The following is a 49,359-nucleotide window of genomic DNA, read 5'->3' as shown; positions in this document are numbered from 1 at the left end:
CGATAGCGAAGAGGTCACACCCGTTCCCATACCGAACACGGAAGTTAAGCTCTTTAGCGCCAATGGTAGTTGGGACTTTGTCCCTGTGAGAGTAGGACGTTGCCAGGCACCTGAAAAAGGACTAGCTATTTTAGCTAGTCCTTTTTTTATTATTCACAGAGTATAAGCTATCTACATAAAATGGGGTAAATGAACTGCATAAAGACGTTACATCTTGTCGATACTTAATTAGTGGAGGTGGAGAGTAATGGAAAAACAAATTAAAACATGTTCCGTTTGTCATGAACAGAATACAAAGGGTATTGAGGTGTTTTCCAGCTTTATATGCCAACACTGCGAGATAGAGATTGTAGAGGTGGATTCATCTCATTTTCGTTATCAATTGTTAGTAGATCAATTAAAGAGAATATCAGGAGCGTTTTCTTACTAAAAGCCCTTTTTTATAAGGGCTTCTTTATATGGCTCAAAAAAATCAACTAAGTTTGTTATAATGAAAGAAAAATCAATTTTGATAGGAAAAATACTTACATATTCTTTTATCAAGTTAACAATGTTATATTTACAAAAAGTAAGGAATGGATGTATGGACACATATTTACCTTTATATAACCGTTTAGTAAGGCACAGCGAAAAGAGGTCACTCTCTTATCACGTGCCCGGCCACAAAAATGGTCAAATTCTACCTTCACATATTCAGTCTTCTTACGCAGACTTTTTGCAATACGATCTAACAGAAATTAGCGGATTAGATGATTTACATGAAGCAGAATCTGTTATTAAAGAAGCACAAGAGTTAACGGCAAAGTTGTATGGAGTAGATGAAAGCTTTTTTTTAGTTAATGGTTCTACTGTAGGCAATCTCGCCGCGATTTTCTCTCTTTGTCAAGAAGGAGATAAAATTGCTGTTCAAAGAGATTCTCATAAATCTATTTTTAATGCTATTGCTTTATCAAAGGCATCACCTATTTTTTTAGCTCCTGAAATAGATTCAAAAACACATCTTAGTACAGGTGTATCCATTAAAACAATTAAAGCAGCTTTAGAGGGTTCTCAGGATATAAAAGCATTTGTATTAACAAATCCTACTTACTACGGGGTAGCGCGAGATTTAAAGGAGATCATTGATTTTATTCATGGCTACAATATTCCTATAATTATTGATGAAGCTCATGGAGCCCACTTTATTTTAGGTAATCCTTTTCCGTCGTCAGCTGTTACGTATGGAGCGGATCTTGTTGTTCAGTCAGCACATAAAACGCTGCCAGCTATGACTATGGGTTCTTATTTACATATGCAGGGGACGTTGATAAATAAGCAAAGCGTTCGGCATTACCTACAAGTACTGCAGTCAAGCAGTCCCTCATACCCTATTATGGCTTCTCTCGATTTAGCAAGGTATTATCTGCAGCAGTTTACTCAGCATGATATTGATAGAATGACTGACAATATTCATTCGTTTGTTGAAAAGATTAATGAGATTGATACACTTTCAACTATTGATGTGGAAACAGATCAAACTGTTACCGACCTTTTGAAAATGACGTTGACTTGTTCGGCTGCAACAGGATATCATTTGCAAAAGGAACTGGAAAAGCAAGATATTTATACAGAACTAGCTGACGTTAACTATGTATTGTTTGTTCTACCTTTAAGCAGCAGATGGGATTTTAATGATACAATTAAGCGGGTTAGACAAGCAGTAGAGAATATACAGCGTAAGTCATATGAAAAACCACTAATCAAACCATTTCGTTTTTCAAGAGCAACGGTTCTCCTGCCTATGGAAGAAAGAAAACTAAGATCAAAGCATATGTGTTCGTTTGAAGAAGCGATTGGGCGTGTAAGTGCACAATCTGTTATTCCATATCCTCCTGGAATTCCTATTTTAATGGAGGGAGAAACGATTACGAGCAATCATATTGACTATATTTTGCATATTCAAAGGTTAAATGGTCATATTCAGGGCGGCTCTTGTATGGAAGAAGGAAAGATAGAAGTATTTAAATAGAGAAAGGAATTTATACATGTCAGGAACGTTTATTACATTCGAAGGGCCAGAAGGTGCTGGTAAGACGACGATCATCCATATGGTTCAACAAAAATTAATACAAGAGGGCTATAATATTGTATTAACAAGAGAGCCTGGAGGCATACGAATTGCTGAACAAATTCGTGAAATCATCTTAAATCCATCTAATACGGAAATGGATGCCAGAACCGAAGCACTTCTTTATGCTGCGGCTAGAAGACAACATCTTGTAGAAAAAGTGATTCCTGAGCTAAATAAAGGGAATATAGTATTATGCGACCGTTTTATTGATAGCTCACTTGCTTATCAAGGAAATGCGCGGGGTATAGGCGTAGAAGATATTTTTGCTATCAATCAATTTGCTATTGAGCAAACGATGCCACAGGCCACTTTATATTTTGATATTGAGCCTGAGGTCGGGTTAGAAAGAATTAATAAAGGTCGAAAAGATGAGATTAATCGATTAGATTTAGAATCCTTAGACTTTCATTACAAAGTACGAGATGGATATTTATCTCTTTTGAGTGAATTTCCAGAGCGTATTCGACGAATTGATGCAAATCAATCCGTTGAAAAAGTCTGTGAAGAAGCTTATAAACAAATAAAATTGATTTTAAAATAAATACAGATGATCGTTATTCTTGCTATACTATTCTTAACAAAAAAGTAAAATGAGGTGTTATTCATGAAATTAGTAATGGCCGTTATTCAAGATTCAGATAGCTCAAAGCTTTTAAATGCACTTGTAGAAAGAGGGTTTCGTTCAACCAAATTATCAAGTACGGGCGGATTTTTAAAATCAGGGAATACAACAATTATGATTGGTACAGATGATCATAAAGTAGATGAAGTACTTGATATTATTAAGGGCCAATGTGAAAACCGCAGACAGATGATTTCTCCTGTGGCACCGATGGGCGGTAATGCAGATTCATACATTCCGTATCCTGTTGAAGTTGAAGTGGGCGGAGCTACAGTATTCGTACTACCAGTAGATCAATTTCATCAATTTTAAGAGAGAAGATTTTAAATAGAAAGTGATGATTGAATGGGAAATACATGGGAACAGCTTGAAGCTCTTCAGCCGAACGTATTAAAGATTTTACAAAACAGCTTACTTAAAGAGCGAGTTGCTCATGCTTATTTATTTGAAGGAAGCAAAGGAACAGGTAAAAAACAAATTAGTTTTTTGTTTGCTAAAGCGCTGTTTTGCCAAAATCCAGTTAATCATAGGCCATGCCATGAGTGCAGTAACTGCCGGCGAATTGATTCAGGTAATCATCCAGATATTCACTTGATTGAGCCAGCTGGTTTATCGATTAAAAAAGAGCAAATTCAATTTTTGCAATCAGAATTCACAAAAACCGGTGTTGAATCTAATAAAAAGTTATATATTGTGAATCATGTTGATAAAATGACAGTAAGCGCAGCAAATAGTTTACTGAAATTTTTAGAAGAGCCTGGCAACGGAACTTATGCAGTTTTATTGACAGAAAATATACAGCGCTTATTAGATACGATTATCTCACGTTGCCAAGTAATATCATTTCGATCTCTTACACCAGAACAGCTAGCTGAAAAACTAGTAGAAAATGGCCTTTCCGCAGTAGATGCGTCCATCTTGTCTAATTTAACAAACAGCATTGATGAAGCAATTGAATTAAGTAAAGATGAATGGTTTGGACTTGCAATAAAGTTAGTGATACAATTATATGAAGTGTTAACAACGAGACCTCAACAAGCTCTTCTTTTTATTCATGAAAAGTGGGTAACACATTTTAAAGAAAAAGAACAAGCACATATTGGTTTAACTTTATTGATGCTTCTTTATCGTGATTTGTTGACGCTGCAAGTTGGACAAGAGTCTAAAATCGTCTATCGTCATAAAATAGAAGAATTAAAACAGCAAGCTCTTCAGACAACGCAGGAAAAAGCGATTTATCGCTTAGAGGTTATCTTGAAGGCCAAAAATAAATTAAATTCAAATATGAATCTACAGTTATTAATGGAACAGCTGGTGTTGGATTTGCAGGAGGGATAAAAGCTTGTATGATGTAGTAGGCGTTCGCTTTAAAAAAGCGGGAAAAATATATTATTTTGACCCTGGAGAACTTACAATTCCAGATGGTGAGTTTGTTATTGTAGAAACAGTTCGTGGTGTTGAATTTGGCAGAGTGGTTATTAATAAAAAGCAAGTAAGTGAAAACGATGTCGTACTTCCTTTGAAAAAAGTAATCCGCATTGCCGAACAAAAAGACAGGCTGATTGTGGATGAAAATAAACAAGCTGCTAGAGAAGCGTATGACGTATGCGTGCAAAAAATTCAATCACACGATTTAGATATGAAGTTAGTAGATGTAGAATATACGTTTGATCGTAATAAAGTCATTTTTTATTTTACAGCAGACGGCCGTATTGATTTTAGAGAGTTAGTTAAAGATTTAGCTGCTATTTTCCGTACGCGAATTGAGCTTCGTCAAATCGGTGTACGAGACGAGGCAAAACTGTTGGGCGGGATAGGTCCTTGTGGCCGTATGCTATGTTGCTCAACGTTTTTAGGTGATTTTGAGCCGGTTTCTATTAAGATGGCCAAAGACCAAAACCTATCGCTTAATCCAACGAAAATTTCTGGTTTATGCGGACGTTTGATGTGTTGTTTAAAATATGAAAATGATGAGTATGAAACGGCAAAAGAACAGCTTCCTGATATAGGCTCAACAATTAAAACTTCAGATGGTTCAGGACGTGTAGTGGGTTTGAATATTTTGGAAAGAATTATTCAAGTGGAACTGTCAGATCACGAACAAATTTTAGAGTATACTCTGGATGAGATCAATAATGAAGGTGCTGTTTCGTTTCAAGCCACAGATTAACGAGGTGGGCAAAGGTGGATAAAAAAGAGATTTTTGATTCGGTGACAAACATGGAGGAACAAATTGGTCATTTATATAAGCAGTTAGGTGAGTTGAAAGAGCATCTTGCTGAGCTAATTGAAGAAAATCATCACCTGCAAATAGAAAATGATCATTTGCGCCGTCGCCTTGACCAGACAAACTTCGAAACGAAGCTGAAAAATAGACATTCAAAAGCAAGCGCTCAAACAAAAGAGCAAAAACAAATTGATATCGGAGAAGGATATGACAATTTGGCTCGCCTTTACCAAGAGGGTTTTCATATTTGTAACATTCATTATGGAAGTGTGCGTAAAGATGGAGACTGTTTGTTTTGCTTGTCATTTTTAAATAAAAAGTAACAACACCTCTCCCTTTTGGAGAGGTTCTTTTTATGAGTAAAAGATGTAAATAATAGATGTACAAGGAGAAGAACGACTATGGTTGAGTTATATGGAGATGAACGTTTAGATTATCTATTAGCCGATGAGGAGATGCGCATTATTCAAAGTCCGTCTGTCTTTTCCTTTTCATTGGATGCTGTGCTTTTATCTCACTTTGCTTATGTCCCAATTCGTAAAGGTAACTTGGTTGATTTATGTTCAGGAAACGGTGTAATCCCACTGTTTTTATCTAAACGAACAAAGGGAAAAATTATTGGTGTAGAAATTCAAGAGCGGCTACATAGTATGGCGCAAAGAAGTATTGCGTATAATCAGCTCGATGGGCAGATTAAAATGATACATGATGATTTAAAAAATGCGCCTCAAGAACTGGGTTATGGAAAATATGATGTTGTAACATGTAATCCTCCTTATTTCACCACATCCAATAAAGAAGAGAGAAATGAAAACGAACACTTTGCAATCGCTCGCCACGAAATTCATTGTTCGTTGGAAGATGTGATTAGAGCCAGCAGTCAACTAGTGAAGCAAGGCGGAAAAGTGGCATTAGTTCACCGTCCAGGAAGACTGTTAGATATCGTTACGTTAATGAGGCAGTACCGTTTAGAGCCAAAGAGACTTCAGTTTGTGTATCCTAAAGATGGGAAAGAAGCAAATACACTTTTAATTGAAGGTACGAAGGATGGAAGTCCAGACTTAAAGATTCTTCCTCCGCTGGTGGTCTACCAAGATAATGATGAATACACGGACGAATTAAAAAGGATTTTATATGGAACAAAATAATCATTATTTTTACGTAGTGGAATGCAAGGACTGTACGTATTATGCTGGTTACACGAATAATTTGCAAAAACGTATTTCTGTCCATAATGAAGGAAAAGGGGCAAAATATACGAGAGCAAGAAGGCCTGTTTCATTAATTTGGCATGAGGTATTTACTTCTAAAACAGAAGCTATGCAAAAAGAATATTGGTTCAAACAGTTAAGCAGAGTGCAAAAACAGGCTTACATTCGAAGGGAGCAAGAAAAGCAGAATGAAATCACAAAAAAGTTATGATGTATCGAATGAACGAGGCGTTTTATATTTAGTTCCCACTCCTATTGGAAACTTAGAGGATATGACGTTTCGTGCGATTCGAATTTTAAAAGAAGTTGATTATATTGCCGCAGAAGATACGAGACAAACGAAAAAACTATGTAACCACTTTGAGATTGATACGCCTATTACAAGTTATCATGAACATAATAAACATACAAAAAGTGAACAGCTGTTAAGCGACTTAGATGGTGAAAAAAATATTGCTTTAGTAAGCGACGCGGGCATGCCTTGTATTTCAGATCCTGGTTATGAGTTAGTGGTAGCTGCCGTTAAAGAAGGATATACGGTTGTTCCGCTGCCGGGGCCTAACGCAGCATTAACAGCTTTAATTGCTTCGGGACTACCTACGGGGCAGTTTTATTTTTATGGATTTTTAAACAGAAATAAAAAACAGCGTAAAGAACAGCTTCAAGAGCTTCAGTATATTAAGGAAAGCATGATATTTTATGAAGCCCCTCATCGATTAAAAGAAACGCTAAAGAGTATAGAAGAAATTTTAGGGAACCGATCTATTGTGTTATGTAGAGAGTTAACAAAACGCTATGAAGAATTTTTAAGAGGAAGCGTATTAGAAGCAATTGAATGGACAAATGCCACAGATATTAGAGGCGAATTCTGCTTAATTCTTGAAGGGACAAATGAAGAAGCACCAGATGAAAGTAATCTATGGTGGGAACAGCTCACCATTATCGAGCATGTTGATCACTATGTAGAAGAAGGGCTTTCAAACAAAGAAGCTATTAAGCAAGTGGCAAAAGACCGAGATGTGTCAAAGCGAGACATTTATAGTGAATATCACGTACATTAAAAAAAGCTGTCTATCATAGACAGCTTTTCGTTTTATTTAGAAGCTTGTAAAGAATCTTGAAGTTCTTTCATGATTTGTTCTGCACCTTCACGGCTTAGAATTAATTTGCCGCTAGCAAGTTGAATGTTATCATCAGATACTTCACCTGTTACTTGGCAAGTCATGTTTGGTTTGTATTTTTTTAAGATGATGCGCTCTTCATCTACATAGATTTCTAGAGCATCTTTCTCTGCAATTCCTAATGTACGACGTAATTCAATTGGAATTACTACGCGTCCTAATTCATCAACTTTACGAACAATACCTGTAGATTTCATGTTAATCGTTCTCCTCTCAGTAATCATTTTTCTATGTTATTACTTTCGTCATTATTCGACAATTTCAACGTACTTTCATAATACCAGCGTTTCCAAAACTAGTCAATCATTTTATATGTAAAAAAATGTAGCTGGTAAAAAATTTTTTCTCGACTTGTTTACAAGCTAATTGTGACCGTCAGTCAAGGAATGACAAGGGGTTTCATTGAAAAAAAGATTAATCGTCTAAATAGCTTGATATTAACTATTTTGAAGATAGGGTAAATATAATTCGACATAAAACGACAAAATTAGACCTATTTGTCGTTTTCATCAAAGTGACTTTTTGAATGAGGGTATATTTTATATAAAAATAGGGCGAAGCTGATACAATTAACAGGATTATTTTTTGGAAAAATAACGATTATTTAAAAATGAAGTGAATCCGTCATATTCCGGTGTATATAGGAAGAGAATGTTTTGAAATTATCATGTAAAATAGTATGATAGATAGTAGAATAAGAAGACAGGGTTTATATGATTACATACATATAAATCAAAATGTTGAAATGGAATGTTGGAGGTTATGAACATGGCAGATGGAAATAATACATTTTATATTACTACGCCGATTTATTATCCGAGTGGTAAATTACATATAGGGCATGCATACACGACGGTAGCGGGAGATGCAATGGCTCGTTATAAACGTTTGAGAGGGTTTGACGTACGTTATTTAACAGGTACGGATGAACATGGTCAAAAAATTCAGCGAAAAGCAGAAGAGAAAAACGTGACACCTCAGCAATACGTAGATGATATTGTATCTGGAATCAAAGAACTGTGGGATAAGATGGATATTTCGTATGATGATTTTATCCGTACAACAGAATCCAGACATAAAGAAATCGTGGAAAAGATTTTCGCGCGCCTTTTAGAACAAGGTGATATTTATCTTGATGAGTATGAAGGTTGGTATTCAGTTCCCGATGAGACGTACTATACAGAGCATCAACTAGTAGATCCAATCGTTGAAAATGGAAAAGTTGTAGGCGGAAAAAGCCCGGATAGCGGACACCCTGTAGAGCTCGTTCGAGAAGAGTCCTATTTCTTTAAAATGGGGAAATACGTAGATCGTTTACTAGCTTTTTATGAAGAAAACCCTTCATTTATTCAACCAGAGTCCCGTAAAAACGAAATGATCAATAATTTTATTAAGCCTGGCCTTGAAGACTTAGCTGTTTCTCGTACGACGTTTGATTGGGGGGTAAAAGTTCCAGGTAACCCAAAACACGTTATTTACGTATGGATTGATGCGCTTTCTAACTATATCACCTCTCTTGGGTATGATACAGAGAACGATGAAAACTATCGAAAATATTGGCCGGCCAACGTACATTTAGTAGGAAAAGAAATCGTACGTTTCCATACTATTTATTGGCCAATCATGTTGATGGCACTTGATTTGCCACTTCCTAAGAAAGTATTTGCTCACGGCTGGTTATTAATGAAAGATGGAAAGATGTCGAAGTCAAAAGGGAATGTAGTAGACCCAGTGACATTGATTGACCGCTATGGACTAGATGCCCTTCGTTACTACTTACTTCGTGAAGTTCCATTCGGTTCAGACGGTGTATTCACACCAGAAGCGTTTGTTGAACGTATTAACTTTGACTTAGCAAATGACCTTGGCAACCTAGTTAATCGTACAGTAGCGATGATTAATAAATATTTTGCTGGTGTTATTCCGACTTATGAAGGCAATGTAACAGAGTTTGATGCACTTATCGTCCAAGCTCAAAAAGATACAGTGAATAAATATGAAGAAGCGATGGAAGATATGGAGTTTTCAGTGGCTCTTGCTTCTATCTGGCAATATGTAAGCCGCACGAATAAATACATTGATGAAACGCAGCCTTGGGCGTTAGCAAAAGATGAGAATAAGCGTGCAGAACTTGCTTCTGTTATGACACATCTGGCTGAATCAATTCGTCACATTGCGGTATTACTGCAGCCATTCTTAACACGTACACCTGAGAAAATTTTTGCTCAGATTGGTGTAAAAGAAGATGTATTAAAAACGTGGGAAAGTACGACGCGTTTTAATATGCTTAAAGAAGGCACAAAAGTAGAAAAAGGTGAGCCAATGTTCCCTCGTCTAGATCGAGAAGAAGAGGTAGCGTTTATTAAAGAGCAGATGCAAGGAAGTGCTCCAAAAGAAGAAAAACCTGTTGTGAAGGAAGAGTCTTCTGAAGAGATTACAATTGATGATTTCATGAAAGTAGAGCTTCGTGTAGCGCAAGTTACGCAAGTAGAACCAGTTAAAAAGGCAGATAAACTATTAAAGCTTCAGCTTGATCTTGGCTATGAAAAACGCCAGGTTGTATCAGGTATTGCCAAGTTTTATAAGCCTGAAGAATTAGTAGGTCGAAAAGTAATTTGTGTAACCAACTTAAAACCTGTGAAACTGCGCGGTGAACTATCACAAGGAATGATTTTAGCGGGTGAAGATGAGAATGGTCTTTCACTAGCAAGCGTAGATCAAAACTTAGCAAATGGCACGAAGATAAAATAAGTATAGGCAAAAGGGGTGTTTCACGTGTAACATGCGAGGACCCCCTTTTATTCATGGAAAGGATCGATTAGATGTTATTTGATACACATGTTCATTTAAACGCAGAACAGTATGAAGATGATTTGCAAGAAGTAATTAATCGTGCGTTAGAAAAAGGTGTTCAAAACATGGTAGTTGTGGGATTCGATGAACCTACCATCAAAAAGGCTATTCAAATAGCTGAAACGTATGACTTTATCTATGCTAGTGTAGGATGGCATCCAGTAGATGCAATTGATATGACAGATGAGCACTTAGCTTGGATTGAAGAGTTAGCTCAGCATCCGAAAGTTGTGGCTTTAGGGGAAATGGGATTAGACTACCATTGGGATAAATCACCTAAAGAGGTTCAAAAGGACGTATTTCGCCGTCAAATTCGCTTAGCTCGCAAAGTAAATTTACCTATCATTATTCATAATCGTGATGCAACGGAAGACGTGGTAACCATTTTAAAAGAAGAGCACGTAGAAGAAGTAGGCGGGATTATGCATTGCTTCACGGGCAGTATTGAAGTAGCGAAGCAGTGTATGGATATGAATATGTATATTTCTTTTGGTGGACCTGTTACTTTTAAAAATGCGAAAAAACCAAAAGAAGTTGCTACAGAGCTTCCTTTAGACAAACTATTAATTGAAACAGACTGTCCTTATCTAACTCCTCATCCATTCCGCGGCAAGCGCAATGAACCTGGTTATGTTTCATACGTAGCAGAGCAAATTGCAGAGTTAAAAGGGATAACGTATGAAGAATTAGCTGATATTACAACAGCTAACGCCAAAAAGCTATTTGGCATTAATGATTAAAACTTTTTCTCATATAACAATCATTTTCGTGTTAAAGTAAAGATAGGCGCAGAGGAGAATGTTATCCTCTGCCTTTTTCAGTTAAAATAACAGGTAAATGCTTTTTAATTTAGTTGATAATAAGATAAAACGTTGATTTCATAGAAGAAAAATGATGTGCGTAACGAGCATTTCGTTTTTACTGAAAAGCAAATGAACAAAACTGAATGTTTTGGAGGAAGCAATGAAGATTAAAGAAATTATTGTAGTAGAAGGCCGAGATGACACTGTAGCGATTAAACGTGCAGTGGATGCGGATACCATCGAGACAAATGGATCAGCTGTAAATGAAGAAACCATTGAGAAAGTAAAATTAGCTCAAAAAACAAGAGGCGTGATTATTTTTACAGATCCAGATTATCCGGGACAGCGAATTCGAAATATTGTTTCAGAACGTGTTCCCGGATGTAAACATGCATTCTTAGATAAAGAAGAGGCTCGCCCTAAAAATGGCAAAGGCATTGGAGTTGAACATGCTTCTATTGCGTCTATTCAAAAAGCACTAAAAGATGTGAAGCAAGAGTGGATGGGGGCAGCTATGGAGATTTCTCAAGAGGATTTAATCGTAGCTCGTTTGATAGGAGATAGTAAAGCCAAATCTCGACGTGAAAGAATAGGAAAGTTATTAAAAATTGGCTATGCCAACGGAAAGCAGCTCCATAAACGCTTACAGATGTTCCAAATTTCAAAAGAGGACTTTATCAGAGCTGTTGAGCAGATAAATAAGGAGGAAAAGGGATCGTGTTAAAAGATATTGCAACGCCTAATCGAACCAAGGAAATTTTAAAGAAATACGGTTTTACATTTAAAAAGAGTTTGGGACAAAATTTTTTAATTGATACGAACATTTTACATCGTATTGTTGATCATGCGGAAATAACAGAAGAAACGGGAGCTATTGAAATTGGACCTGGTATCGGGGCCTTAACTGAACAGCTAGCAAAGCGCGCAAAAAAAGTACTAGCATTTGAAATCGATCAGCGTCTGCTTCCGATTTTAGCTGATACGCTTTCTCCTTACCCAAATGCAAAAGTTATTCATCAAGATGTGTTAAAAGCGGATTTAAAAGGGACGCTCGAACAAGAATTCGAAAACATAGAAGATTTAATGGTCGTTGCGAATTTACCCTATTATGTGACGACACCCATTTTGATGAAATTATTAGAAGAGCAAATTCCGGTACGTGGAATTGTCGTTATGCTTCAAAAAGAAGTTGCTGACCGTATAGCAGCTAAACCGGGAACAAAAGAGTACGGTTCACTTTCTATTGCGATTCAATACTATACAGAGGCTGAGACGGTTATGATTGTGCCTAAAACAGTGTTTAATCCGCAGCCTAATGTAGACTCAGCTGTTATTCGATTGTTAAGAAGACCGAAGCCAGCGGTAGAAGTACAAGATGAAGCATTCTTCTTTCAAGTTGTACGAGCAAGTTTCGGACAGCGTCGAAAAACAATTTTAAACAATCTAGTGAACAACTTGCCAAATGGGAAGCAGAAAAAAGCGGACATTGAGCAAGCACTTTCAACTGCTGAAATTGATCCGAAACGAAGAGGCGAAACGTTATCTATTCAAGAATTTGGAAAGTTAAGTGATCAACTTTTAAAATCATTTCGCTAAATTATCACATTTTTATCATGAAGTCATAGGCTATGAAGAGAATTTATTTTTGAAGTAGCAAAGACGGAGTGAAGCATATGAACATCAAAATTGGTGATATAGTTACACGACCTTCTTATCAAAGAGATTTGCTTTTTCGTGTTATAGCTATTAATGACAGCGAAGCGGGGAAATATGCGACTTTAATAGGAGAAGACGTTCGGTTGATTGCCGACGCTCCTTGTACAGATCTAGAGGTTGTGGATGCTAAAGAACAGGATCAAAGAAAAAAACAAGAAGAAGAACTTTTAGAAAGATCCTTGGAGCTTATTCAACAGGATTATCGGCTCGTTCGAGAGAAAACTGAATATAGCATGACAAATGGATACAGCCATTCACATCGCTTATTTCAAATTCCAGGAAAGGTCCTGCACGTAGACGGAGACCCTAATTATTTACGTAAATGTTTGTTGGTTTACGAAAAAATTGGTGTTCCTGTTTATGGTGTTCATTGCGTTGAGTCAGAAATGCCGGAGAAGGTTGGAAAGCTAATTGAGGATGTAAGACCTGATATTCTAGTGCTGACAGGTCATGATGCCTATTCCAAAGGAAAAGGAAATAAAGATGATCTCCTTGCTTATAGACATTCCAAGCACTATATTCAAACAGTCCAAGAAGCAAGAAAAAGAGTTGGTAATTTAGATCAGCTGGTGATCTTTGCAGGTGCCTGTCAATCGCATTTTGAATTATTGATTCAAGCTGGAGCAAACTTTGCTAGTTCACCTTCACGTGTAAATATTCATGCTCTTGACCCTGTGTATGTAGTAGCAAAACTAAGTTTTACTCCTTTCACGGATCGTATTAATGTATGGGACGTCTTACGTAATACATTAACGGGTGCTAAAGGTTTAGGAGGAGTAGAAACAAAAGGGTTGCTTCGCACGGGCATGCCTTATGAAAGCGATGAGTAGAAATAAAAACAACTGGTTACAGCATGTACACGCATGATGTGCAACCAGTTGTTTTTTCGTATGAAGCCAAAGTATACGCTTAATTACACAAAATCATTTTCAATATTTGCTAAAGATATACATATTTCGTTGAAAAACGAGCATACTAACAGCGAAATGTAGATTCATGTTGAAAATTATTTATTGACACAATTAGAGATAGATTGTTATAATTTTATGTTTTTGACTATTTTTCTAACATGTGTTACACTATACATAGTGAGGTGGACCAATATGGCGAAAACTTTGTCTGATATTAAGCAAGCGCTGGATTTGCACCTAGGCCAACGATTAACTTTAAAAGCAAACGGTGGTCGTAGAAAAACAGTAGAACGTTCAGGTGTATTAACAGAAACGTACCCATCTGTTTTTATCGTTGAATTAGATCAAGAGGAAAACTCTTTGGAGCGCGTTTCGTATAGTTACGCAGATGTGTTAACGGAAACAGTGCAACTAAAATTTTTCTAAGAATGACATAGGCAATATAGCAAGTGGTGATGAGCAGTGGACATTGGTTTACTGCTTTTTTATTGGTCTTTTTTTCAAATTATATATGCAATATTTTTTATACATACTATACATATCGTCCTCGCGTTTCTTATGTAAAAGAGCGAGGAGATTCAGGTTGAAATTTCATTTTATACGTAAAGGAGCCATGTGCAATGTCAAGGCGTAGAGGGATTATGTCATCGAAGCTGAAAGAAGAACTGGCTAAAGAACTTGGTTTTTACGATACTGTACAAGCAGAAGGCTGGGGCGCTATTCGGGCAAAAGACGCAGGCAATATGGTGAAGCGAGCTGTAGAGCTTGCACAGCAGCAGCTAAAGCAATAGCATAGTGAAAATCAATGCTTATACGATTATTTAAAGTGAAATGAGGAAAACCGAAGTGTATAACCGCTTCGGTTTTTTTGTCCCAAAATGAAAGATAAAAAAGAGGATTAAACAAAGATGTTTAAATGAACAGCTATATCTTGTTCATTTTATGATAAAATAGCGTTAAACTCGATAAGATGAAGTAGGTGAAGTAAGTTGAAATTAATGGTGAAAGCACCGGCTAAAATAAATTTGTCACTTGATGTGTTACATAAACGTCCAGATGGTTACCATGAAGTTAAGATGATTATGACAACAATTGATTTAGCGGACAGAATTGAACTTTCTGACCGTGAAGATGGACGAATTGTTATTTATTCTCATAATCGCTTTGTTCCAGATGACCAGCGAAATCTCGCTTATCAGGCAGCGCAGATTTTGAAGCGACGTTATAACATTTCAAAAGGTGTAAATATATTAATTGATAAACATATTCCAGTAGCTGCCGGATTAGCTGGAGGCAGCAGTGACGCGGCTGCTACATTACGCGGTTTAAATACGTTATGGGAATTAGGGTTATCATTAGACACACTTGCAGAAATAGGGGCTGAGATTGGCTCTGACGTATCTTTTTGCGTGTACGGAGGGACAGCTCTTGCTACAGGGCGCGGAGAGATTGTAGAGCATATTGAGGCACCTCCAAGCTGCTGGGTGATTTTGGCTAAGCCTGAAATAGGTGTTTCTACAGCAGATGTATATCGAAACTTAAAAATTGAAGAGATGGATCATCCGAAAGTAGATGAGATGGTTCACGCCATACAATCAGGAAATTATGATGAAATGTGTAGCCTTGTCGGAAATGTATTGGAAGCAGTAACGCTGAAAATGCATCCGGAAGTAGCTCTCATTAAAGAACAAATAAAGCGTTTTGGCGCCGATGCTGTGCTCATGAGCGGCAGTGGGCCAACTGTATTCGGACTTGTACAGCATGATTCACGTATGCACCGCATTTATAATGGATTACGTGGCTTTTGTGATAAAGTTTATGCAGTTAGGCTACTAGGTGAACGAATAACGCTTGAATAAATCCGTATGTTAATGTTATATTTACATTACAATATTCGGATTTTCAGGAGGATGTTATGAAGTTTCGACGTAGTGGACGATTAATTGATATGACCAACTATTTCATTCAAAACCCTCAGCGCCTTATCCCTCTTACGTATTTTGCAGATAAATATGATTCAGCAAAATCATCTATTAGTGAAGATATGGCGATTATTAAACAAACTTTTGAACAGCAGGGTATCGGAACTTTGGTTACGCTACCAGGGGCTGCCGGCGGAGTTAAATTCATTCCAAAGATGACGAATGAAGAAGCCGGTCAGCTTGTTCAAGAATTATGTGGGTTGATTGAAAAACCTGAGCGTTTATTGCCAGGTGGATATTTATATTTAACTGATATTTTAGGGAACCCCCGCGTTGTGAATAAAATCGGTCGCTTGTATGCGTCGCTTTTTGCTAACCGCAAAATCGATGTGGTGATGACTGTAGCAACAAAAGGTATTCCTATTGCGTATGCGGTTGCTCAGTATTTAGATGTGCCCGTTGTTATTGTGCGCAGAGACAGTAAAGTAACTGAAGGATCGACCGTTAGTATTAACTACGTATCGGGTTCATCTAAGCGCATTCAAACGATGCTGTTAGCTAAAAGAAGTTTAGCGGTGGGGTCAAATGTACTCATCATTGATGATTTCATGAAAGCTGGCGGTACTGTAAATGGAATGGTTAGCTTGCTTGAAGAGTTCGATGCAACTGTTGCTGGTATTGGAGTTTTAGTAGAATCAGAAGATATTGAAGAACGTTTAGTGGATGAGTATGTGTCCCTTGTACAATTAACAGATGTAAATATCAAAGATAAACAAATTCGTGTACAAGAAGGCAATTACTTAAAATATATTTGATCAAGTAAGGGAGAGGAACATATGTTACAGGTTCAAACAAAAAATGCACCGCAAGCTATTGGTCCATATTCACAGGGAATTGTTGTGAATAACTTGTTTTACAGTTCAGGTCAAATTCCACTTCGTCCAGATGGTACGTTAGTCGAAGGAGATGTTCAAGTACAAGCTACTCAGGTATTTGAAAATCTAAAAGCAGTTCTTGAAGAAGCTGGAGCTTCTCTAAATACAGTTGTAAAGGCAACCGTGTTCATTAAAGATATGAACGACTTCGCAGCGTTAAATGAAGTCTATGGCGACTACTTCGGGGACCATAAGCCGGCACGTTCATGTGTAGAAGTAGCGAGACTACCTAAAGATGTACTTGTTGAAATTGAAGTTATTGCGCTCGTTAAAGGGTAATTAAATTAACAAATTTCTAACAAAAAGCAAGTAACTTCCAATTGTTCACTTTTTTTGCGAAAATTTTCTAAAAATTTTTTCTGAATAGCAGGAAAACACAAAATTCTGTGGAATTAAGTATGTAAAGCTTCGCATAGAAAAAGGTGGTGAACAAGATGGAAGTAACTGACGTAAGATTACGCCGCGTGAACACTGAAGGACGTATGAGAGCGATTGCTTCAATCACATTAGATGGTGAATTTGTTGTTCATGATATTCGTGTGATTGATGGTAATAATGGCTTATTTGTAGCCATGCCAAGTAAACGTACACCGGATGGTGAGTTCCGTGATATTGCACATCCAATCAATTCAAATACTCGCGGAAAGATTCAAGATGCTGTTTTAGCAGAATATCATCGTTTAGGTGAGGTAGAAGTTGAATTCGAAGAAGCGGGTGCTTCGTAAACATATGATACATTAAGAGTCTACTGAAAAGTAGGCTCTTTTCTTTTTGATTACCACTTATATAATTTCACACCTTTGTAAAACTTTAGCATTACCAAAAAATAAAATTCATGACTTATAAATGATTCCTTGAAATGCTGTCATTTTTGATATAATATTCTTAATGGATAAAAAGGTAAAATTGGAGGCCTGTTATGTCAAAAAGATATGCAGTCATATTGGCAGCTGGTCAGGGTACACGTATGAAGTCATCTTTATATAAAGTGTTACACCCTGTGTGTGGCAAACCGATGGTGCAACACGTAATTGATCAGTTATCACGTTTAGATTTAACAAATTTAATTACAGTTGTAGGTCACGGTGCCGAAAAAGTGAAATCACATGTTGGAGATAAAAGCTTATTTGCTTTACAAGAAGAGCAGTTAGGAACAGCTCATGCAGTGATGCAAGCAGAATCTTTACTTGCACATGAAAAAGGTACGACAATTGTTGTATGTGGAGATACTCCGCTTATTACAGCTGAAACAATTGAATCTTTATTAAAGCATCATGAAGCAACAAATGCAATGGCAACTATTTTAACAGCTCATGCAGAAGATCCAACAGGATATGGACGCATCATTCGAAATGAACAAGGGTCTGTTGAAAAGATTGTGGAGCATAAAGATGCCACAGAACAAGAGCGTCTTGTACAGGAAATTAATACTGGTACGTATTGTTTTGATAATGAGAAATTATTTGAGACACTTTCAAAAGTTTCAAATGATAATGTACAGGGAGAGTATTATTTACCTGATGTTATCGAAATTCTAAAAAATGAAGGTCAAATTATTTCTGCATATCAAACATCCGATTTTGCTGAAACATTGGGCGTTAATGATCGATTTGCTCTGTCTCAAGCAGAAGAAACAATGAAGAAGCGCATCAACAAGCATCATATGTTAAATGGAGTGACGATTGTGGATCCTTCTAACACGTACATTTCAGCAGATGCTGTTATTGGCAGAGATACGGTTATTTATCCTGGTACGGTTATTCAAGGAACAGTTGTAATTGGAGAGAATTGTGAAGTAGGCCCTAACAGTGAAATTAAAGACTGCAAAATAGGTAATAATACTTCTATTCGCCATTCTGTTGCTCACGATAGTGAAATTGGTCACGAAGTCACAATTGGCCCATTTGCACATATTCGTCCTCAATCATTAATTGGAGATGAAGTGCGCGTAGGAAACTTTGTAGAAATTAAAAAAGCATCTTTTGGCAAAGGTAGCAAAGCTTCTCATTTAAGTTATATTGGAGACGCAGAGGTCGGAAAAGGTGTAAACTTAGGGTGCGGATCTATTACAGTTAACTACGATGGGAAAAATAAATTTTTAACAAAGATTGAAGATGGGGCATTCGTAGGATGTAACTCAAACTTAATTGCACCTGTAACAATTGGTGAAGGCGCCTATGTTGCAGCTGGTTCAACCGTAACGGATGATGTGCCAGGAAAAGCATTATCAATTGCTCGTGCGAAACAAGTAAATAAAGAAAACTATGCTGAAAAGCTTGATATTAATAAAAAATCCTGACGGAGGTTTCACAATAAAATGTCAAATGTATATGCTGATGAAAATTTAAAGTTATTTACGCTAAATTCAAACAAGGCTTTAGCTGAAGAGATCGCAAAAGTAATTGGTGTGGAATTAGGTAAATGTTCGGTTGATCGTTTCAGTGACGGTGAAATTCAAATTAACATTGAAGAAAGTATCCGTGGTTGTGATGTATTTATCATTCAATCAACAAGTGCTCCAGTTAATGAACACTTAATGGAATTATTAATTATGATTGATGCATTAAAACGTGCATCAGCTAAAACAATTAACATTGTTATGCCTTACTATGGCTATGCTCGTCAGGATCGTAAAGCTCGTGCACGTGAACCAATCACTGCCAAATTAGCAGCAAATATCATTGAAAAAGCGGGAGCTACTCGTATTATCACATTAGATTTACATGCTCCTCAAATTCAAGGTTTCTTCGATATTCCAATTGACCATTTAGTAGGTGTTCCAATTTTAGGTGAATACTTCAAGAGTAAAAATCTTGATGACGTTGTTGTTGTATCTCCGGACCACGGTGGTGTAACGCGTGCTCGCCGTTTAGCGGAACGTCTAAAAGCGCCGATCGCTATCATTGACAAACGTCGTCCTCGTCCAAACGTAGCAGAAGTTATGAACATTGTTGGACAAGTGGAAGGAAAAACAGCAATCTTGATTGATGACATGATTGATACAGCCGGTACAATTACAATTGGTGCAAGTGCATTAATTGAAGCAGGTGCAAAAGAAGTATATGCTTGTTGTACACATCCAGTGCTTTCAGGCCCTGCAATTGAGCGTATTCAAAATTCTACAATCAAAGAGCTAGCTGTAACAAACTCTATTGCTTTAACAGAAGATAAGAAAATTGGTAAAGTAACAGAACTTTCAGTAGCTCCGTTAATCGGTGAAGCGATTATTCGTGTTCACGAAGAGCAATCAGTTAGTACGTTATTTGATTGATAAACAGAACCTCTTTCCAAATGGAAAGAGGTTTTTTTGAAAAAAATTAAATGGGCTAATCCTTTGTTTTAAAGGGATTTGGACAGGATGAACAAAGATATATTACTGTTCGAACTGCGTTTCATGTTTAGCAACCTTCTAAAAAGGGTACATTTTAAGTAGAAAACATACTGGAAGGTGAATAAAATGAGTATTTCAATTCAAGCAAATAAAAGAACGGATTTCAAAAATTCTACAAATAGAAAGATTCGCGACGAAGGAAACTTCCCAGCGGTTGTTTACGGAAATAAAACAGAATCCACACCTATTTACTTAAACAGTGCTGATTTTATTAAGACTATTCGTGAAGCAGGGCGCAATGGAGTGTTGACATTACAAGTGGATAAGCAAAAATATTCCGTAATGTTACATGATATTCAAACTGATCCATTAAAAAACGAAATTGTCCACGCCGATTTCCAAGTGGTCGACATGAAGAAAGAAATTGATACTGAAGTTTCTTTATCTCTAGTAGGAGAAGCAAAAGGAACAAAAGAAGGCGGCGTATTACAGCAGTCTCTATATGAAATTTCATTAAAAGGCTTGCCGCAAGATATCCCATCCTCTATTGATGTAGATGTATCAGATTTAGGAATTAATGATACAATTACAGTAGCGGATATTAAGGTAGATAAAAAGCTGGAAGTTACGCATGATGCAGAAGATACAGTTGCTTCTGTACTACCTCCTCAACAGGAAGAAGAGCCGGACAGCGGCGAAGTTCAGGATGCTGAAGGCGATGTTGAAGCAACAAAAGAAAAAGATAACGAAGAATAATATAAAAAGACGTAACCAAAAGGTTACGTCTTTTTGTGTGAATTGATTATAATAAAAGTGATACTATATAGTAATGTAAAACATTAAAGACATTTACCTATTATGTACAACTTACATAGAGTGGAAAGGAGTATCTATTTTGAAATTAATCGTTGGTTTAGGGAATCCTGGAAAAGAATATGACCGAACTCGTCATAACATAGGATTTATGGCAATTGATAAAATTGCTGAACAGTTTATGATTTCATTAGATAAAACAAAGTTTAACGGAATATATGGAACAGGTATAATAAAAGGAGAAAAAGTCATATTATTAAAGCCTCTAACATATATGAATTTATCAGGAGAAAGTATTCGCCCGTTAATGGACTATTTTGATATAGACGTCGAAGACTTGCTTGTTATTTACGATGACTTAGATTTACCATGCGGAAAAGTAAGATTGCGTACAAAAGGAAGTCCAGGCGGCCATAACGGAATAAAATCAATTATTCAGCATTTAAAAACCCAAGAATTTAACCGAATTCGTATTGGAATTGATCGTCCGCAAAACGGTATGAAAGTAGTTGATTACGTACTAGGGCGCTTTACAGCAGATGAAATGGTTCATATGGAAGAAGCGATGAAAACGTCTGTACACGCGAGTGAAGATTTTTTAGGTAAACCGTTCTTAGAAGTAATGAATCGCTATAATTAAGTAGAATAAAATTTCTCTCAATCGTCCATACTAACACTAAAAGATTTGGGAGGATTTGTATGTCTATTCATTATTTCTGTAGACATTGTGGCGCAAAAGTCGGTATGATAGAAAAGACAGCTCACAATACGGAAGCACTCGGTTTTAATCACCTGACCGCAGATGAACGAAAAGACTTTATTCACTACCATAATAGTGGAGATATCGTGGTTAAAATTATTTGTGAAGACTGTCAAGAAGCGCTAGAACGAAATCCAGACTATCATCAGTACGAAACATTTATACAATAAAAAGCTTTGGTCTCAAACCAAAGCGTTTTTCTGTTTAGTTTAGACATATCATGGGAGGAGGGAATTCCTTTGCGAGGGATTAGACAGCAATTTGAAGAAAATAAAGAAATTGGAGCTGTTGTCAGCAGTTTAGAAGAAGGTTTGAAAGAACAGTTAGTAACGGGAATTTCCGGTTCAGCTCGATCTGTATTAATGGCACTCTTAAATGAGGATAAAAAATACCCCTTATTAGTAGTGACTCATAATTTATATCAAGCTCAAAAAGTGTATGAAGACCTTTTGCATCTTTTACCGGAAAAAGACGTTTTCTTATACCCTGTTAACGATTTAGTTGCTACAGAAGTGGGGATTGCAAGTCCAGAATTAAAGGCTCAGCGAATTGAAGTACTCAATTATTGGAGTCAACATACAGGCGGAGTAGTTGTAACACCGCTTGCAGGAATTCGAAAGCTGCTGCCTCCTAAAGCAAGATGGGAGCAAACACAGCTGCCGTTTCAAATGGGAATTGACATCGATGTTGATCATTATTTAAAAAGGTTAGTTGAGTTGGGCTATGAGCGGGCATCGATGGTTTCAGCTCCGGGTGAGTTTAGTGTGCGCGGAGGAATCATTGACATTTATCCGTTAACAGAAGAGCTACCTGTCCGAATTGAACTATTTGATACGGAGATTGATTCCATTCGTACTTTTACAATCGAGGATCAACGTTCTCAAGAGCAGTTAAAAGAAATTTCAATCGGCCCTGCTACGGAAATCATTGTGAATCAAAATGAAGTAGCCCAAGGAATTGAAGAACTAGAAGCACAGCTGGCTTCGACGCTGCAACAAGTGAAAAACGCAGCACTAAAAGCTACCTTAACAGAAAATATTAAAGGTGAAATCGAACAGCTGCGTCAAGGTCAACTTCTTGAAAATATGTTCAAGTATTTATCATTCTTCTACGAATCGCCTGCTAGTTTACTAGATTATTTACCAGAAGGCGGCCTTGTCATCTTTGATGAGACAACTCGAATTCAAGAAACGTCTGATCAGCTTGAAACAGAGGAAGCTGAATGGATAACCGAATTATTAGGACAGGGGCAAATTGTTCGAGACGTTCAATTATCTCATAAGCTCCCATCTCTTATTCAGCGAGCAAAACATCAGTTTTTATACTTATCGTTATTTTTGAAGCACGTATCGTATACGAGTCCGCAAAATATTATTAATATTTCATGTAAGCAGATGCAGCAGTTTTACGGCCAAATGAACTTATTAAAAAGTGAAATTGAACGTTGGAAAAATGCTAATTATACGGTAGTCCTCTTAGGCGCAGATAAAGAGCGCGTGAAAAAACTTGAAGGTGTGCTGGCAGATTATGATATTGATTCATCTATTTTAGATGGAAATGGTCAGCTTGTGCCAGGTCTTGTTCAAATCATTGAAGGCGATTTACAAATGGGCTTTGAACTGCCAATGCAAAAATTAGCTGTTTTAACCGAGGAAGAATTGTTTAAAAAACGGGTAAAGAAATCAAAGCGTCGTCAAAAGCTTTCCAATGCAGAGCGTATTAAAAGCTATTCAGAGTTAAACGTAGGTGACTATGTCGTACACGTGAACCACGGTATTGGCCGTTACTTAGGAATGGAAACGTTAGAGATTAACGGTAATCATAAAGATTATATCCATATCAAATATGAAGGCTCTGATAAGCTGTACGTTCCTGTTGAACAGATTGATCAAGTACAAAAATATGTAGGCTCTGAAGGGAAAGAGCCAAAAGTATATAAACTTGGCGGAAATGACTGGAAGAAAGTGAAACGAAAAGTTGAGTCTTCTGTTCAAGACATCGCTGATGACTTAATTAAACTGTATGCAGAGCGTGAAGCAAGTAAAGGTTATGCATTTTCTCCGGATGGCGATTTACAGAGAGAATTTGAAACAGCTTTCCCTTATCAAGAAACCGAAGATCAGCTTCGTTCTGTACAAGAAATTAAAAAGGATATGGAACATGAAAGACCAATGGATCGTCTGCTTTGCGGAGACGTTGGATATGGAAAAACGGAAGTAGCCATTCGTGCTGCGTTTAAAGCTGTGACAGATGGAAAACAAGTGGCTATTTTAGTGCCAACCACTATTTTAGCTCAGCAGCATTATGAAACCATCCGTGAGCGTTTTCAAGACTATCCAATCAACATTGGGCTATTGAGCCGCTTTCGCAGCCGTAAACAGCAGCAAGAAACAATTAAAGGGCTAAAAAACGGGACCGTAGATGTAGTGATTGGTACACATCGTTTACTATCTAAAGACGTGATTTATAAAGATTTAGGATTGTTAGTTATCGATGAAGAGCAGCGTTTTGGTGTAACGCACAAGGAAAAAATCAAGCAAATGAAAGCAAACGTTGATGTCCTTACACTTACAGCAACGCCTATTCCACGAACATTACATATGTCTATGTTGGGCGTAAGGGATTTGTCTGTTATTGAAACGCCGCCTGAAAATCGTTTTCCGGTTCAAACATATGTAGTGGAGTATAATCCGGTTCTAGTTCGTGAAGCGATTGAGCGTGAGTTAGCGCGTGATGGCCAAGTTTACTTTTTATATAATCGCGTAGAAGATATTGAACGAAAAGCAGAAGAAATTTCGATGCTCGTGCCTGATGCTAGGGTAACGTATGCCCACGGAAAAATGAATGAAACCGAACTCGAAGCGGTTATTTTAAGCTTTTTAGAAGGCGAATATGACGTGATTGTGAGTACAACCATTATCGAAACGGGAGTAGATATTCCAAATGTAAATACGCTTATTGTCAACAACGCTGATAAGATGGGATTATCACAACTGTACCAATTAAGAGGGCGTGTAGGTCGTTCAAATCGCGTGGCATATGCGTACTTTACGTATCACAAAGACAAAGTACTGACAGAAGTAGCTGAAAAGCGTCTGCAAGCTATTAAAGAATTCACCGAATTAGGTTCTGGTTTTAAAATTGCTATGCGTGATCTTTCAATACGTGGCGCCGGAAACTTACTGGGCGCTCAGCAGCATGGATTTATCGATTCTGTCGGCTTCGATCTCTACTCTCAAATGCTTAAAGAAGCGATAGAGGAAAGACGCGGGTCTGATGGAGAAAATGTGAAATTTAATGTAGAAATGAATCTGGACTTAGACGCGTATATTCCTGATCAGTACATTACAGACGGCCGCTTGAAAATTGAGATGTATAAGCGCTTTAGAGGAATTGAAGCACTAGAAGATATTCAAGAATTGCAGGATGAAATGATTGATCGTTTTGGAGAGTATCCGGCTGAGGTTGAGTATTTGTTTAAAGTAGCGGAAACAAAAGTATATGCAACGCAGAACTTAGTAGAATCTATTCTTCAGTCAAAACAAGAAATTTCTATTCTGCTGTCTGAAGAAGCGAGCTCAACGGTAGACGGCCAAAAATTATTCATGCTAGGTGATCAATTTGGCAGAATGGTCAGCTTAGGTATGGAAGGCAAGAAAGTAAAATTAGTGGTTAATGTAAAAGGACTTGCTCAAAAAGAATGGCTCAATATTGTGTATCAGTTAGTAAAAGGAGTAGCCACTGTTAAAAAAGAACAAGTTACGAATTAAAAAGAAGGCTCATTTTTGAGCCTTCTTTTTATATAGCCGAAATAAAAACCGCCAAATCCCCATGTTTTGGCGGTTTTTTGGACATTTTTTTAATAAAAGCACACTTTTTAACAAAAAAAGAGATGGTTGGTGAATAGAAGTTGTAGAGTGAAGAATACTAACCTCAACAAAGGTGAACCTTTTATCATATAGCCATCAGTGATATTCACCAACTATTTTAATCATCATATGAAAGAGAGGCTTCAATGAATGAAAGCAACAGGTATTGTTCGTCGTATTGATGATTTGGGTCGCGTTGTGATTCCAAAAGAAATTAGAAGAACGCTTCGCATCCGAGAGGGAGATCCGCTAGAGATTTTCGTCGATCGCGATGGAGAAGTTATTTTAAAGAAATATTCGCCAATTAGTGAATTGGGAGACTTTGCAAAAGAGTATGGCGAAGCGCTATACGACAGCTTAGGTCATCCTGTACTTATTTGTGACCGCGATGTATTTATTGCGGTAGCAGGAAGTTCTAAAAAAGAATACTTAAATAAAAACATTAGTTCGTTAGTGGAATCTGTTATGGAAAGCCGCAGTTCTTCTTTAGTAACTGATGGGAAAAACCTTGAATTTGTCGATGGATACGAAGAAAATATTTCTTCTTACACAATCGGTCCGATTATTGCAAATGGAGATCCGATTGGAGCTGTTGTCATTTTCTCAAAAGATAAGTCTCTTGGTGAAGTAGAGCATAAAGCAGCGGAAACAGCAGCTAGCTTCTTATCTCGTCAAATGGAGCAGTAAGCGTAATTATCTTTATTTTACATTATTTACTGAAAAGGTAGCAGTTTCTGCTGCCTTTTTTCATGCTGTCTTACCTTAGAAATAAAGAGAACATGATATAATGGTACGGTATTTTATTTATTGGAAAGTGCAGGATGTTTTATAAGAACAAGGCTCTATTCTAGTGTGGTTAGCGGCTAATAAAAAGAGTTGTTCATATCATTACAAGCTGCAGGTGAAAGGTGTAGGAATGCAGAAACAATCAAAGCTCTATTCTATTTTTAACGGCGCCGTTATTTTAACGCTCGCAGGTTTATTTACGAAAATCTTAAGTGCCACTTATCGTATTCCATATCACCATATCGCGGGAGATATAGGGTTTTATATCTATCAGCAAGTTTATCCGCTATATGGAATTGCGCTACAGCTAGGTACATATGGTTTCCCCGTAATTATTTCAAAGTTAGTAGCTGAGTATGCGGTAACAAATCGGAGAAAGGAAATACGGGGAATACTTCAAGTTTCGTTTGCTTTTTTGTTTGTAGTAGGCTGCACGATATTTGCGTTTGAATATATTTTCGCAGAAACGATTGCCGAGTGGATGGGAGATCGTAAATTAACGGTTCTCATTCAAATTATTTCATTTTCCTTTTTACTTATTCCGTTTATTGCTGTTATTCGTGGTTATTATCAAGGATTACATAATATGTTTCCTACAGCGCTGTCTCAAATTGCAGAACAAGTTGTACGGGTAGGGACTATTTTGTATCTGTCTATTTTCTTGATCCAACATGGTTATGATCTATATACTGCAGGGGCGGGAGCTATTTTTGGTTCTATAACAGGCGGTATCACATCCCTTATTATTTTATTTTTATTTGTTTTTAGAACAAAGACAAATTCTAAGGGAGTATTTCAACGCATAAAAAAAGCAGACATCAAGAGAATATTTAAAATCCTTATTATTCAAGGCTTATTCATTTGTATTAGCGGTATGGGTCTGTTGTTTATCCAGCTTATTGACTCCTTTACTTTATATTCTAGTCTAACGACGCACGGCATGGCTGAAGAAGCAGCACAAATTTCAAAAGGGATTTATGACCGCGGGCTTCCGTTGATTCAATTAGGTACAGTAGTAGGTACAGCCTTTTCGCTTTCGCTTGTACCTGTTATTTCTTCAGCTATTGCGAAAAAAAATCTGTCATTTGTAGTTGAAAAAGTTCAGCTGTCTCTCCGTCTATCGCTTGTAGTCGGAGTTGGAGCAGCTTTTGGCTTGATTGCGCTGATGAAACCCATTAATATGCTTTTATACAGTGACTCCCACGGAACGGACGTTTTACAAATTTTGAGCTTGTTGGTTATATTTACAACAGTAGCAGCAACTGCTGGAGCTGTACTGCAGGGGATGGGAGCTGTTTTCGCGCCTGTAATAGCCGTTATCGCTGGCATGGCAGTCAAACTAATATTGAATCTTTGGCTAATACCAGATTTTCAAACTATAGGAGCAGCCATTGCTTCCTCAGCTGGATTCGCTATCGTTGCAGCAATCAATCTATTTTGTCTATATAAAAAGCTTGCTGTACCTCTTGTTCCGAAAAAGGCAAGTGGAGGTATTTTTATAACGGGCATAGCAATGGTCGTTCTTTTGCAAAGCTATTTATTTTGTTTACATCACTTTGTATGGTCTAATGGTTTAGATACAAGCAAACAAGTGGTTGAAACCGGAGCTGGTGTTTTAATAGGCGGTTTGTTTTATTTGTTTATCATTATGAAACAACATATTTTTACCGAAGAGGAATTACGTTTACTTCCAATGGGAAGTGTTTTAGCTAAATACGTATTAAAAAATAAATAAGAAGGTGAAGCAATGACAGGGAAAGTAACAGTTATTGGTTTAGGAGCAGGCGATTTAGAACAGCTACCTGTAGGCATTTATCGCTTGCTACAGCAGGAAAAGCATATTTATATGCGTACAAAAGAACATCCTGTAATCAAAGAATTAGAAAGTGAAGGCTTGACGTATGTATCCTATGATGACGTATACGAATCGTATGATGCATTTGAAGAGGTGTATGAACATATATCAAATGATTTAATCGATAAAGCTTCAATAGAAGAAGTGGTGTATGCCGTTCCTGGGCACCCTTTAGTGGCAGAACGTACGGTTCAATTACTTTTACAAAAAGGAAAAGAACGAGGCGTTCCTGTTGAAATTAAAGGAGGACAAAGCTTCTTAGACCCAATTTTTGGTGCGCTAAAGATCGATCCTATCGAAGGGTTTCAGCTGCTAGATGGAACAGATTTAAAGCGAAGCGAAATAGAGTTAACCGGTCATGTTCTAATTGCTCAAGTGTACGATCAGTTCGTTGCCTCAGAGGTAAAGCTCACGCTGATGGAACATGTTCCTGATGATTACCTCGTTTACATTGTAACAGCAGCGGGAAGCAGTGAAGAAAAAATCCAGCCGGTCAAGCTGTATGAATTGGATAGAGAAATGTCGCTTAATAACTTAACGACTATTTATGTCCCTCCAGTAGAAGACGAAACAATTTTATACCATCAATTTGACGCATTCAGAAAGATTATTGCCACGCTCAGAGGGCCAAACGGATGTCCTTGGGATCAAAAACAAACGCATGAATCGCTCAAGCGCTATTTGCTAGAAGAGTCTTATGAGTTATTAGATGCAATTGACCGTCAAGATGACGATAATATGATTGAAGAGCTTGGTGATGTATTACTGCAAGTACTGCTTCATGCACAAATCGGTGAAGATGAAGGAATGTTTTCAATTGATGATGTCATTCGCAGTGTTTCAGAGAAAATGGTAAGACGCCATCCGCATGTATTTGGGGAAGAGAGCGTGAATGATGCAGATGAGGTCTTGAAAAATTGGGATGAAATCAAAAAAGAAGAAAAAGGAGAGGAACCTTCTTCTCTGTTAGCTTCTGTACCTGAGGCTATGCCTTCTTTAATGAAAGCGCATGGATACCAAAAGCAAGCTGCAAAAGTTGGTTTCGATTGGTCAGAAGTTGAACCTATGTGGGAAAAAGTACAGGAAGAACTTGCTGAATTCCAAGAGGAAGTGCAGCATGCTGATAAAGAAAAAATGAGCGATGAATTTGGAGATATTTTATTTGCTTTAGTGAATATTGCAAGATTTTATAAAATTGACTCTGAAGCTGCATTAGCTAAAACGAATACAAAATTTTTAAATCGATTTCAATATATTGAAAAAAAAGTGAAAGCTTCTGAAAAACCATTTGAATCTTTTTCGTTAGAAGAGTTAGATGAATTTTGGGAAGAAGCCAAAAAAACAGGTTTGTAAAACAGAAAGGTGAGGGAATTATGAGGTTAGATAAATTTTTAAAAGTATCACGTTTAATTAAGCGTCGTACATTAGCAAAAGAAGTATCAGACAAGGGCCGTATTACCATTAATGGGATCGTTGCAAAAGCAAGCACAAATGTGAAAGTAGGAGATGAATTAGCGATCACATTCGGCACGAAGAAAATTACCGTTAAAATAGAGGCTCTTCAAGAAGCAGCTAAAAAAGAAGAAGCAGCTAATTTGTACTCAATTGTCAAAGAAGAGCGTATTTCATCTGAAGTATAACTGATGAAGGCTTGTTCTAAATCACCTTTCTCATTCATATGTTTTAAACAACAGATAACAAGAGCGAATGCTCTTAATGAATGAGGTGGGGATGAAGATATGAGCCAATTTTACGAAACAAGCAATTCAAACAAAGACCATACTCCAAATCATGATTTAGTGATGAAGGGTCGGCGTCTCTTAGATATCACGGGTGTGAAGCAGGTAGAGAGCTTTGACAATGAGGAATTTTTACTTGAAACAGTGATGGGTTTCTTGTCAGTTAGAGGCCAAAATCTGCAAATGAAAAATTTAGACGTTGATCAAGGAATTGTATCGATAAAAGGAAAAATCTTTGATATAGTTTACTTAGATGAGAACCAATCGGAGAAGGCTAAAGGATTCTTTAGTAAGTTGTTTCGATGAGTTTAAACATTCAGCTCTATACAATGCTTGCGATGGTATCGATGGGAAGCGGTTTAGGTGCTTCTCTCGATACTTATCGTTACTTTGTTAATCGCTCTAAATCACGCCCATGGTTTGTATTTGTGAATGACGTATTGTTTTGGATGGTGCAAGCTCTTCTCATTTTTTATGTGTTATTTTTAGTGAATGAAGGAGAACTGCGTTTGTATGCGTTTCTTGCTTTGTTTTGCGGTTTTGCCGCGTATCAAAGCTTATTTCAATCACTGTATTTAAAAGTATTAACATTTACTGTCTCGAGCGTATTAAGTTTATATCGAGGTGTTTTAACGCTTAGTAATATTTTTTTGGTCAAGCCTATCCGCTTCTTTATTCATATTCTACTTGTAGTCGCTTTAGGAATCTACCGAGCCGTTCATAAGCTGCTCGTATTCTGTCTAAAGCTTATTTACGTACCGACCAGGTGGGTTCTTTTCGTATTTTGGAGAATGATGCCTAAACCTGTAAAACGATTTTTACATATGGGTTTTCGGTATATAGAAGGAATTTACAATCATGCAAAGAATATGATAATGAGAATCGTTGCATGGGTGAACACTTTAAAAAACAAGGGGGACGACTAATTCAATGAGTGCGGTACGAAAAAAAAAGGTCGCGAAGTTAAATACTGATTATAGCCATAAACAAGAGCAAATTAAACAAAATACAGATCGAAAGCGTATCGGTTTAATTAGGCGTTTGACTGTTTTTGGAGTGTTGGCCTTAATCATTGGTGGATTGATGGTATCAGCTTTAATTACGCAAACCTCAGCTATTGAGAACAAAAAAGCTGAGAAGGTGAAATTAGAACAGCAGCTGACAAAATTACAAAGCAAGCAAAAGCAGTTAAAAGGTGAAATCGTCAAGTTAAATGACGATGATTATATTAAAAAAATTGCCCGCAGAGATTATTTTTTATCAGAAGACGGGGAAATTATCTTTAATGTAAAAAAAGACTAAACATATGGTTCGTTGACAGTGTATTTTTGCTTTTTGTATAATATAATAAATTGATTTCTTTTATCATTTAAGGAGGAGCATTTTTTTTATGTCAATCGAAGTAGGCAGCAAGTTACAGGGAAAGGTAACAGGTATTACGAACTTTGGAGCTTTTGTTGAGTTACCAGGAGGTTCAACAGGCTTGGTTCATATCAGTGAAGTAGCTGATAATTACGTAAAGGACATTAACGACCATTTAAAAGTGGGCGACGAAGTTGAAGTCAAAGTAATTAACGTTGAGAAAGATGGTAAAATTGGTCTTTCAATTAAGAAAGCGGTAGACAAACCAGAACGTCCGGAAAGACCGGAGCGTCCTGCAAGAGCGCCACGCTCAGACCGTCCACGTGATTCACGCCCACAACGTAATAACAATCGTGGTGGCGGTAATGATTTCCGTACAAAAGAAACATTCGAACAAAAAATGAATCGTTTCTTAAAAGACAGTGAAGAACGTTTATCTTCCCTAAAACGCCATACCGAATCAAAACGCGGTGGACGCGGTGCAAAACGCGGTTAACTTGCTGCTTATATCAAATAGATAGCGAGTTTTTGGAAAGTACCTTTTATCTAAAAGGTGCTTTTTTATATGTAAAAAAGAGTAGAAAAAAAGCATGTACTGTTGTACATGCTTTTTGATGACCCGTACGGGATTCGAACCCGTGTTACCGCCGTGAAAGGGCGGTGTCTTAACCGCTTGACCAACGGGCCGTTATTCGAGTAGCGGCGGAGGGGATCGAACCCCCGACCTCACGGGTATGAACCGTACGCTCTAGCCAGCTGAGCTACACCGCCATTATACGTTCTCTAAAAGACATTTATAATAATATAAAAAAGCTGGGATATTGTCAATAACTTTTTTGTTATTTTTATAGACTATTATTTGCTTTTAAAAAAGAATGATGAGCATAGGCTTTCTCTGAGGCAAACAGTATCTCTGATATTTTTTAAATTGCCATGTAAGATTGTACATCTTTTTGTATAGTTTTCAATATAATACTAGAAAATAGTCGAACGATTATAGGTATTTTGCTAGTCCGTTTGACAAAATTTCACCTTTCGCCGCGATATAATAATGAATAAGTATAATTAGCGGGTGGTGGGAGAATGCAAAAGACGGAAAGAGATTTTGCAAGTCCAACAACAGAGGCGGTATTTAACCGAACTAGATTAGAAATGTCCCGTGTGTTTACAAAGGCGGGTATGAAAACGGAAAAGGTGTTATTTCAATGGGGATTGTTGCTGCTAGTCGTAGGTTTTTTATTAGGACGAGCGTTAATTTTAATGAAAATCATGCCATTTGCTTTGCCATTCTTTGCAGCTGTAATGGCTATAAAGAAAGAAAAAGCACCGTTAGCAAGTTTAGCCGTATTGGCAGGGGCATTTAGTGTTTCCATTCAAAATGGAGGTACCGTATTTGCTACACTATTTGTTTTCTTACTAATTCATCGATTTAGCGGCATACTGACAATGGATCCGTTAAAAAAGCTGCCGTTCACTGTATTTAGCGCGATGTTACTTACAAAACTAACTATTTTTTATGTGTTTACCAAGGAATTCACCATGTATGATTTTACATTTGTGGCAGTAGAAGCGGGGTTGAGCTTTATCTTAACAATGATTTTCTTACAAAGCGTGCCTTTAATTTCATACCGAAAGCGAAAACAATCATTAAAAACAGAAGAAGTGATCTCTCTTATTATTTTATTGGCATCTGTTATGACGGGGACAATAGGGTGGATGATTTACGGGCTTTCGGCTGAACATATATTATCTCGTTACTTAGTATTAGTTTTTGCGTTTGTATCTGGCCCTACGATAGGAGCTACGGTGGGGGTCGTAACCGGTTTAATTTTAAGCTTCGCCAATGTTTCTAGTTTGTACGAAATGAGTTTACTCGCTTTTTCCGGCTTGCTTGGAGGACTTTTAAAAGACGGTAAAAAGCTAGGGGCAGCTCTTGGGCTGGTTGTTGGTTCATTGCTAATTGGCCTATATGCTCAGGCAGATCAAGGGTTGACGACTAATTTGTATGAATCACTGACGGCCGTTGTTCTATTTTTATTAACCCCATCTTTTGTTTTGAAAAACTTAAGTAAATTAGTACCAGGGACATCTGAAAATATGCTTGAACAACAGCAGTACGTACGTAAGATCCGAGATGTAACAGCGAATCGTGTAGAGCAGTTCTCAAATGTTTTTCAAGCACTTTCCAAAAGCTTTACGCAAAATGGGTTTTATGATGAAAAGCCAAGCGCAGATAAAGAAGTTGATTATTTCTTAAGCAGCGTTACCGAAAGGACGTGCCAATTTTGTTTTAAAAAAGAACAATGTTGGGCACAGCAGTTTGATACAACCTATGAATATATGAAGGAAATTATGCTTGAAGTTGATAATGGTACTCTTGAACAAAACCCAAGACTAATTCGAGAAATGGACAAACATTGTGTGAAATCGAAAAAAGTCATCGATGTGATTGAGCATGAACTTACGTATTTTAAAGCCAATCAGCACTTAAAAGCCCAAATTCAAGAAAGTAGAAGGATTGTAGCAGAACAGCTTCACGGTGTTTCTGAAGTCATGGGGAATTTTGCAAAAGAAATTAAGCGAGAGCGCGAAAATTTAAATGTACAAGAAGAACAGATTTTAGAAGCTCTTCGTAACTTTGGGATGGAAATCAATCAAATTGAAATTTATAGCTTAGAACCTGGAAATGTAGATATTGAAATGTGGGTGCCATATTGTCACGGAAGAGGAGAATGCGAGAAGATTATTGCGCCAATGCTTACAGATATTTTAGGTGAAAGTATTGTAGTAAAGAACGAAGAATGTGCTAAATACCCTCAAGGCTATTGCCACGTTTCGTTTGGGTGTACAAAAGCGTACGTTGTTGATACAGGCGTAGCACATGCTGCTAAGGGCGGAGGGTTTGTATCCGGTGACAGCTACTCCATGATTGAGCTAAATGCCGGTAAGTATGCACTAGCTATTAGCGATGGTATGGGGAATGGAGAGCGTGCCCACTATGAAAGCAGCGAAACGCTTCAGCTGTTAAAACAAATTTTACAAACAGGAATAGAAGAGACAATTGCAATTAAATCGATTAATTCTATTTTATCGCTGCGTACAAACGATGAGATCTTTTCTACGTTAGATTTAGCGATGATCGACTTACAAGATGCCAATGTAAACTTCTTGAAAATCGGTTCTACGCCAAGCTTCATCAAACGTGGAGATAAGGTTATTAAAATACAGGCAAGCAATTTGCCAATGGGCATTATTGAAGAATTTGAAGTGGATGTTGTGAATGAACAAATGAAGGCGGAAGACTTATTAATTATGATGAGTGACGGCGTATTTGAAGGACCAAAACACGTTGAGAACTACGAAATGTGGATGAAGCGAAAAATTGGAGAGCTTCAAACAAACGATCCACAAGAAATCGCAGACTTAATTATGGAAGAAGTTATTCGAACAAAATCAGGTTTAATTGAAGATGATATGACGGTAGTTGTGGCAAAACTTCAGCACAATACTCCGAAATGGTCATCGATTCCTTCTTACGCTTATCGTAAAAAAGCACAATAGTTAGATAGAAGTATATTTTATCTCCTCCTCGTCTATCATGTTAATACTGATAATGAGGAGGGGATTTTTTTATGAAAAAAGGTACATTGAAACAGATGTTGGTCATTACGGACGGTGGTTCGAATACAGGTGAAGATCCGGTAGCAATGGCAGCACTAGCTAAAGAACAAGGAATTAGTGTAAACGTTATCGGTGTGATGGAAGAGGACACAATTGATGAGCAAAGCACGAATGAAATAGAAGGCATTGCTATGTCAGGCGGTGGCGTGAGTCAAATTGTTTACGTAAAACAGCTGTCTCAAACTGTTCAAATGGTTACAAGGCAGGCAATGACGCAAACACTTCAAGGCGTTGTAAATAAAGAACTTCAGCAAATTCTAGGTTCATCTAATTCAAGATTAGAAGAGTTATCTCCTGAGAAGCGAGGAGAAATCATGGAAGTTGTTGATGAACTTGGGGAAACGGTTGACTTAGAGATTCTTATTTTAGTTGACATGAGCGGAAGTATGAAAAATAAGCTTCCTACTGTAAAGGAGTCGCTGTTAGATTTATCGTTAAGCTTGAATGCTCGCATGGGGCATAATCAATTTTCAATCTTTTTATTTCCTGGGAAAAAGAAAGATGTAGAGAAGCTAATGGACTGGAATCCAAGATTAGAGTCGCTTTCAACGATTTTTCCGAAACTAACAGCAGGAGGTATTACGCCTACTGGACCGGCTATCAAAGAGGCTACTCATTATTTCACCAAAAAGCGCTCATTGAGAGGGTTGTTAAAAAATAATGAACAATACATTGAAGAATCAGGTATGTAACCTATCTCCGGGAACAGAAATTCAAGGAAAATGGCATCACGTCCATTATAAAATTCTTGAGAAATTAGGCGTGGGGGCAACTGGAGTTGTCTATTTAGTTCAATTAGTAAACGGAACGCTAGCGGCGTTAAAAATAAGCTTTTCCAACATGTCCGTTACAGCAGAAGTGAATGTATTAAAAAAGCTCTCTCAAGTCAAAGACAAAGTACTAGGACCGCGCTTACTTGATGTAGATGATTGGAGCTATGGTTCTCACGCTCTTTCTTTTTATGTAATGGAGTATGTGAAAGGGCAGCCTCTCCTTTCCTTTATCTCCACAAGAGGGACGGAATGGCTACAAGTATTTGCAAGTCAGCTCTTAACAGACTTAGAAAACCTTCATGAAGAAGGGTGGGTATTTGGTGATTTAAAACCAGAAAACCTGGTCGTAACATCTAACCCCGTAAAAGTTCGATGGATTGACGTCGGAGGAACAACTCTGCAAGGGCGGTCAATAAAAGAGTTTACCGACTTTTATGATCGAGCGCACTGGGGGCTTGGCTCCCGAAAAGCAGAACCAACCTATGATTTGTTTGCTGTATCTATGGTTTTGATTCACGCAGCTTATGGAAAGCGAATTAATAAAACGGACAAACCGGCTGAACAATTAAAACAATTTATATTAACAACAAAGCAGTTGGAACCTTTCGGGGACGTTTTGTATCAAGCGGTTACGGGAAAGTATAAGTCAGCTAAAGAAATGAAAACAGAGGTGTTATCGGTCGAAAAAAGAAGAGGGGCAAAAAGTAAAGGAACAAAGCCTCAAAACGTTCGTCAACCGTCTGCCCCTCGTGTTAAAGTAAAGAAGAAGCGTTCTCACGTGTTAGAGACGCTACTACTTTGTACGTCTGTAATGTTGATTTATATTTTGTATCTATTTATTCAAGTGCTATAAAGTTTGGAGAAATTGTGAAACTTTCCTTATAGTCATTCGTATAAAGTAAATTAATGATACATTATTGCGTGTACATTATAAGGATGAGTCATTCCTATGGAAAAGCAAGTGAACAATTTTATGACAAAACATCAGTTATTATCCGCAGGCTCTACGGTGGTTGTAGGTATCTCTGGTGGTCCTGATTCTTTAGCACTGCTGCATTTCTTATGGAGTCTGAAAGAGCAAAAATCTCTCACGATTATTGCTGCTCATGTTGATCATATGTTCCGGGGCAACGAGTCACAGCAGGATATGGAATATGTGCAGAACTACTGCAAACAATTGAATATTAAATGTGAGGCGAAGCAGATTGATGTTACTGCCTATCAGAAGGAAAGAAAGTTATCTTCTCAAGTAGCAGCCAGAGAATGCCGCTATACATTTTTTACTCATGTTATGAAGAAGCACAAAGCAAATCTTCTTGCATTAGGACATCACGGAGATGATCAGATTGAAACGATGTTAATGCGAATGGTTCGAGGCAGTACGATGAATGGATACGCAGGGATGCGTCCCAAGCGGCCATATGGGGATGGATTTATTATTAGGCCGTTCCTAGCCGTAACGAAAGAAGAAATCAATCGCTACTGTAAGCTACATGGGCTTACCCCTCGGGTTGACCCGAGTAATGAGAAAGATTCGTACACGAGAAATCGGTTTCGTCATTACGTTTTGCCATTTTTAAAGCAAGAAAACGCCGCTGTACATGAAAAATTTCAACAATTTAGCGAGAACTTGCATGAAGATCAAGCATACTTAGAGGAATTAACGACCGATGTGATGAATAAAGTAATGAGAAAGAAATTGCAAAATGAAATTCTCATTGATAGAGATTGTTTTCTAAGGATACGCAAGCCTTTACAAAGGCGTGGTATTCAACTAATATTAAACTATCTCTATAAAGAAATTCCTCCAACCCTTTCCTCAGCGCATGTTGACATGTTAGTAGGATTTTGTGAAAGTGAAAAACCGTCTGGTACGCTTGATTTTCCAAATGGTTTGCGCATTATCCGATCTTACAACGACTGTCTTTTCACCTTTAATGAGGGGAACATCGAGCCATATGAATTTATTGTTCCGATTCCAGGGGTCGTCGAGCTTCCAAATGGTCACCAGCTTATTTGTGAAATACATAATAAAGTCGAAGATATAAAAGGAAATGATGTTTTTCTTTTAGATGAAGCTCACGATTTACAATCATTAAAGGTAAGGACACGAAAAAATGGCGATAAAATGCGAGTAAAGGGCATGAAGGGACATAAAAAAGTAAAGGATATTTTTATCGATGAAAAAATCCCTTTACAATTCAGAGATCATTGGCCGGTAGTGGAAGATAGCCAAGGAACTATTTTGTGGCTACCTGGTTTGAAAAAATCTGCTTATGAACTGCATACACATAAGTCCAGATATGTTATTTTATACTATAAGTAGCGAAAACTTCTAGGAGGCAAGTAAGGAATGAAGCAGGATATTCAAGAAATTTTGATTTCAGAAGAAGAAATACAACAGAAAGTAAAAGAATTGGGTAAGCTATTATCTGAGGAATACGCTGACCGTTTTCCTTTGGTAATCGGTGTATTGAAAGGCGCTATGCCTTTTATGTCTGATCTAATTAAGCGTGTTGATACATATTTAGAAATGGATTTTATGGATGTATCAAGTTATGGCAATGCGATGGTTTCTTCTGGTGAAGTAAAAATCCTAAAAGATTTAGATACATCAGTTGAAGGTCGAGACATTCTTATCTTAGAGGATATTATCGACAGCGGCTTAACGCTTAGCTACCTTGTAGAGTTATTCAAGTACCGTAAAGCTAAGTCAATTAAGATTGTCACACTCTTAGACAAACCAACAGGTCGTAAAGCATCTATTAAAGCAGATTACGTTGGATTTGAAGTACCTGATGCATTCGTAGTAGGGTATGGATTAGATTATCAAGAGAAATATCGTAACCTGCCGTATATTGGGGTTCTTAAACCGCAAGTATACAGCAATTAATAAGCACATATCCAAGTGCAATTTATTGGATAGGATAAATGTTCTATGTTAGTATTGAATACAGTATTTGTTTATCGTGGGAGGAGGTAAGAAATGAATCGGATCTTCCGTAATACCATCTTTTATTTACTTATATTTTTAGTCATTATTGGCGTGGTAAGCTTCTTTAGTGGCTCTAATCAAAAAGCAGAACCAATGAGATACGATACATTTGTTCAACACTTAGACAAAGGTGATGTGAAATCACTCTCTATGAAGCCTGAAAGAGGCGTGTATGTTGTGCAAGGGAAGTTAGATTCTTATAAAAAGGATCAAACGTTCCAAACTTACATCGTAGATGGTGACAAAGCACTTGATCGTATTGACGCTGCTTCCGAAAATAATCAAGTAGAAGTTGATTTTAAACCTGCTGATGAAACAAGCGGCTGGGTAACGTTCTTTACGTCAATCATTCCGTTTGTTATTATTTTCATCCTATTCTTCTTCTTACTAAACCAAGCTCAAGGTGGCGGAAGCCGCGTTATGAACTTCGGTAAAAGTAAGGCTAAGCTTTACAGTGAAGAAAAGAAAAAGGTTAAATTTAAAGACGTAGCTGGTGCAGATGAAGAAAAGCAAGAACTTGTGGAAGTTGTTGAGTTCTTAAAAGATCCTCGTAAATTCGCAGAGCTAGGTGCAAGAATTCCGAAGGGTGTCTTACTTGTGGGACCTCCTGGTACTGGTAAAACATTATTAGCAAGAGCTGTTGCTGGTGAAGCAGGCGTTCCTTTCTTCTCTATCAGTGGTTCAGACTTTGTTGAAATGTTTGTTGGGGTCGGTGCTTCTCGTGTTCGTGATTTATTCGAAAATGCGAAGAAGAATGCTCCATGTATTATCTTTATTGATGAAATCGATGCTGTAGGTCGTCAACGTGGCGCAGGTCTTGGTGGCGGACACGATGAACGTGAACAAACATTGAACCAATTGCTTGTTGAGATGGATGGTTTTGGTGCTAACGAAGGTATCATTATCATTGCAGCAACAAACCGCCCGGATATCTTAGATCCAGCGTTATTACGTCCAGGCCGCTTCGACCGTCAAATTACGGTAGATCGTCCAGATGTAAATGGCCGTGAAGCAGTGCTTAAAGTACATGCTCGCAATAAGCCTTTAGATGAATCAGTAAACTTAAAAGCAATTGCTATGCGTACGCCAGGTTTCTCAGGTGCAGATCTCGAAAACTTGTTAAACGAAGCTGCCTTAGTAGCTGCTAGACAGGACAAAAAGAAAATTGAAATGGTTGACATTGACGAAGCAACAGACCGCGTAATTGCAGGTCCAGCTAAGAAAAGTCGAGTTATTTCTAAAAAAGAACGCAATATTGTTGCTTATCATGAAGCAGGACATACAATTATCGGTGTCGTATTAGACGAAGCTGATATGGTACATAAAGTAACCATTGTTCCACGTGGGCAAGCTGGTGGATATGCTGTTATGTTACCAAAAGAAGATCGCTACTTTATGACGAAGCCAGAGCTGCTGGATAAAATTGTTGGATTGCTTGGTGGTCGCGTAGCTGAGGAAATTATTTTCGGCGAAGTGAGTACAGGTGCTCACAATGACTTCCAGCGTGCAACAAGCATCGCTCGTAAAATGGTAACAGAATACGGTATGAGTGAAAAGTTAGGACCAATGCAATTCGGTCAATCACAACAAGGCCAAGTATTCTTAGGTCGTGATTTACACAGTGAACAAAACTACAGTGATGCGATTGCTCATGAAATTGATAATGAAATCCAACGTTTCATTAAAGAAAGCTATGAGCGTGCGAAGCAGATCTTAACGGAAAACCGTGACAAGTTAGAGCTTGTAGCTCAAACATTGTTAGAAGTAGAAACGTTAGACGCTGAGCAAATCAACCACTTAGTAGATCATGGAACTCTTCCAGACCGTTCTAGTCACGTAACAGATGAAGATGTTAAAGTAAACATCCAAACAAAGACAGACGATGAAGAGCCAAAAGCATAAGACAATAAAAATCAGTGGAGATATTCTCCACTGATTTTTTTAATGGGCAAAAGTTAGGTTTGGTAAAAGGTTTTCGTATATATGGTGGATAAGTAGGATATCCACTAGAGAATCGTGTCATTATATTCCTATTTTATCTAGAATATACACGTCTATTTACCAGTTATGGTATGATGGTTTCAGTGTGAATACTGAATTTATATAAAGTGGTGATTGAAATGATTTTTGTATTAGATGTTGGAAATACGAATACGGTATTAGGTGTATACGATGGAGATGAATTAAAGTATCACTGGCGTGTAGAAACAAGCCGTAATAAAACAGAAGACGAGTATGGCATGACAATCAAAGCCTTGCTTGAGCACGTTAGTTTATCTTTTAAAGATATTCATGGTATTATTATTTCCTCTGTTGTTCCTCCTATTATGTTTGCATTGGAGAGAATGTGTCAAAAGTATTTTCATTTAAAGCCGCTTGTTGTTGGTCCTGGAATTAAGACGGGTTTAAATATTAAATATGAAAATCCGCGTGAAGTGGGAGCAGACCGTATTGTAAATGCTGTTGCTGGAATTCAGCTATACGGAAGCCCTTTAATTATCGTTGATTTTGGTACCGCAACCACGTATTGCTATATTGATGAAAATAAGCAATATATGGGTGGTGCGATTGCCCCTGGTATTAATATTTCAACAGAAGCTCTTTATTCAAGAGCATCTAAGCTTCCGCGAATTGAAATTGCGCGACCAAATAGCATTGTGGGAAAAAATACAGTATCTGCGATGCAAGCAGGTATTTTATATGGATACGTTGGACAAGTAGAAGGAATTGTAGCAAGAATGAAAGAGCAAGCAACAGTAAATCCTAAAGTTATTGCTACTGGAGGACTCGCAACATTGATTGCTAAAGAGTCGGATATTATTGATATTGTGGATCCATTTTTGACTTTAAAAGGATTACAAATAATTTATACAAAAAATATGGAGTAAGAGGTGTATATTATGGGTGACTATTTAGTAAAAGCACTAGCTTACAATAGTCAAGTTCGCGCTTATGCAGTAAAAACAACGGATACAGTTGGAGAAGCGCAGCGCCGTCACTATACATGGCCTACAGCCTCTGCAGCATTGGGACGTTCAATGACTGCGGGAGTCATGATGGGGGCTATGCTAAAGGGTGAGCAAAAGCTAACAATTAAAATTGAAGGCCGCGGCCCAATTGGCGTTATTTTAGTAGACAGCAATGCTAAAGGGCAAGTGCGTGGATATGTAACGAATCCACAAACGCACTTCGATTTAAATCAGCATGGGAAATTAGATGTAGCACGTGCTGTAGGTACAGATGGCACGCTAAGTGTCGTAAAAGATATCGGAATGCGTGATCAATTTAACGGACAAGTACCTATTGTATCGGGAGAATTAGGAGAGGATTTCACGTATTATTTTGTGACATCTGAACAAGTCCCATCTTCAGTAGGTGTAGGTGTACTTGTTAACCCTGATAACACGATCTTAGCTGCGGGCGGATTTATCATTCAGCTTCTGCCAGGAACAGATGATAAAACGATTACAGCTATTGAACAACGCTTACAGACGATTGAGCCAATTTCAAAACTGATTCAAAAAGGTCTTTCTCCTGAGGAAATCTTAGAAGAAGTTCTTGGAAAAGAAAATGTGAAGTTTCTGGAGACAATGCCTGTAGAGTTCAAATGTCAGTGCTCAGAAGAAAGAATTGCCAATGCTATTATCAGCTTAGGACAAGAAGAGATTCAATCGATGATTGAGGAAGACGGCCAAGCTGAAGCCCAGTGTCATTTCTGTAATGAGACCTATCGTTTTGATAAAAAGCAGCTTGAAGAAATGAAAGAACAAGCAATCTAAATGAAATAAAAGATTCTTAAAAGGCGTCATTTTATAAATGAGCGCCTTTTTTTATAGATATTAAGTTCTATTCCTGTATATATTGATCTAAAAATATAACAAAATTAGGTAAATGGAAAGACAAAATGATTGACAATTTAGAAAACATCTGATAAATTGTATACAAAATCAATAAAATTAGTTGGTATTAGGAGTGGTCATATGGCACGTATTGCAAATTCAATTACAGAGTTAATTGGTCAAACACCAATCGTAAAACTAAACCGTCTAGTTGAAGAAGATATGGCGGATGTATATTTAAAATTAGAATTTATGAACCCAGGAAGCAGCGTAAAAGATCGTATCGCATTAGCAATGATTGAAGATGCGGAAGCAAAAGGTGTGTTAAAACCTGGCGACACAATCATTGAACCAACAAGTGGTAACACAGGAATTGGCTTAGCAATGGTAGCTGCAGCAAAAGGATACCGTGCTATTTTAACAATGCCTGAAACGATGAGTATTGAGCGTCGTAATCTGCTTCGTGCGTACGGTGCAGAGTTAGTGTTAACACCAGGTCCAGAAGGAATGAAAGGGGCGGTTAATAAAGCAACTGAGCTTGCAAAAGAGCACGGCTACTTTATTCCTCAGCAGTTCCAAAACGAGGCGAACCCAGAAGTGCACCGTCAAACAACGGCTAAAGAAATTATCGAGCAGTTTGGCGATCAGCTAGATGGATTTGTAGCAGGTATCGGTACTGGCGGTACTATTACAGGTGCTGGTGAAGTGTTAAAAGAAAAGTACCCAAATATCAAAATTTATGCGGTAGAGCCAGCTGATTCTCCGATTTTAAGCGGTGGTCAACCAGGACCTCATAAAATTCAAGGAATTGGTGCAAACTTTGTTCCGGATACGCTTAACACGGAAGTATATGACGAAGTTGTCGCTGTCCAAAACGACCAAGCTTTTGAATATGCCCGTAAAGTAGCAAAAACAGAAGGTGTACTAGTAGGTATCTCTTCTGGGGCTGCGATTTATGCTGCGTTAAAGGCTGCAAAACAGCTTGGAAAAGGTAAAAAAGTGTTAGCGATTATTCCAAGTAACGGTGAGCGTTACTTAAGTACTCCGTTGTTCCAATTCGAGGAACAAACACAAGCATAAAAACGATAAAAAAACAGCTTCTGTATGAAGCTGTTTTTTTTCATCTGAGAATCATGTAAAATGAAAGCAGGTGATTTATTTTTAGGAGAGTGAACAAATGCAGCAAAGAATGACTTGGGGCGAATCTATTTCTATCTCTAAAAACCAATGGTTCAAAAAATATCAAGAGTTGTCAAAAGAGGAACCGAATCATATCCTGCTTGAAAGCGGTCGAGGCGGAAAGTTTCAAATGATGGGATTAAAACCTGTAGCCATTTTGCGAGGCGAACAAAACGAGCTTCATATCAAAACGGATGGCCAAGCTACTGTTCAAAAAGGTAATCCGCTTCATCTTATGCGAGACTGGGTGAAGAAGTTTGAAGCAGAGGTGAATCCAGATCTTCCTCCTTTTCAAGGTGGAGCAATTGGCTTTATTAGCTATGATTATATCCGCTATGTAGAAACCATACCTGATCTTGCTGAAGATTCATTGAAAACGCCGGACGTTAATTTCCTTATTTTCGATGACGTATTTGTATACGATCAAGAAAAGGAAAAGCTCTGGATTATCGTTAATGACGAAGCAGATTGTAAAGAGAAGGCACATAAGCGTATTGATCAATACAAAAAGGACTGGATGGAGGCAAGTACTGAAGGACTCTCATATGAGTGGATTCATCGTGTTGCTGAAAAGAGTGAGGTTTCGATGTCTGAAGCTGCTTTTTCAGATGCTACAACTCGCGTACATGAGTACATCGGGCAAGGCGATGTGTTTCAAGTGAACTTATCTGTTCGACAGTCTCAACAGCTTCAAACTCATCCTATGCATATCTACGAACAGGTACGAAAAATCAACCCGTCTCCTTACATGTCTTATATGCAGACAGAAGAATTTCACATTGTGAGCTGTTCACCAGAACTATTAGTGAAAAAAGCCGGTGATGAAATCAGTACGAGACCGATTGCGGGAACGCGCTCTCGAGGTAAGGATGATCAAGAAGACCAACAGTTAGCGGATGAGCTTATTCATAACGAAAAAGAGCGTGCGGAGCACGTGATGCTTGTTGACTTGGAGCGTAATGATCTTGGTAGAGTAAGCGAATATGGTACCGTGCATGTTGACGAGTTTATGGTTATTGAAAAATATTCACATGTCATGCATATTGTGTCTAATGTAAAAGGCAAGCTCGCGCGCAACAAAGATTTTGTAGATATCGTAGATGCGGTTTTTCCTGGAGGAACGATTACTGGAGCACCTAAAGTTCGTACAATGGAAATAATTGAAGAACTTGAGCCAGTTCGACGAGGAATTTATACAGGATCGATTGGTTGGATTGGGTTTAATGGAGATATGGAATTAAATATTGCGATTCGCACTATGATTATTCAAGACGGCCAAGCTTATGTGCAGGCTGGTGCGGGTGTTGTGATTGATTCAAATCCGAAACACGAATACAAAGAATCACTGAAAAAAGCAATTGCACTATGGAAAGCAAAAGAGCAGAGCGAAAATGAGCTGAGTGAGGGTGAGTAAAGATGATATTAATGATTGATAATTATGATTCTTTTACGTTTAATTTAGTACAGTATTTAGGTGAGCTAGGGCATGAGCTTCTTGTAAAAAGAAATGATGAAATTACACTTTCTGAAATTGAAGTGCTAAATCCAGATTTCTTGATGATCTCCCCGGGACCTTGTAGTCCTAACGAAGCGGGAATCAGTCTAGAAGCCATCGAGTATTTTGCAGGTAAGATTCCAATATTCGGCGTATGCTTAGGGCATCAGTCGATTGGGCAAGCTTTTGGAGGGAATGTGATTCGTGCGGATAAATTAATGCACGGGAAAACATCTGAAATGCATCATGATGGCCGTACTATCTTTAAAGGTCTTGATAATCCGTTCACGGCAACGCGATATCATTCTTTGATTGTAGAAAAAAGTTCACTGCCGGATTGCTTTGAGATTTCAGCGTGGACAGCAGAAGATGAAATTATGGCGATTCGCCATAAATCATTACCTATTGAAGGAGTACAGTTCCATCCTGAATCTATCATGACTTCTTACGGTAAAGAAATGCTGAAAAATTTTATTGAAACCTACGAAAAAAAGCGAGTGTAATGATATGTATATATACGTAAATGGCGAAGTAAAGCCTGCATCTGAAGCCACTATTTCTCCGTTTGATCACGGATATATGTATGGCCTAGGGCTGTTTGAAACGCTACGAGTTTATGAAGGTCATCCATTTTTAGTGGAAGACCATTTGGATCGACTGCGTAGCAGCTTACGTGAATTAAATATTGTATGGGACTACTCTACACAGGACGTGTTGGGAATCATTAATAGTCTGTTAATGAAAAACAATGAGAAAAATGCGTATGTTCGATTAAATGTCTCAGCAGGAAATGGCGGAATTGGCTTGCAGGTGGAAGAATACGACAAGCCATCTACAATCGTATATATGAAATCAATGCCGTATCCATCGAGCCCCCTTGTAAAAGAGGGGCTTATTCTTGAGACGAAACGAAATACGCCTGAAGGAACCATGAGGTTAAAGTCTCATCATTATTTAAACAATGTACTAGCTAAGCGAGAAGTTGGTTCAGACTTAAATAAAGAGGGTATCTTTTTAACAAAAGAAGGGTTCTTAGCCGAAGGCATTGTGTCAAATTTATTTTTTGTAAAAGATGATTGTGTATATACGCCGTCTCTTGAAACAGGTATTTTAAATGGAATTACGAGACAGTTTATCTTTACGCTTTTACAAAAGAAAAACATAGAGGTTGTAGAAGGCTTATTTACGGTGGAACAGCTCTTGGAGGGTGATGAAGCTTTCGTTACAAATTCCATTCAAGAAATCGTACCTCTTCGAAGTATAAAGGATAAGCAGTTTTCAGTAGGAGACCATACGCTGACAGCTCAGTTGCAAAAAGAGTATCGCTCTTACACAATGTCGCTAATGAGTCGACACGACCTACATGTATAAAAGCGAAAGGAGAGACTAAAGATGGATAAAATTTATGTAAATGATATGCGTTTCTATGGCTATCATGGCGTATTTCCAGAAGAAAATAAATTAGGGCAGCGTTTTCACGTGGATTTAGCTGTGGAACTGGATTTAAAGCAAGCTGGTACTACGGACAATTTAGAATACTCGGTGAGCTATGCAGATTTATACCAAACATGCCAGGAAGTTGTAGAGAAGCGCACGTTCAAGTTAGTTGAAACGGTGGCTGAAACGATTGCATCTGAATTGCTTGCTAATTACGAACTCGTGCAGGCTTGTACAGTAAAGGTATATAAACCCGATCCGCCAATTCCCGGTTATTATCAATCGGTAGCTATTGAAATTAAAAGGAGCCGTTGAATGACAACAGAAGCATATATTGCATTAGGATCAAATATTGGAAATCGAATGGAACATTTGAAGTCAGGAGTTACTGGCTTGATGAAACACTCTGAGATTAAGGTAGTGGCTGTTTCATCTGTTTATGAAACGGCCCCTGTCGGGTATACGAATCAAGCAAGCTTTTTAAACATGGTAGTAAAAATACAAACAACGTATTCGTCAGAGCACCTTTTAGATTGTTTGCAAGCCATTGAACAAACGGCAGGCCGAAAAAGAGAGATTGTATGGGGACCTAGAACCCTTGATTTAGATATCTTACTTTATAGTAATGAAATCATTCACACGGATAGACTGAGCGTCCCTCATCCCCGAATGTTTGAACGAGCGTTTGTGATGGTTCCTCTAAACGAACTAGCTCCATCTCTTATTCTCCCTGTAGCAGAAGAAAAAGTTGAAACCATCACAACACGTTTATCAGATTTAAAAGATGTAAAATTATTTCGAGAGCAAACAACGGGTATACTAGATATGTTCGAAAATAATCGTAATGATTTACATAAGTGAAAATGAATCTTATTAGTTGATTCATTTTTATATTGGCGTAAAGTAGAGTGCATAGTGAAAACTTTGAGATTTGGGTTCGCAGGTTTTGGGTTTATTCGGTAGCTTGTTAGAGAAATCGAAGAAAAAGAGAAGCGAAGCAAGAATAAAGCGATTTGACATAGAGAAACGACTGAACCTATAATAATTTTAAAGAAACGTAGTAGTTGCCAGTAAACATGCTGGCCTTTTTTCTGTTTCGGAAAACTTAATTATACGATGGAGATGAGTAAACGATGAGTCATGAAGAATTAAATGATCAATTTCTCGTTCGTCGCGAAAAAATGAGCAACCTACGAGATCAAGGTATTGATCCGTTTGGTCAACGTTTTGAACGTACACATACATCACAGCAATTAATTAGTGAGTATGACGAGTTAACAAAAGAACAGTTAGAAGAAAATGAAGTGCCTGTGTCACTAGCTGGTCGTATTATGACAAAGCGTGGAAAAGGAAAAGCAGGTTTCGCTCACGTTCAAGATTTAACAGGACAAATTCAGCTTTATGTACGTAAAGATGCAATTGGCGAAGAACAGTACGAAATCTTCAGCAGCGTAGATATCGGTGACTTGGTAGGGGTTGAAGGTGTTTTATTCAAAACAAAAGTTGGCGAACTTTCTATTAAAGTAAAAGATTTTACGTTACTAACAAAAGCGCTTCGTCCACTTCCAGATAAATATCATGGTTTAAAAGATATTGAACAGCGCTACCGTCAACGTTACTTAGATTTAATTACAAACCCGGAAAGTAAACAAACATTTATCTCAAGAAGCCGCATTATTCAATCGATGCGCCGTTACTTAGATAATCATGGATATTTAGAAGTTGAAACACCGATGATGCATTCAATCGCAGGTGGAGCAGCAGCTCGTCCGTTTGTGACACACCACAATGCGCTTGATATGGAACTTTATATGCGTATTGCGATTGAACTTCATTTAAAACGTTTAATCGTAGGTGGATTAGAAAAAGTATATGAAATTGGCCGTGTATTCCGTAATGAAGGTGTATCTACACGTCACAATCCTGAATTTACAATGATCGAATTGTACGAAGCGTATGCGGACTACAAAGATATCATGGCTTTAACAGAGAACTTAATTGCACACATTGCGCAAGAAGTACTTGGCACAACAAAGATTCAGTATGGCGATCAAGAGGTAGATTTAACTCCAGAATGGACAAGACTTCATATGGTCGATGCTATTAAACAATATACGGGCGTAGACTTCTGGGGAGAAACATCTGTTGAAGAAGCTCGTGCTTTGGCGAAAGAACACGGGGTAGAAATCACTGAACATATGCAATATGGACATATTGTAAATGAATTCTTTGAACAAAAAGTAGAAGAGCAGTTAATTCAACCAACGTTCATTTACGGACATCCTGTAGAAATCTCTCCATTGGCTAAGAAAAATGCGGAAGATCCGCGCTTTACTGACCGTTTTGAGCTGTTTATCGTTGCACGTGAACACGCGAACGCATTTACAGAGCTAAATGATCCAATTGACCAACGTGAGCGCTTTGAAGCTCAGTTGAAAGAGAAAGAACAAGGAAACGATGAAGCACATGAGATGGATGATGACTTCATTGAGGCATTAGAATATGGTATGCCACCTACAGGTGGTCTAGGAATCGGTATTGACCGCCTTGTTATGTTACTAACAAATGCACCGTCAATCCGTGATGTACTATTATTCCCACATATGCGTCAACGCTAAAAAAGAGATGGCTACGGCCATCTTTTTTTCAGTTAATAATATTAGAAAATTTAAACTTTTAATTTACCTCTTGTTTTTATGAAAACGATTTGGTATATTTATATCTGTTGCTAACGCAGACAAGCGAAAACAACAAAAAGAAATAAAAAAGTTGTTGACATTACGTTGATAACTTGATAAGATAGTAAAGTCGCTTAAGAGCGGCGGTTGAACTTTGAAAACTGAACAAAGCGACAAACGTCAACGTTAATTTTTATTTTTTAAATTGAGCAAGTCAAACATTTCTTCGGAGAGTTTGATCCTGGCTCAGGATGAACGCTGGCGGCGTGCCTAAAA

The 49,359-nt window shown here is 37.7% G+C and carries 51 protein-coding genes, 2 tRNA genes and 1 rRNA gene; 51 read left to right on the top strand and 3 right to left on the bottom strand.

What is annotated here, in order from left to right; translation table 11 throughout:
* The 11 genes from rrf to rsmI all read left to right on the top strand — a co-directional run.
* Window positions 1-108 (top strand): 5S ribosomal RNA (gene rrf, locus AC1D0Y_RS26345); the annotation flags it as partial.
* 139 nt (window positions 109-247) lie between these two features.
* A complete protein-coding gene (locus AC1D0Y_RS26340; RefSeq protein ID WP_028410359.1) occupies window positions 248-430 on the top strand; it encodes a sigma factor G inhibitor Gin in 183 nt (60 codons plus the stop codon).
* A 153-nt stretch (window positions 431-583) separates the two neighbouring features.
* Entirely contained in the window at window positions 584-2,008 is a 1,425-nt protein-coding gene (locus AC1D0Y_RS26335; protein WP_060744943.1) for an aminotransferase class I/II-fold pyridoxal phosphate-dependent enzyme, read from the top strand.
* 16 nt (window positions 2,009-2,024) lie between these two features.
* Window positions 2,025-2,651 carry a dTMP kinase gene (tmk, locus tag AC1D0Y_RS26330; protein ID WP_013081331.1) on the top strand — a complete coding sequence of 209 codons (627 nt, stop codon included), beginning with the start codon at window positions 2,025-2,027 and terminating at the stop codon, window positions 2,649-2,651.
* A gap of 63 nt (window positions 2,652-2,714) precedes the next feature.
* The gene (locus tag AC1D0Y_RS26325) at window positions 2,715-3,044 is read left to right on the top strand and encodes a cyclic-di-AMP receptor (RefSeq protein ID WP_013054845.1); all 330 of its coding nucleotides are present in this window, start codon (window positions 2,715-2,717) and stop codon (window positions 3,042-3,044) included.
* A 33-nt stretch (window positions 3,045-3,077) separates the two neighbouring features.
* The gene (gene holB, locus AC1D0Y_RS26320) at window positions 3,078-4,070 is read left to right on the top strand and encodes a DNA polymerase III subunit delta' (RefSeq protein ID WP_025753146.1); all 993 of its coding nucleotides are present in this window, start codon (window positions 3,078-3,080) and stop codon (window positions 4,068-4,070) included.
* 4 nt (window positions 4,071-4,074) lie between these two features.
* Window positions 4,075-4,902 (top strand): PSP1 domain-containing protein, encoded by an 828-nt coding sequence (locus AC1D0Y_RS26315; RefSeq protein WP_028410357.1) that lies wholly within the window; start codon window positions 4,075-4,077, stop codon window positions 4,900-4,902.
* Between the two features lie 14 nt (window positions 4,903-4,916).
* On the top strand, window positions 4,917-5,282 hold the full coding sequence (yabA, locus tag AC1D0Y_RS26310; protein ID WP_013054848.1) for a DNA replication initiation control protein YabA: 366 nt from the start codon (window positions 4,917-4,919) through the stop codon (window positions 5,280-5,282).
* Between the two features lie 78 nt (window positions 5,283-5,360).
* A complete protein-coding gene (locus tag AC1D0Y_RS26305; protein ID WP_286127837.1) occupies window positions 5,361-6,107 on the top strand; it encodes a tRNA1(Val) (adenine(37)-N6)-methyltransferase in 747 nt (248 codons plus the stop codon).
* Complete coding sequence (locus AC1D0Y_RS26300) at window positions 6,094-6,381, top strand: GIY-YIG nuclease family protein (RefSeq protein WP_013054850.1); 288 nt, start codon at window positions 6,094-6,096, stop codon at window positions 6,379-6,381. Before AC1D0Y_RS26305 ends, AC1D0Y_RS26300 begins: the two co-directional genes overlap by 14 nt.
* A complete protein-coding gene (gene rsmI, locus AC1D0Y_RS26295) occupies window positions 6,359-7,231 on the top strand; it encodes a 16S rRNA (cytidine(1402)-2'-O)-methyltransferase (protein WP_028410355.1) in 873 nt (290 codons plus the stop codon). Before AC1D0Y_RS26300 ends, rsmI begins: the two co-directional genes overlap by 23 nt.
* Before the next feature lie 32 nt (window positions 7,232-7,263).
* On the opposite strand, the gene AC1D0Y_RS26290 is transcribed toward rsmI, so the two are convergent.
* Complete coding sequence (locus tag AC1D0Y_RS26290; RefSeq protein ID WP_170836841.1) at window positions 7,264-7,554, bottom strand: AbrB/MazE/SpoVT family DNA-binding domain-containing protein; 291 nt, start codon at window positions 7,552-7,554, stop codon at window positions 7,264-7,266.
* 565 nt (window positions 7,555-8,119) lie between these two features.
* On the opposite strand from AC1D0Y_RS26290, the gene metG reads away from it, so the two are divergent.
* The 25 genes from metG (at window position 8,120) to AC1D0Y_RS26165 (ending at window position 31,502) form a co-directional block, all read left to right on the top strand.
* Window positions 8,120-10,102, top strand: a complete 1,983-nt coding sequence (gene metG, locus AC1D0Y_RS26285; protein ID WP_477708127.1) for a methionine--tRNA ligase — start codon at window positions 8,120-8,122, stop codon at window positions 10,100-10,102.
* 71 nt (window positions 10,103-10,173) lie between these two features.
* On the top strand, window positions 10,174-10,944 hold the full coding sequence (locus tag AC1D0Y_RS26280) for a TatD family hydrolase (RefSeq protein ID WP_025753152.1): 771 nt from the start codon (window positions 10,174-10,176) through the stop codon (window positions 10,942-10,944).
* 223 nt (window positions 10,945-11,167) lie between these two features.
* Entirely contained in the window at window positions 11,168-11,731 is a 564-nt protein-coding gene (gene rnmV, locus AC1D0Y_RS26275; protein WP_013081337.1) for a ribonuclease M5, read from the top strand.
* The gene (gene rsmA, locus AC1D0Y_RS26270; protein ID WP_028410352.1) at window positions 11,725-12,603 is read left to right on the top strand and encodes a 16S rRNA (adenine(1518)-N(6)/adenine(1519)-N(6))-dimethyltransferase RsmA; all 879 of its coding nucleotides are present in this window, start codon (window positions 11,725-11,727) and stop codon (window positions 12,601-12,603) included. Before rnmV ends, rsmA begins: the two co-directional genes overlap by 7 nt.
* A gap of 77 nt (window positions 12,604-12,680) precedes the next feature.
* Complete coding sequence (gene yabG, locus AC1D0Y_RS26265; protein WP_025601509.1) at window positions 12,681-13,553, top strand: sporulation peptidase YabG; 873 nt, start codon at window positions 12,681-12,683, stop codon at window positions 13,551-13,553.
* A 273-nt stretch (window positions 13,554-13,826) separates the two neighbouring features.
* Window positions 13,827-14,060 carry a biofilm formation stimulator Veg gene (veg, locus tag AC1D0Y_RS26260; protein ID WP_013054859.1) on the top strand — a complete coding sequence of 78 codons (234 nt, stop codon included), beginning with the start codon at window positions 13,827-13,829 and terminating at the stop codon, window positions 14,058-14,060.
* A gap of 194 nt (window positions 14,061-14,254) precedes the next feature.
* Window positions 14,255-14,425 (top strand): small, acid-soluble spore protein, alpha/beta type, encoded by a 171-nt coding sequence (locus AC1D0Y_RS26255; protein ID WP_013054860.1) that lies wholly within the window; start codon window positions 14,255-14,257, stop codon window positions 14,423-14,425.
* Between the two features lie 198 nt (window positions 14,426-14,623).
* Complete coding sequence (ispE, locus tag AC1D0Y_RS26250) at window positions 14,624-15,493, top strand: 4-(cytidine 5'-diphospho)-2-C-methyl-D-erythritol kinase (RefSeq protein WP_025753156.1); 870 nt, start codon at window positions 14,624-14,626, stop codon at window positions 15,491-15,493.
* A 56-nt stretch (window positions 15,494-15,549) separates the two neighbouring features.
* Window positions 15,550-16,371, top strand: a complete 822-nt coding sequence (gene purR, locus AC1D0Y_RS26245) for a pur operon repressor (protein WP_013054862.1) — start codon at window positions 15,550-15,552, stop codon at window positions 16,369-16,371.
* Window positions 16,372-16,392: 21 nt separating this feature from the next.
* A complete protein-coding gene (locus AC1D0Y_RS26240; protein WP_013054863.1) occupies window positions 16,393-16,770 on the top strand; it encodes a RidA family protein in 378 nt (125 codons plus the stop codon).
* A gap of 155 nt (window positions 16,771-16,925) precedes the next feature.
* Complete coding sequence (spoVG, locus tag AC1D0Y_RS26235; RefSeq protein WP_013054864.1) at window positions 16,926-17,216, top strand: septation regulator SpoVG; 291 nt, start codon at window positions 16,926-16,928, stop codon at window positions 17,214-17,216.
* Window positions 17,217-17,410: 194 nt separating this feature from the next.
* The gene (gene glmU / locus AC1D0Y_RS26230; protein WP_028410351.1) at window positions 17,411-18,790 is read left to right on the top strand and encodes a bifunctional UDP-N-acetylglucosamine diphosphorylase/glucosamine-1-phosphate N-acetyltransferase GlmU; all 1,380 of its coding nucleotides are present in this window, start codon (window positions 17,411-17,413) and stop codon (window positions 18,788-18,790) included.
* A gap of 18 nt (window positions 18,791-18,808) precedes the next feature.
* Window positions 18,809-19,762: a ribose-phosphate diphosphokinase gene (locus tag AC1D0Y_RS26225; RefSeq protein WP_014462059.1), complete on the top strand. Its 954-nt coding sequence runs from the start codon at window positions 18,809-18,811 to the stop codon at window positions 19,760-19,762.
* A gap of 186 nt (window positions 19,763-19,948) precedes the next feature.
* On the top strand, window positions 19,949-20,578 hold the full coding sequence (locus AC1D0Y_RS26220) for a 50S ribosomal protein L25/general stress protein Ctc (protein ID WP_060744942.1): 630 nt from the start codon (window positions 19,949-19,951) through the stop codon (window positions 20,576-20,578).
* Between the two features lie 139 nt (window positions 20,579-20,717).
* Window positions 20,718-21,275 carry an aminoacyl-tRNA hydrolase gene (gene pth, locus AC1D0Y_RS26215; RefSeq protein WP_028410349.1) on the top strand — a complete coding sequence of 186 codons (558 nt, stop codon included), beginning with the start codon at window positions 20,718-20,720 and terminating at the stop codon, window positions 21,273-21,275.
* A 59-nt stretch (window positions 21,276-21,334) separates the two neighbouring features.
* A complete protein-coding gene (locus AC1D0Y_RS26210; protein WP_013054869.1) occupies window positions 21,335-21,565 on the top strand; it encodes an anti-sigma-F factor Fin family protein in 231 nt (76 codons plus the stop codon).
* Between the two features lie 69 nt (window positions 21,566-21,634).
* On the top strand, window positions 21,635-25,165 hold the full coding sequence (gene mfd, locus AC1D0Y_RS26205; protein WP_043979015.1) for a transcription-repair coupling factor: 3,531 nt from the start codon (window positions 21,635-21,637) through the stop codon (window positions 25,163-25,165).
* Between the two features lie 249 nt (window positions 25,166-25,414).
* Complete coding sequence (gene spoVT, locus AC1D0Y_RS26200) at window positions 25,415-25,951, top strand: stage V sporulation protein T (RefSeq protein WP_013054872.1); 537 nt, start codon at window positions 25,415-25,417, stop codon at window positions 25,949-25,951.
* A 229-nt stretch (window positions 25,952-26,180) separates the two neighbouring features.
* Window positions 26,181-27,785: a putative polysaccharide biosynthesis protein gene (locus AC1D0Y_RS26195; RefSeq protein WP_028410347.1), complete on the top strand. Its 1,605-nt coding sequence runs from the start codon at window positions 26,181-26,183 to the stop codon at window positions 27,783-27,785.
* 12 nt (window positions 27,786-27,797) lie between these two features.
* A complete protein-coding gene (yabN, locus tag AC1D0Y_RS26190; protein ID WP_477708126.1) occupies window positions 27,798-29,258 on the top strand; it encodes a bifunctional methyltransferase/pyrophosphohydrolase YabN in 1,461 nt (486 codons plus the stop codon).
* Between the two features lie 20 nt (window positions 29,259-29,278).
* Window positions 29,279-29,545, top strand: a complete 267-nt coding sequence (locus tag AC1D0Y_RS26185; protein WP_013054875.1) for an RNA-binding S4 domain-containing protein — start codon at window positions 29,279-29,281, stop codon at window positions 29,543-29,545.
* 99 nt (window positions 29,546-29,644) lie between these two features.
* Complete coding sequence (gene yabP, locus AC1D0Y_RS26180) at window positions 29,645-29,950, top strand: sporulation protein YabP (protein WP_013054876.1); 306 nt, start codon at window positions 29,645-29,647, stop codon at window positions 29,948-29,950.
* Complete coding sequence (yabQ, locus tag AC1D0Y_RS26175; protein WP_028410345.1) at window positions 29,947-30,570, top strand: spore cortex biosynthesis protein YabQ; 624 nt, start codon at window positions 29,947-29,949, stop codon at window positions 30,568-30,570. The genes yabP and yabQ overlap by 4 nt, the downstream gene beginning before the upstream one ends.
* 4 nt (window positions 30,571-30,574) lie before the next feature.
* On the top strand, window positions 30,575-30,946 hold the full coding sequence (locus AC1D0Y_RS26170) for an FtsB family cell division protein (RefSeq protein ID WP_013054878.1): 372 nt from the start codon (window positions 30,575-30,577) through the stop codon (window positions 30,944-30,946).
* Between the two features lie 88 nt (window positions 30,947-31,034).
* Window positions 31,035-31,502, top strand: a complete 468-nt coding sequence (locus tag AC1D0Y_RS26165) for a S1 domain-containing RNA-binding protein (protein ID WP_013054879.1) — start codon at window positions 31,035-31,037, stop codon at window positions 31,500-31,502.
* Window positions 31,503-31,621: 119 nt separating this feature from the next.
* Here AC1D0Y_RS26165 and AC1D0Y_RS26160 read toward each other — a convergent pair.
* Window positions 31,622-31,693 (bottom strand) — tRNA-Glu (locus AC1D0Y_RS26160).
* Between the two features lie 10 nt (window positions 31,694-31,703).
* A tRNA-Met gene (locus AC1D0Y_RS26155) sits at window positions 31,704-31,777 on the bottom strand.
* Window positions 31,778-32,089: 312 nt separating this feature from the next.
* Between AC1D0Y_RS26155 and spoIIE the strand changes: the two genes are divergently transcribed.
* From spoIIE to lysS, 15 genes are all read left to right on the top strand, one after another.
* A complete protein-coding gene (gene spoIIE, locus AC1D0Y_RS26150; RefSeq protein ID WP_013054880.1) occupies window positions 32,090-34,567 on the top strand; it encodes a stage II sporulation protein E in 2,478 nt (825 codons plus the stop codon).
* Between the two features lie 71 nt (window positions 34,568-34,638).
* A complete protein-coding gene (locus AC1D0Y_RS26145) occupies window positions 34,639-35,379 on the top strand; it encodes a VWA domain-containing protein (protein WP_013054881.1) in 741 nt (246 codons plus the stop codon).
* On the top strand, window positions 35,348-36,313 hold the full coding sequence (locus AC1D0Y_RS26140; RefSeq protein WP_034654932.1) for a protein kinase domain-containing protein: 966 nt from the start codon (window positions 35,348-35,350) through the stop codon (window positions 36,311-36,313). Before AC1D0Y_RS26145 ends, AC1D0Y_RS26140 begins: the two co-directional genes overlap by 32 nt.
* A 96-nt stretch (window positions 36,314-36,409) precedes the next feature.
* The gene (gene tilS, locus AC1D0Y_RS26135; RefSeq protein WP_477708125.1) at window positions 36,410-37,786 is read left to right on the top strand and encodes a tRNA lysidine(34) synthetase TilS; all 1,377 of its coding nucleotides are present in this window, start codon (window positions 36,410-36,412) and stop codon (window positions 37,784-37,786) included.
* A 27-nt stretch (window positions 37,787-37,813) separates the two neighbouring features.
* The gene (gene hpt / locus AC1D0Y_RS26130; RefSeq protein ID WP_013054884.1) at window positions 37,814-38,353 is read left to right on the top strand and encodes a hypoxanthine phosphoribosyltransferase; all 540 of its coding nucleotides are present in this window, start codon (window positions 37,814-37,816) and stop codon (window positions 38,351-38,353) included.
* Window positions 38,354-38,446: 93 nt separating this feature from the next.
* Window positions 38,447-40,357 carry an ATP-dependent zinc metalloprotease FtsH gene (gene ftsH, locus AC1D0Y_RS26125; RefSeq protein ID WP_013054885.1) on the top strand — a complete coding sequence of 637 codons (1,911 nt, stop codon included), beginning with the start codon at window positions 38,447-38,449 and terminating at the stop codon, window positions 40,355-40,357.
* A 218-nt stretch (window positions 40,358-40,575) separates the two neighbouring features.
* On the top strand, window positions 40,576-41,343 hold the full coding sequence (locus tag AC1D0Y_RS26120; RefSeq protein ID WP_013054886.1) for a type III pantothenate kinase: 768 nt from the start codon (window positions 40,576-40,578) through the stop codon (window positions 41,341-41,343).
* A gap of 12 nt (window positions 41,344-41,355) precedes the next feature.
* Complete coding sequence (hslO, locus tag AC1D0Y_RS26115) at window positions 41,356-42,234, top strand: Hsp33 family molecular chaperone HslO (protein ID WP_477708124.1); 879 nt, start codon at window positions 41,356-41,358, stop codon at window positions 42,232-42,234.
* A 201-nt stretch (window positions 42,235-42,435) separates the two neighbouring features.
* Complete coding sequence (gene cysK, locus AC1D0Y_RS26110) at window positions 42,436-43,374, top strand: cysteine synthase A (RefSeq protein ID WP_013054888.1); 939 nt, start codon at window positions 42,436-42,438, stop codon at window positions 43,372-43,374.
* Window positions 43,375-43,471: 97 nt separating this feature from the next.
* Window positions 43,472-44,887 carry an aminodeoxychorismate synthase component I gene (gene pabB / locus AC1D0Y_RS26105; RefSeq protein ID WP_477708123.1) on the top strand — a complete coding sequence of 472 codons (1,416 nt, stop codon included), beginning with the start codon at window positions 43,472-43,474 and terminating at the stop codon, window positions 44,885-44,887.
* 2 nt (window positions 44,888-44,889) lie between these two features.
* Window positions 44,890-45,471, top strand: a complete 582-nt coding sequence (gene pabA, locus AC1D0Y_RS26100; protein WP_013054890.1) for an aminodeoxychorismate/anthranilate synthase component II — start codon at window positions 44,890-44,892, stop codon at window positions 45,469-45,471.
* Window positions 45,472-45,475: 4 nt separating this feature from the next.
* On the top strand, window positions 45,476-46,339 hold the full coding sequence (gene pabC / locus AC1D0Y_RS26095; RefSeq protein WP_028410340.1) for an aminodeoxychorismate lyase: 864 nt from the start codon (window positions 45,476-45,478) through the stop codon (window positions 46,337-46,339).
* A 21-nt stretch (window positions 46,340-46,360) separates the two neighbouring features.
* Window positions 46,361-46,720, top strand: coding sequence for a dihydroneopterin aldolase (gene folB, locus AC1D0Y_RS26090; RefSeq protein WP_013054892.1), 360 nt, complete (start codon window positions 46,361-46,363; stop codon window positions 46,718-46,720).
* Complete coding sequence (gene folK, locus AC1D0Y_RS26085) at window positions 46,721-47,266, top strand: 2-amino-4-hydroxy-6-hydroxymethyldihydropteridine diphosphokinase (protein ID WP_028410339.1); 546 nt, start codon at window positions 46,721-46,723, stop codon at window positions 47,264-47,266.
* A 272-nt stretch (window positions 47,267-47,538) separates the two neighbouring features.
* Window positions 47,539-49,023 (top strand): lysine--tRNA ligase, encoded by a 1,485-nt coding sequence (gene lysS / locus AC1D0Y_RS26080; protein WP_013054894.1) that lies wholly within the window; start codon window positions 47,539-47,541, stop codon window positions 49,021-49,023.
* Window positions 49,024-49,359 lie beyond the last annotated feature (336 nt).

The sequence above is a fragment of the Priestia sp. P1_B12_1 genome, from assembly GCF_056406695.1.
This window is presented reverse-complemented; position numbering and strand designations above follow the sequence as displayed.

Excerpts from the sequence above, each read along its gene's own strand:
- AC1D0Y_RS26195 (WP_028410347.1), top strand. The coding sequence starts at position 26,181 with ATGCAGAAACAATCAAAGCTCTATTCTATTTTTAACGGCGCCGTTATT.
- AC1D0Y_RS26240 (WP_013054863.1), top strand. The coding sequence starts at position 16,393 with ATGTTACAGGTTCAAACAAAAAATGCACCGCAAGCTATTGGTCCATAT.
- tilS (WP_477708125.1), top strand. The coding sequence starts at position 36,410 with ATGGAAAAGCAAGTGAACAATTTTATGACAAAACATCAGTTATTATCC.
- yabP (WP_013054876.1), top strand. The coding sequence starts at position 29,645 with ATGAGCCAATTTTACGAAACAAGCAATTCAAACAAAGACCATACTCCA.
- rsmI (WP_028410355.1), top strand. The coding sequence starts at position 6,359 with ATGAAATCACAAAAAAGTTATGATGTATCGAATGAACGAGGCGTTTTA.
- AC1D0Y_RS26185 (WP_013054875.1), top strand. The coding sequence starts at position 29,279 with ATGAGGTTAGATAAATTTTTAAAAGTATCACGTTTAATTAAGCGTCGT.
- pabB (WP_477708123.1), top strand. The coding sequence starts at position 43,472 with ATGCAGCAAAGAATGACTTGGGGCGAATCTATTTCTATCTCTAAAAAC.
- yabG (WP_025601509.1), top strand. The coding sequence starts at position 12,681 with ATGAACATCAAAATTGGTGATATAGTTACACGACCTTCTTATCAAAGA.
- yabQ (WP_028410345.1), top strand. The coding sequence starts at position 29,947 with ATGAGTTTAAACATTCAGCTCTATACAATGCTTGCGATGGTATCGATG.
- lysS (WP_013054894.1), top strand. The coding sequence starts at position 47,539 with ATGAGTCATGAAGAATTAAATGATCAATTTCTCGTTCGTCGCGAAAAA.
- AC1D0Y_RS26210 (WP_013054869.1), top strand. The coding sequence starts at position 21,335 with ATGTCTATTCATTATTTCTGTAGACATTGTGGCGCAAAAGTCGGTATG.
- hslO (WP_477708124.1), top strand. The coding sequence starts at position 41,356 with ATGGGTGACTATTTAGTAAAAGCACTAGCTTACAATAGTCAAGTTCGC.
- pabA (WP_013054890.1), top strand. The coding sequence starts at position 44,890 with ATGATATTAATGATTGATAATTATGATTCTTTTACGTTTAATTTAGTA.
- glmU (WP_028410351.1), top strand. The coding sequence starts at position 17,411 with ATGTCAAAAAGATATGCAGTCATATTGGCAGCTGGTCAGGGTACACGT.
- spoVT (WP_013054872.1), top strand. The coding sequence starts at position 25,415 with ATGAAAGCAACAGGTATTGTTCGTCGTATTGATGATTTGGGTCGCGTT.
- tmk (WP_013081331.1), top strand. The coding sequence starts at position 2,025 with ATGTCAGGAACGTTTATTACATTCGAAGGGCCAGAAGGTGCTGGTAAG.
- AC1D0Y_RS26340 (WP_028410359.1), top strand. The coding sequence starts at position 248 with ATGGAAAAACAAATTAAAACATGTTCCGTTTGTCATGAACAGAATACA.
- AC1D0Y_RS26300 (WP_013054850.1), top strand. The coding sequence starts at position 6,094 with ATGGAACAAAATAATCATTATTTTTACGTAGTGGAATGCAAGGACTGT.
- purR (WP_013054862.1), top strand. The coding sequence starts at position 15,550 with ATGAAGTTTCGACGTAGTGGACGATTAATTGATATGACCAACTATTTC.
- veg (WP_013054859.1), top strand. The coding sequence starts at position 13,827 with ATGGCGAAAACTTTGTCTGATATTAAGCAAGCGCTGGATTTGCACCTA.
- AC1D0Y_RS26305 (WP_286127837.1), top strand. The coding sequence starts at position 5,361 with ATGGTTGAGTTATATGGAGATGAACGTTTAGATTATCTATTAGCCGAT.
- rnmV (WP_013081337.1), top strand. The coding sequence starts at position 11,168 with ATGAAGATTAAAGAAATTATTGTAGTAGAAGGCCGAGATGACACTGTA.
- AC1D0Y_RS26255 (WP_013054860.1), top strand. The coding sequence starts at position 14,255 with ATGTCAAGGCGTAGAGGGATTATGTCATCGAAGCTGAAAGAAGAACTG.
- AC1D0Y_RS26165 (WP_013054879.1), top strand. The coding sequence starts at position 31,035 with ATGTCAATCGAAGTAGGCAGCAAGTTACAGGGAAAGGTAACAGGTATT.
- AC1D0Y_RS26325 (WP_013054845.1), top strand. The coding sequence starts at position 2,715 with ATGAAATTAGTAATGGCCGTTATTCAAGATTCAGATAGCTCAAAGCTT.
- metG (WP_477708127.1), top strand. The coding sequence starts at position 8,120 with ATGGCAGATGGAAATAATACATTTTATATTACTACGCCGATTTATTAT.
- spoVG (WP_013054864.1), top strand. The coding sequence starts at position 16,926 with ATGGAAGTAACTGACGTAAGATTACGCCGCGTGAACACTGAAGGACGT.
- AC1D0Y_RS26145 (WP_013054881.1), top strand. The coding sequence starts at position 34,639 with ATGAAAAAAGGTACATTGAAACAGATGTTGGTCATTACGGACGGTGGT.
- AC1D0Y_RS26170 (WP_013054878.1), top strand. The coding sequence starts at position 30,575 with ATGAGTGCGGTACGAAAAAAAAAGGTCGCGAAGTTAAATACTGATTAT.
- cysK (WP_013054888.1), top strand. The coding sequence starts at position 42,436 with ATGGCACGTATTGCAAATTCAATTACAGAGTTAATTGGTCAAACACCA.
- AC1D0Y_RS26280 (WP_025753152.1), top strand. The coding sequence starts at position 10,174 with ATGTTATTTGATACACATGTTCATTTAAACGCAGAACAGTATGAAGAT.
- AC1D0Y_RS26120 (WP_013054886.1), top strand. The coding sequence starts at position 40,576 with ATGATTTTTGTATTAGATGTTGGAAATACGAATACGGTATTAGGTGTA.
- hpt (WP_013054884.1), top strand. The coding sequence starts at position 37,814 with ATGAAGCAGGATATTCAAGAAATTTTGATTTCAGAAGAAGAAATACAA.
- pabC (WP_028410340.1), top strand. The coding sequence starts at position 45,476 with ATGTATATATACGTAAATGGCGAAGTAAAGCCTGCATCTGAAGCCACT.
- folK (WP_028410339.1), top strand. The coding sequence starts at position 46,721 with ATGACAACAGAAGCATATATTGCATTAGGATCAAATATTGGAAATCGA.
- holB (WP_025753146.1), top strand. The coding sequence starts at position 3,078 with ATGGGAAATACATGGGAACAGCTTGAAGCTCTTCAGCCGAACGTATTA.
- AC1D0Y_RS26335 (WP_060744943.1), top strand. The coding sequence starts at position 584 with ATGGACACATATTTACCTTTATATAACCGTTTAGTAAGGCACAGCGAA.
- AC1D0Y_RS26140 (WP_034654932.1), top strand. The coding sequence starts at position 35,348 with ATGAACAATACATTGAAGAATCAGGTATGTAACCTATCTCCGGGAACA.
- AC1D0Y_RS26220 (WP_060744942.1), top strand. The coding sequence starts at position 19,949 with ATGAGTATTTCAATTCAAGCAAATAAAAGAACGGATTTCAAAAATTCT.
- AC1D0Y_RS26225 (WP_014462059.1), top strand. The coding sequence starts at position 18,809 with ATGTCAAATGTATATGCTGATGAAAATTTAAAGTTATTTACGCTAAAT.
- ftsH (WP_013054885.1), top strand. The coding sequence starts at position 38,447 with ATGAATCGGATCTTCCGTAATACCATCTTTTATTTACTTATATTTTTA.
- spoIIE (WP_013054880.1), top strand. The coding sequence starts at position 32,090 with ATGCAAAAGACGGAAAGAGATTTTGCAAGTCCAACAACAGAGGCGGTA.
- folB (WP_013054892.1), top strand. The coding sequence starts at position 46,361 with ATGGATAAAATTTATGTAAATGATATGCGTTTCTATGGCTATCATGGC.
- yabN (WP_477708126.1), top strand. The coding sequence starts at position 27,798 with ATGACAGGGAAAGTAACAGTTATTGGTTTAGGAGCAGGCGATTTAGAA.